This window comes from Shewanella sp. Shew256 (assembly GCF_002196695.1).
Lineage (GTDB): Bacteria > Pseudomonadota > Gammaproteobacteria > Enterobacterales > Shewanellaceae > Shewanella > Shewanella mangrovisoli.
Window position 1 is genome coordinate 1 of the sequence record NZ_NAJR01000015.1, and the last position, 57671, is coordinate 57671.

Annotated in this window: 48 protein-coding genes and 2 rRNA genes (1 of these 50 running past the window's edge); 21 read left to right on the forward strand and 29 right to left on the reverse strand. The window is 48.6% G+C overall.

Features of this window, described 5'->3' with window-relative positions; all coding sequences use genetic code 11:
- The 3 genes from B5P39_RS20260 to B5P39_RS20270 form a co-directional block, all read left to right on the forward strand.
- A 23S ribosomal RNA gene (locus tag B5P39_RS20260) occupies nt 1-106 on the forward strand; the annotation flags it as partial.
- Between the two features lie 178 nt (nt 107-284).
- Nucleotides 285-400, forward strand: a 5S ribosomal RNA gene (rrf, locus tag B5P39_RS20265).
- Nucleotides 401-649: 249 nt separating this feature from the next.
- Nucleotides 650-3100 carry an EAL domain-containing protein gene (locus B5P39_RS20270; protein ID WP_088212750.1) on the forward strand — a complete coding sequence of 817 codons (2451 nt, stop codon included), beginning with the start codon at nt 650-652 and terminating at the stop codon, nt 3098-3100.
- Here the strand turns inward: B5P39_RS20270 and B5P39_RS20275 are convergent.
- Together B5P39_RS20275 and B5P39_RS20280 are read right to left on the reverse strand one after the other, a co-directional pair.
- Nucleotides 3057-4070 (reverse strand): alpha/beta fold hydrolase, encoded by a 1014-nt coding sequence (locus B5P39_RS20275; RefSeq protein ID WP_088212751.1) that lies wholly within the window; start codon nt 4068-4070, stop codon nt 3057-3059. The genes B5P39_RS20270 and B5P39_RS20275 overlap by 44 nt on opposite strands.
- A 102-nt stretch (nt 4071-4172) precedes the next feature.
- A complete protein-coding gene (locus B5P39_RS20280) occupies nt 4173-5978 on the reverse strand; it encodes a DUF885 domain-containing protein (RefSeq protein ID WP_088212752.1) in 1806 nt (601 codons plus the stop codon).
- A 211-nt stretch (nt 5979-6189) separates the two neighbouring features.
- On the opposite strand from B5P39_RS20280, the gene add reads away from it, so the two are divergent.
- A complete protein-coding gene (gene add, locus B5P39_RS20285; RefSeq protein ID WP_088212753.1) occupies nt 6190-7185 on the forward strand; it encodes an adenosine deaminase in 996 nt (331 codons plus the stop codon).
- Between the two features lie 71 nt (nt 7186-7256).
- Here add and hemN read toward each other — a convergent pair whose 3' ends face one another.
- The 5 genes from hemN to B5P39_RS20315 all read right to left on the reverse strand — a co-directional run bounded on the left by hemN (nt 7257) and on the right by B5P39_RS20315 (nt 12150).
- A complete protein-coding gene (hemN, locus tag B5P39_RS20290; RefSeq protein WP_088212754.1) occupies nt 7257-8633 on the reverse strand; it encodes an oxygen-independent coproporphyrinogen III oxidase in 1377 nt (458 codons plus the stop codon).
- A gap of 258 nt (nt 8634-8891) precedes the next feature.
- The gene (locus B5P39_RS20295) at nt 8892-9359 is read right to left on the reverse strand and encodes a DUF2489 domain-containing protein (RefSeq protein ID WP_088212755.1); all 468 of its coding nucleotides are present in this window, start codon (nt 9357-9359) and stop codon (nt 8892-8894) included.
- 68 nt (nt 9360-9427) lie between these two features.
- Nucleotides 9428-9982 carry a Der GTPase-activating protein YihI gene (yihI, locus tag B5P39_RS20300; protein ID WP_088212756.1) on the reverse strand — a complete coding sequence of 185 codons (555 nt, stop codon included), beginning with the start codon at nt 9980-9982 and terminating at the stop codon, nt 9428-9430.
- A gap of 82 nt (nt 9983-10064) precedes the next feature.
- Nucleotides 10065-10703: a class I SAM-dependent methyltransferase gene (locus B5P39_RS20305; RefSeq protein WP_039977643.1), complete on the reverse strand. Its 639-nt coding sequence runs from the start codon at nt 10701-10703 to the stop codon at nt 10065-10067.
- An 823-nt stretch (nt 10704-11526) separates the two neighbouring features.
- Entirely contained in the window at nt 11527-12150 is a 624-nt protein-coding gene (locus B5P39_RS20315) for a c-type cytochrome (protein ID WP_088212757.1), read from the reverse strand.
- A 169-nt stretch (nt 12151-12319) separates the two neighbouring features.
- Between B5P39_RS20315 and yihA the strand changes: the two genes are divergently transcribed.
- Nucleotides 12320-12979 carry a ribosome biogenesis GTP-binding protein YihA/YsxC gene (gene yihA, locus B5P39_RS20320; RefSeq protein ID WP_088212758.1) on the forward strand — a complete coding sequence of 220 codons (660 nt, stop codon included), beginning with the start codon at nt 12320-12322 and terminating at the stop codon, nt 12977-12979.
- Between the two features lie 981 nt (nt 12980-13960).
- Here the strand turns inward: yihA and polA are convergent.
- Nucleotides 13961-16729 carry a DNA polymerase I gene (polA, locus tag B5P39_RS20325; RefSeq protein ID WP_088212759.1) on the reverse strand — a complete coding sequence of 923 codons (2769 nt, stop codon included), beginning with the start codon at nt 16727-16729 and terminating at the stop codon, nt 13961-13963.
- A gap of 385 nt (nt 16730-17114) precedes the next feature.
- On the opposite strand from polA, the gene elbB reads away from it, so the two are divergent.
- Nucleotides 17115-17771 carry an isoprenoid biosynthesis glyoxalase ElbB gene (gene elbB, locus B5P39_RS20330; protein WP_011718815.1) on the forward strand — a complete coding sequence of 219 codons (657 nt, stop codon included), beginning with the start codon at nt 17115-17117 and terminating at the stop codon, nt 17769-17771.
- A 76-nt stretch (nt 17772-17847) separates the two neighbouring features.
- Here the strand turns inward: elbB and glpG are convergent, their stop codons facing one another.
- From glpG to B5P39_RS20355, 5 genes are all read right to left on the reverse strand, one after another.
- Entirely contained in the window at nt 17848-18690 is an 843-nt protein-coding gene (gene glpG, locus B5P39_RS20335) for a rhomboid family intramembrane serine protease GlpG (protein WP_088212760.1), read from the reverse strand.
- Nucleotides 18687-18992: a thiosulfate sulfurtransferase GlpE gene (gene glpE, locus B5P39_RS20340; protein ID WP_088212818.1), complete on the reverse strand. Its 306-nt coding sequence runs from the start codon at nt 18990-18992 to the stop codon at nt 18687-18689. The genes glpG and glpE overlap by 4 nt, the downstream gene beginning before the upstream one ends.
- A 98-nt stretch (nt 18993-19090) precedes the next feature.
- Nucleotides 19091-20116 carry an L-threonine 3-dehydrogenase gene (gene tdh / locus B5P39_RS20345; RefSeq protein ID WP_011624622.1) on the reverse strand — a complete coding sequence of 342 codons (1026 nt, stop codon included), beginning with the start codon at nt 20114-20116 and terminating at the stop codon, nt 19091-19093.
- A gap of 11 nt (nt 20117-20127) precedes the next feature.
- Nucleotides 20128-21321, reverse strand: a complete 1194-nt coding sequence (locus B5P39_RS20350) for a glycine C-acetyltransferase (protein ID WP_011624621.1) — start codon at nt 21319-21321, stop codon at nt 20128-20130.
- A 259-nt stretch (nt 21322-21580) separates the two neighbouring features.
- Nucleotides 21581-22228 carry a TetR/AcrR family transcriptional regulator gene (locus B5P39_RS20355; protein WP_088212761.1) on the reverse strand — a complete coding sequence of 216 codons (648 nt, stop codon included), beginning with the start codon at nt 22226-22228 and terminating at the stop codon, nt 21581-21583.
- Between the two features lie 245 nt (nt 22229-22473).
- On the opposite strand from B5P39_RS20355, the gene waaA reads away from it, so the two are divergent.
- Nucleotides 22474-23748 (forward strand): lipid IV(A) 3-deoxy-D-manno-octulosonic acid transferase, encoded by a 1275-nt coding sequence (gene waaA / locus B5P39_RS20360; RefSeq protein WP_088212819.1) that lies wholly within the window; start codon nt 22474-22476, stop codon nt 23746-23748.
- A 14-nt stretch (nt 23749-23762) separates the two neighbouring features.
- Here waaA and B5P39_RS20365 read toward each other — a convergent pair whose 3' ends face one another.
- Nucleotides 23763-24515 carry a 3-deoxy-D-manno-octulosonic acid kinase gene (locus B5P39_RS20365; RefSeq protein WP_088212762.1) on the reverse strand — a complete coding sequence of 251 codons (753 nt, stop codon included), beginning with the start codon at nt 24513-24515 and terminating at the stop codon, nt 23763-23765.
- 88 nt (nt 24516-24603) lie between these two features.
- On the opposite strand from B5P39_RS20365, the gene B5P39_RS20370 reads away from it, so the two are divergent.
- From B5P39_RS20370 to B5P39_RS20380, 3 genes are read left to right on the forward strand one after another with little or no spacing between them, the layout of a single operon-like run.
- Nucleotides 24604-25647, forward strand: a complete 1044-nt coding sequence (locus tag B5P39_RS20370; protein WP_088212763.1) for a glycosyltransferase family 9 protein — start codon at nt 24604-24606, stop codon at nt 25645-25647.
- A gap of 52 nt (nt 25648-25699) precedes the next feature.
- The gene (locus B5P39_RS20375) at nt 25700-26785 is read left to right on the forward strand and encodes a glycosyltransferase (RefSeq protein ID WP_088212764.1); all 1086 of its coding nucleotides are present in this window, start codon (nt 25700-25702) and stop codon (nt 26783-26785) included.
- A 19-nt stretch (nt 26786-26804) separates the two neighbouring features.
- Entirely contained in the window at nt 26805-27881 is a 1077-nt protein-coding gene (locus B5P39_RS20380; protein WP_088212765.1) for a CDP-glycerol glycerophosphotransferase family protein, read from the forward strand.
- Nucleotides 27882-27916: 35 nt separating this feature from the next.
- On the opposite strand, the gene B5P39_RS20385 is transcribed toward B5P39_RS20380, so the two are convergent.
- Together B5P39_RS20385 and B5P39_RS20390 are read right to left on the reverse strand one after the other, a co-directional pair.
- Nucleotides 27917-29089 carry a glycosyltransferase family 4 protein gene (locus B5P39_RS20385; RefSeq protein ID WP_088212766.1) on the reverse strand — a complete coding sequence of 391 codons (1173 nt, stop codon included), beginning with the start codon at nt 29087-29089 and terminating at the stop codon, nt 27917-27919.
- A gap of 315 nt (nt 29090-29404) precedes the next feature.
- Nucleotides 29405-30475: a glycosyltransferase gene (locus tag B5P39_RS20390; RefSeq protein ID WP_088212767.1), complete on the reverse strand. Its 1071-nt coding sequence runs from the start codon at nt 30473-30475 to the stop codon at nt 29405-29407.
- A 276-nt stretch (nt 30476-30751) separates the two neighbouring features.
- Between B5P39_RS20390 and coaD the strand changes: the two genes are divergently transcribed.
- Nucleotides 30752-31243, forward strand: a complete 492-nt coding sequence (gene coaD / locus B5P39_RS20395; protein ID WP_011718800.1) for a pantetheine-phosphate adenylyltransferase — start codon at nt 30752-30754, stop codon at nt 31241-31243.
- Between the two features lie 66 nt (nt 31244-31309).
- Nucleotides 31310-32782, forward strand: coding sequence for a capsule assembly Wzi family protein (locus B5P39_RS20400; RefSeq protein WP_088212768.1), 1473 nt, complete (start codon nt 31310-31312; stop codon nt 32780-32782).
- A 58-nt stretch (nt 32783-32840) separates the two neighbouring features.
- Here B5P39_RS20400 and B5P39_RS20405 read toward each other — a convergent pair whose 3' ends face one another.
- Nucleotides 32841-33848 (reverse strand): NAD-dependent epimerase, encoded by a 1008-nt coding sequence (locus B5P39_RS20405; RefSeq protein ID WP_088212769.1) that lies wholly within the window; start codon nt 33846-33848, stop codon nt 32841-32843.
- A gap of 24 nt (nt 33849-33872) precedes the next feature.
- Nucleotides 33873-35036, reverse strand: coding sequence for a nucleotide sugar dehydrogenase (locus B5P39_RS20410; RefSeq protein ID WP_088212770.1), 1164 nt, complete (start codon nt 35034-35036; stop codon nt 33873-33875).
- A 233-nt stretch (nt 35037-35269) separates the two neighbouring features.
- Between B5P39_RS20410 and B5P39_RS20415 the strand changes: the two genes are divergently transcribed.
- From B5P39_RS20415 to B5P39_RS20425, 3 genes are read left to right on the forward strand one after another with little or no spacing between them, the layout of a single operon-like run.
- A complete protein-coding gene (locus B5P39_RS20415; RefSeq protein WP_088212771.1) occupies nt 35270-36001 on the forward strand; it encodes a glycosyltransferase family 2 protein in 732 nt (243 codons plus the stop codon).
- Nucleotide 36002: 1 nt separating this feature from the next.
- Complete coding sequence (locus B5P39_RS20420; protein WP_088212772.1) at nt 36003-36662, forward strand: TVP38/TMEM64 family protein; 660 nt, start codon at nt 36003-36005, stop codon at nt 36660-36662.
- 13 nt (nt 36663-36675) lie between these two features.
- Complete coding sequence (locus B5P39_RS20425) at nt 36676-38400, forward strand: ArnT family glycosyltransferase (RefSeq protein ID WP_088212773.1); 1725 nt, start codon at nt 36676-36678, stop codon at nt 38398-38400.
- Nucleotides 38401-38461: 61 nt separating this feature from the next.
- Here B5P39_RS20425 and mutM read toward each other — a convergent pair whose 3' ends face one another.
- From mutM to B5P39_RS20465, 8 genes are all read right to left on the reverse strand, one after another.
- The gene (gene mutM / locus B5P39_RS20430) at nt 38462-39277 is read right to left on the reverse strand and encodes a bifunctional DNA-formamidopyrimidine glycosylase/DNA-(apurinic or apyrimidinic site) lyase (protein ID WP_011624602.1); all 816 of its coding nucleotides are present in this window, start codon (nt 39275-39277) and stop codon (nt 38462-38464) included.
- Between the two features lie 24 nt (nt 39278-39301).
- The gene (locus B5P39_RS20435; protein WP_088212774.1) at nt 39302-39757 is read right to left on the reverse strand and encodes a hypothetical protein; all 456 of its coding nucleotides are present in this window, start codon (nt 39755-39757) and stop codon (nt 39302-39304) included.
- An 80-nt stretch (nt 39758-39837) separates the two neighbouring features.
- Nucleotides 39838-40821, reverse strand: coding sequence for a GTP 3',8-cyclase MoaA (moaA, locus tag B5P39_RS20440; protein ID WP_088212775.1), 984 nt, complete (start codon nt 40819-40821; stop codon nt 39838-39840).
- Nucleotides 40822-40836: 15 nt separating this feature from the next.
- Nucleotides 40837-42636 carry a bifunctional molybdopterin-guanine dinucleotide biosynthesis adaptor protein MobB/molybdopterin molybdotransferase MoeA gene (locus tag B5P39_RS20445; protein ID WP_088212776.1) on the reverse strand — a complete coding sequence of 600 codons (1800 nt, stop codon included), beginning with the start codon at nt 42634-42636 and terminating at the stop codon, nt 40837-40839.
- Nucleotides 42637-42666: 30 nt separating this feature from the next.
- Nucleotides 42667-43260 carry a molybdenum cofactor guanylyltransferase MobA gene (gene mobA, locus B5P39_RS20450; protein WP_088212777.1) on the reverse strand — a complete coding sequence of 198 codons (594 nt, stop codon included), beginning with the start codon at nt 43258-43260 and terminating at the stop codon, nt 42667-42669.
- On the reverse strand, nt 43244-43951 hold the full coding sequence (locus tag B5P39_RS20455) for an energy-coupling factor ABC transporter ATP-binding protein (RefSeq protein WP_088212778.1): 708 nt from the start codon (nt 43949-43951) through the stop codon (nt 43244-43246). The genes mobA and B5P39_RS20455 overlap by 17 nt, the downstream gene beginning before the upstream one ends.
- Before the next feature lie 3 nt (nt 43952-43954).
- The gene (locus tag B5P39_RS20460) at nt 43955-44662 is read right to left on the reverse strand and encodes an ABC transporter permease (protein WP_088212779.1); all 708 of its coding nucleotides are present in this window, start codon (nt 44660-44662) and stop codon (nt 43955-43957) included.
- Nucleotides 44659-45483 carry a substrate-binding domain-containing protein gene (locus tag B5P39_RS20465; RefSeq protein WP_011624595.1) on the reverse strand — a complete coding sequence of 275 codons (825 nt, stop codon included), beginning with the start codon at nt 45481-45483 and terminating at the stop codon, nt 44659-44661. Before B5P39_RS20465 ends, B5P39_RS20460 begins: the two co-directional genes overlap by 4 nt.
- A gap of 284 nt (nt 45484-45767) precedes the next feature.
- On the opposite strand from B5P39_RS20465, the gene B5P39_RS20470 reads away from it, so the two are divergent.
- Together B5P39_RS20470 and B5P39_RS20475 are read left to right on the forward strand one after the other, a co-directional pair.
- On the forward strand, nt 45768-47150 hold the full coding sequence (locus tag B5P39_RS20470) for a sigma-54-dependent transcriptional regulator (protein ID WP_011718787.1): 1383 nt from the start codon (nt 45768-45770) through the stop codon (nt 47148-47150).
- Nucleotides 47151-49286 carry a sensor histidine kinase gene (locus tag B5P39_RS20475; protein WP_088212780.1) on the forward strand — a complete coding sequence of 712 codons (2136 nt, stop codon included), beginning with the start codon at nt 47151-47153 and terminating at the stop codon, nt 49284-49286.
- A gap of 255 nt (nt 49287-49541) precedes the next feature.
- Here the strand turns inward: B5P39_RS20475 and B5P39_RS20480 are convergent, their stop codons facing one another.
- Together B5P39_RS20480 and B5P39_RS20485 are read right to left on the reverse strand one after the other, a co-directional pair.
- Nucleotides 49542-50009 (reverse strand): GNAT family N-acetyltransferase, encoded by a 468-nt coding sequence (locus tag B5P39_RS20480; protein ID WP_088212781.1) that lies wholly within the window; start codon nt 50007-50009, stop codon nt 49542-49544.
- A 99-nt stretch (nt 50010-50108) separates the two neighbouring features.
- Nucleotides 50109-50768 carry a 7-cyano-7-deazaguanine/7-aminomethyl-7-deazaguanine transporter gene (locus B5P39_RS20485; RefSeq protein ID WP_039977624.1) on the reverse strand — a complete coding sequence of 220 codons (660 nt, stop codon included), beginning with the start codon at nt 50766-50768 and terminating at the stop codon, nt 50109-50111.
- A 244-nt stretch (nt 50769-51012) separates the two neighbouring features.
- Between B5P39_RS20485 and B5P39_RS20490 the strand changes: the two genes are divergently transcribed.
- The gene (locus tag B5P39_RS20490) at nt 51013-51738 is read left to right on the forward strand and encodes a substrate-binding periplasmic protein (protein ID WP_088212782.1); all 726 of its coding nucleotides are present in this window, start codon (nt 51013-51015) and stop codon (nt 51736-51738) included.
- Nucleotides 51739-51752: 14 nt separating this feature from the next.
- On the opposite strand, the gene B5P39_RS20495 is transcribed toward B5P39_RS20490, so the two are convergent.
- Nucleotides 51753-53111 (reverse strand): isochorismate synthase, encoded by a 1359-nt coding sequence (locus tag B5P39_RS20495; protein WP_088212783.1) that lies wholly within the window; start codon nt 53109-53111, stop codon nt 51753-51755.
- Between the two features lie 408 nt (nt 53112-53519).
- Here B5P39_RS20495 and B5P39_RS20500 point away from each other — a divergent pair, with 408 nt between their 5' ends.
- The 3 genes in view from B5P39_RS20500 to B5P39_RS20510 are tightly spaced (at most 1 nt apart) and all read left to right on the forward strand, a layout consistent with a single transcriptional unit that may run on beyond the window.
- Nucleotides 53520-55709 (forward strand): TonB-dependent receptor plug domain-containing protein, encoded by a 2190-nt coding sequence (locus B5P39_RS20500; protein WP_088212784.1) that lies wholly within the window; start codon nt 53520-53522, stop codon nt 55707-55709.
- A gap of 1 nt (nt 55710) precedes the next feature.
- Complete coding sequence (locus B5P39_RS20505) at nt 55711-57075, forward strand: ATP-binding cassette domain-containing protein (RefSeq protein WP_088212785.1); 1365 nt, start codon at nt 55711-55713, stop codon at nt 57073-57075.
- A protein-coding gene (locus B5P39_RS20510) for an energy-coupling factor transporter transmembrane component T (protein ID WP_088212786.1) crosses the window boundary here: on the forward strand, nt 57065-57671 show its 5' portion. Its footprint extends 77 nt past the window's final position; only the first 607 of its 684 coding nucleotides appear in the window; the start codon lies at nt 57065-57067; its stop codon lies off the right edge, out of view. The genes B5P39_RS20505 and B5P39_RS20510 overlap by 11 nt, the downstream gene beginning before the upstream one ends.

A 57671-nucleotide genomic window follows, 5' to 3' on the forward strand; every position in this document is an offset into this window, starting at 1 on the left:
AAGTCCACTAAAGAGCCGTTCGAGACTAGGACGTTGATAGGTCAGGTGTGTAAGCGTTGTGAGGCGTTGAGCTAACTGATACTAATGACTCGAGAGGCTTAACCATACAACCCAGATGGGTTTTACTGAAAATGTTCCAGACATTTTCCAGTACTTCCTCCTTCCCTGGAGGTCGTACAGTACTTAGACGAATACAAACACTTAAGAAGTGTAACTCAAAGCAGCTTTCCGAATTTAATTTACTGCCTGCATCAAGATAAGACGGGTAGTGAATAACAAATTTGCTTGGTGACAATAGCATTGTGGTCCCACCTGATCCCATCCCGAACTCAGAAGTGAAACGCAATCGCGCCGATGGTAGTGTGGGGTCTCCCCATGTGAGAGTAGGTCATCGCCAAGCGCCTAAATATTCTCGTGAAGAGAGCAGAAAGCCAGCTGAATAAGCTGGCTTTTTTGTTTTTGTTGTTTTCTGTTTTATTAACTTATTTTCTATTCTTCACTTTATCGTCTCGTTTACTAGCGGTTCTTTCAATCGATTAGCGTATTTAGTCTAAAATAACTCCACTTATGTTAAGTCTTTTTGCTTAGTAACGGGTTTCCCGTTAGCATACTGGGCGTCCATCTTTTTATTAAAGACATTTGGCTACCCATGCTTCGCAAACTCTCGCTCGCAGTATTAATTCCTGTCTGCATGCTGGCACTTTATTTAGTGTTGGTTACGGCTGAGTATTTCTATGAGAGCGAGCTGGTACGTAATGAACTGGCCGATCGCCAAGTGAGCCAGATAAAGCAGCAACTTTTACGAATGCAAACGATAGTGCAGTCGGCGCAAGCGTTACAAGATGTTGAACGTATCGAGCAGGAAGTCTCTCTGGCAACCTTAGATATGAATGTCATGGTTTATATCTTGCTGGATGCGAATAGTCGCATTCGATTTGCAAATCATACTGTTTGGCGTGATAGCAATGCCATTGAAGTGATTGATGGTTACGATGTGGTTAGGCATCATGCCGTGGTGCAGTCTGGACAGGTGAGTGTTTCAATAAATCCAGACCGATTATCGATTCAAGCCTATTATCCCGTCGATGCTCAATATCCTGGAGCGACAGAGCTTATCTATCTTGAGTCTGATCTCGCGCCGTTAGTGGCTAAAGCTTCAACCGAATTACAACAACGATTTATGCGTGTCTGGGGGCTCGGGGCGCTGTTGCTAATCGGTTTTACCTTTGTTCTATATTACCTCTTAATCCGTCCTTTCAAGATGTTAAGTGAATCGGCGAAGCATGTAGGCACTCCCGAGTTTTCGACCCAAGTGCCTTGGAGTGCCTCCGAGGTCTTGTCTCTACAAACGACACTGCAGCAGGTTCATGAACATCTAGGGCGTGCAGTTAAGCAGCTGAATGATAGTGAGCAACGTTGGTTGTTTGCGGTTGAAGGTTCACGCAATGGGATCTGGGATTGGAATATTCGTTCTGGCGAAGTGTTTTTGTCCGATCGTTGGAAGGAAATGATTGGTTATCAACCCGATGAGCTAGAGGAAGTGTTCCAGACCTGGGAAACGCGTTTGCATCCCGATGATAAGCAAGCCGTGTTGGACTGCCTGCAAGAGTATGTCAGTGGCAAGACGAAAGAATTTGAGAGTGTCCATCGCTTGCAACATAGAGATGGGCATTATGTTTGGGTATTTGACCGTGGCATGTTAGTCGATTGGGACCACCTTGGTCGACCGACTCGGATGATCGGCATTCACGTCGATGTCTCCGAGAGTGAGCGAAACCATGCTGCGATTGCCGAATTAGTGAAGCAATCTGTGGCAGGGCCTAAGATGCTCCCTGAAACCTTTATGGCGCAGTTATCCCAATACCTTAATCAACGAACCAGTGCGGGGCATTGGGGGGCTTTGTTATTACTCAATGTTGAAACCCTTGGGGCGAATGACACTCTTACATCCCATGAGCTTGAGCGATTGTTGTCGCAATTAAGTGCAAGGCTATCGAGTTATTTTGCTGAAAATATTGTCGTTGCTCATCTCGAATTGGGCCGGTTCGCCTTGTTAGCTAAGGAGTTGGCTGCCGATGCGAATATGGCTGGACGTCGAGCATTGGCGTTGGCTACTGAGCTTAAACAAATCGCCACTCGTCCCTTCCATTATGGTGAACATGATTTTCGTTTAAATGCGAATATTGGGATTTGCTTATTAGATTCTGTGGATACGCTTGCGCCAGAACTCGCCGTGCGACGTGCCGAACTGGCGATGCAGCATGCTCAGTCTAGTGAACACGCAGGTTGCGCTTTCTATCACCCAGATTTAGAACGCTCGCAGGATCCTGAGTCGTCTTTATTGAACAGATTAGAGCGTGCGATAGCTGAAAATCAGTTGTCGTTAATGTTCCAGCCAGTGGTGGATATGCAAGGCAAGATAGTGTCGGCCGAGGTTCTGTCTCGCTGGCATTTAGCGGATGGGGAAATTGTCCCGGTCGCTAAATTTATTGATTTAGCCGAGCGCCATGGCTTGATTGCATCGCTCGATTTAAATGTGGCTACGCGCGTTTGCCTGTTGATTAAGCAATTGAAACAGCAGGGTATTAACCTGCCACGTTTAACTCTGAATATTAGTACCTTATCTTTCTGCCAAGTCGATTTTGTCGAGCAATTGGTTGCATTAACCCGTCGCTACGAGCTGGATGACAATCAGCTGGGAATTGAGTTAACCGAGAGTGCATTACTAACATCAGCCTCCTTTATTCTGCCGAGGATCAGTCTGCTCGCAGAAGCTGGGGTGGCAATAACCCTAGATAACTTTGGTGCGGGACAGGGCGCCTTGAGTTGCTTACGTCACTATCCCTTGCGTGAGGTGAAGCTCGATTTACATTGTGCCGCTAACTTAACGACTGATACGAGCTGGAGCCAAGCGCTGATTCAGCCGATACAAGCCTTTAACTTGCCTATCGTGGCCAAAGGTGTCGAATCACCACAGCAACAGCAGCTATTTAGCCGCTTAGGCTGTACTCACTTCCAAGGCTACAATATTGCCCGCGCCTTAAGTGTTAATGACTTTAAACAGCTTGTTTGTCCACGTCCCTTGTTGCGTAGCGTTTAAAAAAGTCGAGTGCGTAATTCAGCGCTTGATTACGGTAGCTATCTTTCTCCATAAAAATCTCATGGGCAGCCCCTGCAATCACTTTTAATTGGCAATTTGAGCTTACCGCCAGATTTTGTGCGGCATTGTCGACAATTTTATCCTCACTGGCTTGCAGGATCAGAATAGGCGTACGGATATGTGCCGTGGCCAATACACAGGCGTCGGCCGCATCTAAAGATTCAGTCAACCAGCGGTTAGTGGGTGAGCCTAATTGCAGCTTTGGCGCCGCATCGTACAACTCTCGGTAGGCTTGATAACGACTCTGGCAATGGGTGAGATCATTGCCCTTAAAAGGAGCGGCCTTATAGTTTTGCCCGCTGAGGACATAGTTAGGCTCCCCGCCGTTGAGACTGGTATCGAGCTTACTCGCAAGCCAACGGACAAATCCTTTGGGCATAGGTAACTTAATGCCATACATGGGGGCTGAGAATGCCGCCGCCGTAAACACATCCGGATGTTGTTTGAGATACAAGGTACCGATGGCGCCGCCCATAGAATGCCCGAGCAAGAATAGTGGCGAAGTGGCATGTTTGAGTACAACGGTTTGCATAAACAGGGCAAAGTCGTCGATATAGTCATTGAACCGCCGTACATGGCCTTGATGGGGATTGGCCGTCATGCGGCTCGATAATCCTTGGCCGCGGTGATCGATAGCAAACACCGAATAGCCTTGCTGATACAAGTCAAATACCAATTCTTGATACTTTAAGTAGGATTCAACCCGGCCGCTGCTGATAACTATGCTGGCATGGGCCTTAGGATGCTTGACCATCATGTAGGCCAAGGTTAATCCATCGGGCGTTTTGAGTGTGTCTTGGACAACGGTCTGCCAGAAGGCTTGCTGTTCAGAAGTATTTAAATCGTGTTCCGTTGAAAAAGCTACTTTGGAAAACTCTTCCCTTGGAAAGTTTAGGGGCGTTTGGCTCATACTCTGTCGCACATCTCGGGCAAAAAGGTTTGCTAGAGTGTATCAGAGAACTGGGGCGGGCAGGAAAGGGAGCAGGAAAATACCCGCTCCCTTGGGATGAGCTTAAATCGCGGCTTTTTGCGCTTCGATAAAGTCGTTTATCTGCTGCTCCAGCACCGACATAGGTACAGAACCATTCTCTAATACGGCGTCGTGGAAGGCGCGAATATCAAATTTATCGCCTAAGGCTTGCTCGGCTTTCGCGCGTAGGCGTTTAATGGTGAGCTCACCAATCTTGTAGGAGAGCGCTTGCCCTGGCCAGGTAATGTAACGGTCAATCTCAGTCGTCACATTGTGGAGCGATAACGCCGTGTTGCTCGCCATAAACTCGATGGCTTGTTCTCGACTCCAGCCTTGGGCGTGCATCCCCGTATCGACAACGAGACGAGCGGCGCGCCACATCTCATAGGTTAGGCGCCCAAAGTTACTGTAAGGATCTTGATAGAATCCCGCTTCTAATCCTAAGTATTCGCTATACAATCCCCAACCTTCACCAAAGGCCGAAATATAGCTGTAGCGACGAAAATCAGGCAACGAGCTCAGTTCGGAGTTCAGTGAAATCTGCAGATGATGCCCGGGCACGGCTTCGTGCAGCGTGAGCGCTTCGAGTTCATAGAGCGGGCGCTTATCTAAGGCGTAGGTATTAACCCAGTAGTAACCCGGCTCGTCATCACGATTAGATCCTGAATAACGCCCTGAGGTGTATTTAGGAGCGATTTCAGCAGGCACCGGCGCGATACCATAGGGTTTACGAGGCAATTTACCAAAATATTTGGGCAACATGGCATCGGCTTTTTTGGCAATAAAGGCCGCTTCCTTCAGGAGTTGATCCGCACTGGTGGTGTAGAACTGGGGATCGGTTCTCAAGAAATGTAAAAAGTCGGCAAAGCTGCCTTTAAAGCCTACAGACTTAATGACTTGCTCCATTTCCTGGCGGATACGTTTTACTTCCTTTAAACCCAGCTCGTGCACTTCGGCCGAGGTCATATTTAAGGTCGTGTAGTAACGAACACGGTTCTCATAGAAGGCATCACCATCGGGTAAGCTGTTGGCGGCAATATTTTCCCGAGTGTTGGGCATATACTCCTGGGTCATAAAATCATAGAAAGCCTGATAGGTCGGGAGCACATTCTGTTCGACCGATGCTCGGCCTTCTTGGGTCAGTTGTACTTTTTGCGCCTCGGTAAAGTGGCTAGGGTACTGAGTAAAAGGCTTGAAATAACTGCTTTTCTCTACCGGTAAGATGTAAGCACTAATGCTGTTTTCAAATCCCTTGAGCGTCGCTCTAGGGGGTGTAATGCCTTCCTTTAAGCCTTGTTTTAACCAATGGGTTTGCTGGGCAAAATAGGTCGGTAGTGCCTTAAGCTTACCTAGGTAGTTTTGGTAATCCTCTAGGGTGTTGAATCGCCCTTGTGCAATGGAGGATATATAGGCGTGGAAGCCGCTCTCTGCAGTGATTGGCAGGTAGTAATCCTTGTATTTATACAGGTCGACCTCGTTTTGGATCTGATCCTCAAGGATTTGGGCGTTGATTTTATCTTCTTTACTCAGCTTGCTGCGATCTAGGGCTTTCAATTGGGCGAGGATGGCAATTTGTCCCTGATTGAGTTTGGCTAAGGCTTCTGGGGACAGATCTTGCAGTTTACCCGCAGCACTCTTATCCCCCATTCCATAGGCCATTTCAGGGCTGGCACTGAGTTGGAGTTGCCAACTTTGATCCACAATCGCTTGCAGTGCTGGGGCCATAGTCTTGGCTGTGGACTGCGCAACGGCTACCGTTGTTTGTTTGGTGGATTCGATTGGGGGTTGAACCGCGCTACAGGCACTAAGTGCGCAAATCAGTAAGCTTGGGGTAAAGAGTTTATGCATGATTTATCTCGGATATTTTCGTTGTTATTGAAGTCATTATGCCTGAGGTTTACCCCAGATTGTTGTACGCATATTAAGCAGAATTGTGACTGAATGTGAATTTAAATCCCGCCCTTAGCTGAGTGCCACCAAAGAATGCGTGTTAAACTTAGGGTCCGCCCTAGACCAAATAACAAAAGCATTGGCTGGGTAGTTCACATAGGGGTTAATTATGATCAATACATCCATTCCATTGGTGGATTTGCATCGTCACTTAGATGGTAACGTGCGAGTGAACACCATTTGGGAACTCGGACATCAACACGGCATTGCTTTGCCTGCCGATTCTTTAGAGACTCTCGCGCCATTTGTACAAATTCAGGGGAAAGAAACCAGCTTAGTCGCCTTCTTGAAGAAGCTTGACTGGATGGTGGCCGTTCTCGCTGATTTAGATGCGGTAAAACGTGTCGCCTATGAAAACGTGGCGGATGCGGCGTTATCTGGCCTTGATTATGCGGAGCTGCGTTTTAGCCCATATTACATGGCGATGAACCATAAGCTACCGATTGAAGGTGTGGTTGAAGCGGTTATCGATGGGGTGAAAGCGGGCCTGAAAGATTACCAAGTTAAAATCAATCTTATCGGGATTATGTCGCGCTCATTCGGCCAAGCTGCTTGTACTCAGGAGCTCGAAGGCCTGCTCGCCCATAAACAACATTTAGTCGCGATGGATTTAGCCGGCGATGAGCTTGGCTTCCCTGGCGAATTGTTTAACGAGCACTTTAAGCGAGTGCGAGACGCGGGCTTAGCCATTACCGCCCATGCGGGGGAAGCGGCGGGTTCACAAAGTATGTGGCAAGCGATTCAGGAGCTGGGGGCGACACGTATTGGCCATGGCGTGAATGCGATTCACGATCCTAAGCTGATGGAATATCTCGCTAAACACCGTATCGGTATCGAATCTTGCCCAACCAGCAACCTGCACACATCGACTGTGTCTTCCTATGCGGAACATCCCTTCAGAACCTTTATGGATGCCGGTGTGTTGATAAGCCTTAACACCGATGATCCGGGTGTGAGTGCGATTGATATCAAGCATGAATACCGCATTGCCAAGTCTGAACTAGGTCTAAGCGATGCTGAACTGGCTCAGGTGCAACGCAACGGGGTGGAAATGGCGTTTTTATCCGAGAGTGAGCGCAAGGCGCTGTATGCGGCTAAAGTTTAAGTAAGTAGCTCTATTTCCCAATAAAAAATCCGACATTTGAGTCGGATTTTTTTATTGGAGATGCGTCAGTGTTAGATCACACGGGAGAACTGTTGTTGACGTGCTTTTTGACGGTAGTAAAGGTCGAAGCACATACAGATATTGCGGATCAACAGACGGCCTGTGGGGCTGATGGTGATCTTTCTGTCGGTTACCTCGACTAACTTATCGTCGATAAAGGTTTGCAGCAGTTTTAAGTCTTCGGCGAAGTATTCCTCAAACTTAATCCCCAGTTTTTCGTCCATTTTTGCCATATCTAAATCGAAGTGGCAGATGAGTTGTTTGATTACGACGCGGCGAATTTCATCGTCACGGTTCAGGCTACAACCTTTCCACAGTGCATGTCCGTCTTTGTCGATGGCTTCGTAGTAAGGACGAATATCCTTCTGGTTCTGCGCATAACAATCGCCGATTTGGCTGATTGAAGACACGCCCAGACCGAGCAGATCGCATTCTTCTTGGGTGGTATAACCCTGGAAGTTGCGGTGCAGTTTGCCTTCGCGTTGCAGCTTAGCCAGCTCATCATCAGGCTTAGCGAAGTGGTCCATGCCAATGTACTGATAACCCGCGCCAGTTAAGGTCTCGATCGTTTGATGCAACATCTCGAGTTTTTGTTTCGGCGAAGGTAAGTGTTCATCTTTAATCTTACGCTGCGCGGCAAAACGCGCGGGTAAGTGGGCATAGTTGAACACTGAGAGACGATCGGGCGACAGGTCTAACACGCGCTGCATAGTAGCGGCGAATGTTTCGGGTGTCTGATGTGGCAGACCGTAAATTAAGTCGATATTGGTTGAGACAAATCCCATGGCCTTGGCTTTGGCCATTAAATCGAAAATAAATTGCTCGTCCTGCTCACGGTTAACCGCGACTTGTACTTCTTTATTGAAGTCCTGCACCCCGATAGAAATGCGGTTAAAGCCCGCTTCTTTTAAGGTATCGAGCATTGAAAGCTCAATCTCACGCGGGTCAACTTCGATAGAGAACTCACCTTCAGCGGCAAAGTTAAAGTTAGCCTTGATTAAGTCGGTTAACTTCATAATTTGCTCAGGATTTAAGAAAGTTGGCGTGCCGCCGCCCCAGTGCATTTGGGTGACTGTGTAGTGCTTAAACAGCGGAGCGCGCTTAATAATTTCGTGGCTCAAATACTCGATATATTGATCGGCCTTGTGGGCGTGGCGAGTGATAACTTTATTACAGCCACAGTAGTAGCAAAGTTTGGCGCAGAAGGGGATGTGAATATACAGCGACAGTTTGTCACTCTTACTGTTTTCAATCGCCGTTAACAGGTTTTGTTCAGTGAATGAATCATCGAACTCCAGCGCCGTTGGGTAAGAAGTGTAACGGGGACCGCTGTAGTTATATTTTTCGATCATCGACTGATCCCAGCTTATCTGAGTGGGCTGCTTCAAGGCGTGTCCTCCGAGGGTAAATTAGCAACAAGCGAAGTATGCAAGGTTCTTAGCCAAATAACCTTGATCTAGGTTGTAAAAATGATGTCTGTCCTTTTAGAAGTTACGCAATATCTATGAAAAAGGAGCCAATGTCTGTTGTTTTTTGGAGGTTTTGTGCACAGGCTCACGGGAAGCCGTACTCTGTGTGGGAAAAGAAATGCGGGAGAGATTGAGCCCCAAAGCTAAGGTTTTGGCCTTGAGGCTAACGTTATCGGCCTAATGCGGGGCTTTTAACTGATAACTGGAGAGCTTTTTGGCATCGGCGGTAATGCCTTCGGCCAGTTCAGCTTCAGATTTCATGCGGACAAAATCGAGCTTCATGCGCTCTTGCTTCGGCAGGGCTTGGCGAGCTTCCATAATAGGGTGATCTTTAATCAGCTCAAAGTGTTGGAAGAATGCTGGGAACTCAGGCGCAACCCGCTCGCTTAAGGATAAAATTTCAAATAAACGGCCAATTCTCACCACGCCTTCAGAGATTTCGCAGCGGTCGTCAATCATGGCGGTGGCGATATAACGAATATCTTCTAGCACTTGAGCGCGTTTCGCGTTAGCCGCAGCTTCACGCTCGGCAGTGAGCGCCTGTTGGCGTTGTTTCTGTTGCTTGAGTTTGAGGAGTAAGAAGGTGGCGTAGCTACAGAGGGCAACAATGATGATAAAACCAAGCAGGATAAGAGTGGTAGACACGTAAACTCCTTGTTTAGACAGCATAAAAACAAAGACATCGCGCTTTGTTTTTATGCACACTCTAAGATTTAAAACTTATCTTGATAATCTTTTAGCAGTTCGGCACCCGATTCAAAGCGATCGAACAGGTCATCATCTGAATCGACTTTAGATTTTTTCGCTGGCGCTTCATCTTCTAGCTCATCGCTGATACCCAATTTAATCATCAGGGCTTCAATCTTGTTCAGCTGCTGATCTAACCATTGTTGGTCGTCATTGCTTAAGTTACGGCCTTCTTCGAGCATATCGAGCAACTGGTTCAGTCTTGGATCTTCTTCCAGTTTCAGCAGTTTTTGCTCGTCAGTTAGCTTAGGTTGCTTAACCTTTGGTGTGGCTGGCTTCTCAGTGGCAGTTTGTAAGGCCAATGCCACAGGCTTTTTGCTGCCATGGCGAGGATCTTTACTTTGCGCAGCCTTTTTCTGTGGTGCTTGAGCATTGATCAGTGCTTCATTATGACGACTGCCAGACTTATTGCCCTTTTCGGCGCGCTTGCCAGTGACTTCTGCACGGTCCTGCTTTTTCACTCTTGGCTGTAATTTAGGGCTATTCTCGCCGCCCTTGCGTGTTTTCTTGCTACGAGACATGATTTTCTCAATTGTTTACAACGTATGGCCTAGCCGATACGGGATCGACTCGGTACTAAATTCGGTCGGCTGTTATACCAGATTATGATGTTTTTTGCATCAAAACGAGGTCTTTCGCGGCAAATAATAGTTCAAAATCGCTATTACTCGCCAGGTATTCAAAGGTTTGTCTTTGGTAAAAACTCACGTGAGTGAGATTGTTTTTATAATGCCATTTAGCAAAACCTTCTAAATCAATTAATAAGGGTGTGCTAATCGCTAACCAGCCACCCGATTTGAGTAAACGGGTCAGTAAACTCCATTCTCTGCTGGGGTGCTGAAAGTGCTCAAAAACTCGGTAGCAGCAAATAAAATCATACTCTTGCTTGAGTGTTTCGTGGTCTGGCGCGAAAAAAGGATCATACTGTTTGAAAGTGTGTCCCGCCGATTCAATAGTCGCCAGACTGGTTTGATCTAACACGCGGCCAAAATTTAAGCCCGTGAGGCTACCTTTTTGCTGCAATTGTATTTGTGTCAGTAGCGGTAAAATAAATTGCGACAGTTGGCGCTGTTTGGCGGCAATCCGCGAACGGCCATAACGCTGTTTTTCTGCCGCGGGAGGAAGATGACTATTTGCGTCTGCAAAGGTGAGTCCGCATGTCTGGCAAACATAAAAACACCGTTTCTTGTCCTGAAGGAGCAACAGTGTTTGCGTGCTATGACAAAGGGGACATCTGCGCATTGAGTCAACTAGAAAAGTATTAAGGTCTTGATTGTAACAATTATATTGCGGTAGTGCACTTTCGGAGCTGGATGTATGCTGGTGGAGAATCACAAAGAAAAAAGGCGGCAGTTAAACTGCCGCCTTACAAACGGTGCATTTTGCACCCTATTCTGATTCCAAGTATCCTTACTTGCTATGCGACTTTCCCGGTCGGTATCCTTCTTTTTTTTACTGCTTTCCCTGCATCATTTTAGTTATCGGTCTTCCAGACACTTAATTAGCTTCTGTCGCCATCCTGACCACAGTTTCCGTAGATGGTCTCAAGACACATCTTTATTACAGCGTCATCAATGACGTTAAGTTAACCATCCATGTTGCTTGAAGTACCTTCCAGTGATAACAAGCTTCCAGCCAGTGCATCCAAAGCTATTAGCTTCCTTTGCTACAGTTTGAATCATTCAAACTGTGTCCTGATGGGGCAAGTTACCCTGAGTGTAAGGCGATTTGCTTATCGCAAATTGGCGTTATCGGCCATCCCTTACAAAAATGTACTGACCGGGATTTCAAGGCGAAATCACTGCTCTTATTATTATTAGAGAGTGGTCTTAGTTATATTATTGTTATTGAGAGTCTTTATTCTTATATCTTGAATGTTAATTATACCGAAATCTGCAAGTTATTATTAATTTATTTGTACAAACAGATGGGTTTATCTCGGTACGGGGCTTATTAAACCCAAATCTGTGATCTATGTCAAGCATGAATCTTTATCAGTTTACGTTAACGTAAACTTTGTGACGATAAAAAAGGGTGACTATGCACCCCTTTTCATCGCTAAAACCTATTTCAGGCTAGCAATATATTTAGATAATGCTTCGATATCACTGTCGCTTAACTTTTTCGCGACATCTTGCATCATGCCGTTGAGATCATTGTGGCGACCCGCATCACGGAACTTAGTCAGTTGGATCTTGATGTAGTTAGCGTGTTGACCAGCTAATGCAGGGAAACCCGCTGACTCAGCACCTTTACCATCTGGACCGTGACATGCCATACAAGCTGTGATGCCGCGTGATACATCGCCACCTTTGTAAAGTTTTGAACCTAGCTCAGGAACATCTTTCGCCTCAGCAACTTGGATTGCTTGGCTAGAGAAATAAGCGCTGATATCAAGAATATCTTGATCGCTTAGAGGCATTGCCATACCACTCATGATAGGATCCATACGACCATCTTTACCGCCAGATTGCGCCGCACTACGGAAATCATGTAGTTGCTTTTGGAGGTATGTGGCGTGTTGGCCCGCAAGCTTAGGGTACATATCGATCATACTGTTACCGTCCATGCCGTGACAGGCAGAACAAACGATAACTTTAGTTTTTCCCGCTTCAGCATTACCTTCAGCAATCGCAGGTGAAGATATGGCGGCAACTACAACAGACAGCGCAAGAGCTAACTTTTTCATGGCGTTCCAACTTCTGGTTAAGATTATTATCCTGAGCTTACTAGGGTGACCCGCAAGCGTGGTAAAATATGTTTAATGTGATCGGGGTAATATTTTACACGAAAACGTGGAAAAGTAAGCAATTCTTCATAAATTATGGTATTGCGCAGTAAATATATTGGAGTAAATAGTGACTGAATCTCATATAGATTTTCGCAGGGCGAAGTTTTTAATCAGTGCACCTGACATTGCACATTTGGATCAATATCTGCCCGGCGACGTTGGTGTTGAGATTGCTTTTGCTGGTCGCTCCAATGCCGGAAAATCGAGTGCACTCAATGCATTAACTGAGCAGAAAAACTTAGCGCGTACCAGTAAAACGCCAGGTCGCACTCAGCTGATCAACGTATTTGAACTCGATGCGCGGCGCCGATTAGTCGATTTGCCGGGTTATGGTTTCGCCCAAGTGCCTTTAGCGATGAAATTAAAATGGCAACAATCCCTCGGCGAATATTTGCAGAAGCGTGCGTGCTTAAGTGGCGTTGTGGTATTGATGGATATTCGTCATCCGTTGAAAGATCTGGATATGCAGATGATCGAATGGGCGGTTGCGAGTGAAATTCCAGTACTCGCATTACTGACTAAGTCCGATAAATTGGCGCAAAGTGCGAAGATGAAAACCGTGAACGAAGTGCGTAAAGCGCTGGTTGAATTTGGTGATTGGGTTCAGGTTGAGCCTTTTTCTGCGCTCAAGGGCACGGGCAAACCTAAAGTGCTGAGTATCTTAAATGAATGGTGTCATCCGCAATGGTTGGCCGATGAGTTAGAAAACCAAGACGACGCCGAGTAAGTCTTTTGCTTTATGGTCGGATGCCTCGAGTGCATTCGGCCATCTTCCCCTGCGATATCTCCCTATAAAGCAATCTATTTCTCCCCCCTTAAATTTTGGGCAAAAAAATAGCCGATAACATTAGTCACCGGCCAAAATTTTAGCTCTTTTGGGGAGAAGCTAAATTCAACAAGACTCAAGCACCATCAAATTACCTTCAATGGTTCTCAATGAAGACAGCATACATCGAATTTACCTTTTATTAAAGTAAATACTCTAAAATTTGCTCGCCTTTGTTGAAATCATCCCTAGGCCGAAAAAAGAGCAAAAAAAAGCCCCAGCAAACAAGTTGCTGGGGCGCCAGAATTTGGCTCGTCACTATTAGTGAAATAAAGGTCTGAAAGATAGAACATCTTAACCTCTGTACCCTACGCAGAGAATAATACGCTATTTATCTTTAAATGGAAAACAGTTTTTTTGAAAAAGTGATAATTGTGTGCGGTAGATCTCAACTTTTAGGTGAAAAAAACAGCTATGTTTGATCTGATATTTTCACAAAAGGCATTTAAGTCACTGATTTAGCTAAATTGACCGTATTTTTAGTACAGAATTGATCAATTTTTCAGATTTAATGTTTTTACTCTATTTTGGTGATTGTTCTTGGTTGTATCCATCAGCGAACGATTGTTTAGGCTTGCGTGGATTGTCACGCGGATAGAAGGTTGTAGTTATGGCGGCGTTGAAGCATCGAGAATTGAGGTGGAGGATTGCATTTGGTGACTGAGAGCATTGTACGGAGAGTCAAATGCTGTTTCCCGCTCTTGAGGCGGCTTAGCCATTAAGGTTTTCGCCTGCGTAAGCAACTTCTCGTTATGTTGTTCTTTGCAACGTCGAGTTTAGCGGTGCCTAAAAGTCGCACCAAATATAAAGGCTCATCCGATAACGGACGAGCCTTGTTTGGGTAAAACTCAATGTTAGAAGCTAAAGTCTAGAGTTTGAATGCTAGTGGGCTTGATCCCAGTTATCACCAATACCGGCTTCCGCCAGAAGTTCCACGTCCAGATTGGCCGCTTTGGCCATGAGCTCACACACCTTGAGCTTGAGTGCTTCGGCTTTATCGGCATCGACTTCGAACACTAATTCGTCGTGGACTTGCATAATCATGGCGATTTCACCTTGGGTATTGGTTTTTATCCAATCGGCAATGCTGATCATGGCTTTTTTTATGATATCTGCGGCGGTGCCTTGCATTGGGGCGTTAATCGCGGCTCTTTCTGCTGCTTGGCGGCGCATTGCATTACGATCGCGAATTTCGGGTAAATACAAACGGCGACCAAATAGCGTTGAGACATAGCCAAGCTCTGCTGCACTGGCTCGCGTTTCTTCCATATACCTTAATACGCCTGGATAGCGGGCGAAGTAAGTGTCGATGTAGGTTTGCGCTTCATTACGGGGAATGTCGAGCTGACGTGCCAATCCAAAGGCCGACATGCCGTAGATAAGGCCAAAGTTAACGGCTTTGGCGCGGCGACGCTGCTCCGAGGTTACGCTGTCAAAGTCGGTGCCAAATACTTCGGCGGCGGTGGCTCTGTGAATGTCTTTACCTTCGGCGAAGGCTTTGAGTAAGCCTGCATCTTGGGATAAATGCGCCATGATCCTTAGTTCAATCTGTGAATAGTCGGCGGCTAAAATCTTACGTCCTTGAGGCGCAATAAAGGCTTGGCGAATACGGCGACCTTCCTCGGTGCGGATTGGAATATTCTGTAGATTAGGTTCGCTCGAGGATAAACGCCCTGTTGCGGCGTTGGCCTGATGGTAGCTTGTATGTACCCGACCCGTTTTCGCATTCACCATTAAGGGGAGCTTGTCGGTGTAAGTACTCTTTAACTTGGTCAGGCTGCGATGCTCAAGGATCACTTTGGGCAGGGGGAAATCCAGTGCCAACTCGACCAGCACTTCTTCCGCGGTAGACGGTGCGCCCTTAGGAGTCTTTTTGATGACCGGATAGCCCAGCTTTTCAAAAAACAGCACTTGCAGTTGCTTTGGTGAGCTTAAATTGAATTTTTCACCAGCAATATCATAAGCTTTTGTTTCTAACTCATCGATTTTACGCGCCAGTTCATCACTCTGTTGGCCGAGCAACATACTATCGATAAACACGCCTTGGCGTTCAATATCGGACAAGATTTGGATCAGCGGCAGTTCAATATCGGTAAAGACCGAGGCTAATTCGGTTTCTTTCTCGAGTCTTGGCCACAGGTGTTGATGTAGGCGTAGGGTTATATCGGCATCTTCCGCCGCATAGGGCGCTGCTGTTTCGAGTGGAATTTGATTGAAAGTCAGCTGTTTAGCGCCTTTACCCGCGATATCTTCGAAGGCGATATTTTTATGGCCTAGGTATTTAAGTGCCAACCCATCCATATCATGGCGTGATGCGACCGAGTTAAATACATAGGATTCGAGCATAGTATCGAATACCACGCCTTGGAGTTTTATGCCGGCATTGGCCAATACGCTGATGTCATATTTCAGGTTTTGACCAACTTTTTTGATCTTGGCGTCTTCGAGTATCGGACGCAGCTTTTCGAGGGCTGTCTGCTTATCTAATTGCGCGGGCGCGCCAACATAATCGTGGGCTAAGGGTAGATAGGCGGCTTTACCAGCTTCAACAGCAAAGGACAGGCCAACCAATTCCGCAACCATATAGTCTAGGCTGGTGGTCTCGGTATCTACGGCCATTAATGGCGCCTGTTTGAGTTTGGCAATCCACTCATCGAGTTGAGCTTCGGTCAGAATGGTATCGTATTGGGTTTCAATCGTGACACTAGGCGTTGATTCTTCTTGGGTTTCGGCCGTTTCAACTTTTGCTGCGACCGTCGTTGGCGCCTTATTATCTAAGACTTCGGCAAGCCAACGTTTAAATTCCATTTCGCCGTAGCATTTGATCAGCTCATCTCTATCTGCGGGTTTGGCTTCGAGTTCGTGCCAATCCTGTTCGAGCTCTACATCGGTTTTAATGGTGGCCAGCTCGTAGGACAGCTTTAGCATGTCGGCATTGTCGATGATCTTCGCCGCCATGGTTTTTGCACCCCTAAAGCCTAATTCGGTGACTTTTTCGGGTTCTGCAAGCAAATTGGCGACACTACCCGCCCCTGTGAGCATGGCTAATGCGGTTTTTTCGCCTACACCGGGTAAACCGGGAATGTTATCTGCCTTATCGCCCATCAACGCCAAGAAATCGATAATTCTGTCTGGGCCAACACCATATTTAGCCGCAACCTCTTCAGGGCCCATGATGGTATCTGTCATGGTGTTGATCAGCGTGATATTTTCATCAACCAGCTGCGCCATATCTTTATCGCCAGTGCTGATCAGTACGGCGCGGTTTTCGCGGCTCGCTTGGCGAGCGATAGTGCCGATAACATCGTCCGCTTCAACACCCGGAATAGAGATTAAGGGCAAGCCCAAGGCGCGGATAATACGGTGCAGGGGTTCAATTTGTGAGCGCAGGTCATCCGGCATCGGCGGGCGATGTGCTTTGTATTCTTCATATAAGTCATTGCGGAAGGTTTTGCCTTTAGCGTCGAACACCACTGCAATATGGCTAGGTTGATAACGGCTTAATAAGCTGCGGAGCATATTCACTACGCCATAAACAGCACCAGTAGCTTCGCCCTTTGAGTTTGTCAGGTGAGGAGGCGCATAATAGGCGCGGTATAAATAAGAAGATCCATCCACAAGGACAAGTGGGTTATTGGCTATGGTCGGCATAAGTAATGTTCGTTTATCGATGACTTAGATGGCGGTAAGCATGCCACAGATACGGTATTTCAGCCACGGCAAATTGACTCTCAGCCTGTGGATAACTCTGTGAGTGAAAAAGTCAACTGTGAATAATGGCGATATTTACGGCTTGGTGCGATATTTTTAAGTTGTTGATTTTTATATTTTTAAAATATTTGTGTGAGTTCAATACTGTTTCTTGAAAAATCTTCCTGATTTGTGGATTTCTTCTTGACTCCGTAAAATACCTAAAAGCTGGCTTAAATTTCACCGACCCTTAGATTCGACGAACTAAGTTAGCACGATTTTTAAGCAGATCAACCATTTTGTTTACAGTTTGTTAAAACCAAATGACATAAGAAGGATATTTATAATGAAAAAAATCGCAGTATTGCTCAGTGGGTGCGGTGTTTTCGATGGAACAGAGATCCATGAATCGGTTTTAACGTTATTATCTCTGTCGAAAGCGGGGGCTCAGTATCAATGTTTTGCTCCTGATATCAATCAGATGCATGTGGTTAATCACTTCACGGGTGAAGTAGACAAGACGGCGACACGCAATGTGCTGGTTGAATCGGCACGCATCGCCCGTGGCGAAGTAAAAGCAACCACCGAACTCGATATTACCGATTTCGATGCTCTGGTTATCCCTGGCGGGTTTGGGGCGGCGAAAAATCTGTGTAACTTCGCTACTAATGGCAGTGAGTGTGAAGTGAATCCACTCGTGACTGATTTTATTAATGAATTTATTCTGGCGAAAAAGCCCGTCGGCTTTATTTGTATCGCGCCTATGATGATCCCGCGCTTATATGGACACGGTGCTAAGGGCACTATCGGTAATGATGTGGATACAGTAGCAGCCTTTAATCTGATGGGCGGCCATCATCAGGCGGCGACTGTGCATGATATCGTGGTGGATGAGGCGAATAAGATTGTCAGCACGCCCGCTTATATGCTGGCGGGGAACATTGCCGAGGCGCACTCTGGTATCGAGAAACTGGTCGCCAAAGTGTTAGAGCTGGCCAAATAACGGCACCTAAATGCAGCAGGGTAAATCTTTGGGCTTACCCTGCTTTTTAATCGAGCGTGGAAGCAATCGCGGTGAGTTAGCGAGTGACTTTACTGCGACTATCGAACCAGCCTTGGGCTAGACCTATCAGTAATCCGCCAATATGGGCGCCATTCGCTACTGACACGCCTAAGAAATCCGTAAAGCCTAACACGAGCCAAATCAACATAAATCCCATGTAGGAGGGCGGTAAACCGATTCCTGCTGCGGGTTTGCGGATCCCCATGACCCAAGTGTAACCGGCGACGGCATATACTACGCCCGACAGCCCGCCAAAGTTGGGGCCGCTAACATAGTATTGGACGACATTGGGTAAAGTACCTGCGACCAGTAGCAGGATTAACAGCGGGGCTGTGCCTATGCGAGTCTCGATTTTGCCACCCAAATACCACCACCAGAGTAAGTTGAAGATGATATGCATGGCCGAAAAATGCATCAGGCTCGGGGTAAACACACGCCAGAATTGACTGAAACTGGTGTCAGGCACCGCGCCGAAATAGGAGAGAGTTTCATAGACCGGGCCGCCGAAGCCTAAATTCATCGCGGCATAAATCAGTACACAGAGGCCGAAGATGATAAGAGTGACTGGGCCAGCACCTGTGATAAATTGCGCAAAAAGCTGTAAAGAAGGGGCGCCATAGTCGAGCTTAGTATGAGTATCACCATGCTCCCATGAGGCTTGTAAGTATTTGTTATCGTAAGGATGAGCGATAAAATGGGCGAACTCTTTACGGGCTTGCTCGGCATCTTGATCGCGGATAACCAGAATAGCGACTCCCTGTGGCAATGGCTGAATTTGGCAGTCTATCTGTTCACCTTTGAGGTAATCGACAAAGGCCTGCGCGGCTCTGCTGTTGGGGAGTCTGCCAATCTCTATCATGCATTGGCCTCATGCCAAGCGCTAAAGCCACCATCTAGGCTATAGACATCATCGAAGCCTTGCTCACACAGGTATTGCGCAGCATTTTGGCTGCTGATGCCATGGTAGCAAACCACCACTAAAGGACTGTCCATATCCGCTTGACCAATAAAGTGCGCCAGATTCTCGTTATTCAAATTAAATGCGCCATCAATGTGGCCGTTGTTAAAGCTGTGACCATCGCGGATATCGACGATTTGCACTGACCTTGACTCGGTCATTTGCACTAATTGATTCACGCTGAGGTGTTTAAAGGAAGACATAATAAAACCTGAAATAACAGAAAAGGGATAAGCGATGGGATAAGTGTGCAACATGGGGCTGCATGTGTACAGCCCCATGATTGGCATAGCTAAGAGAATTAATCCCAGCTGAGGATGACTTTACCGGATTGGCCCGAGCCCATAGCGTCGAAGCCTTTTTGGAAATCATCAATCTTGTAGTGGTGCGTGATGATAGGCGAAATATCTAAGCCAGATTGGATCAAGCTTGCCATCTTGTACCAGGTTTCGAACATTTCACGGCCGTAAATGCCTTTGATGACCAGACCCTTGAAGATCACTTTGCTCCAATCAATCGCCATTTCGCCACCCGGAATACCGAGCATCGCGATTTTGCCACCGTGGTTCATGGTATCTAACATGGCGTGGAAGGCCGAAGGTACGCCTGACATTTCCAGACCCACGTCGAAGCCTTCGGTCATGCCGAGTTCTTTCATCACGTCTTTCAGACTTTCCTGAGCCACGTTAACGGCGCGAGTGGCGCCCATTTTACGCGCCAGCTCTAAGCGGTATTCGTTAACGTCGGTAATGACCACATGGCGAGCACCAACGTGGCGACACACGGCCGCAGCCATAATACCGATAGGGCCTGCGCCAGTGATTAACACGTCTTCGCCCACTAAGTCGAATGACAGCGCAGTGTGCACTGCGTTACCGAATGGGTCGAAGATAGAGGCTAAATCATCGCTGATATCATCGGGAATTTTGAAGGCGTTAAAGGCTGGGATCACTAAGTATTCGGCAAATGAACCTTCACGGTTTACACCCACACCGGAGGTGTTACGGCATAAATGGGTGCGACCAGCGCGGCAGTTACGGCAATGGCCGCAGGTGATATGGCCTTCACCAGAAACGCGGTCACCAATTTTAAAACCACGTACTTCTTGACCGATATCAACCACTTCACCCACGTACTCGTGACCTACCACCATAGGCACAGGAATGGTTTTTTGTGACCATTCGTCCCAGTTGTAGATGTGCATGTCGGTGCCACAAATGGCGGTTTTTTTAATCTTGATCAGCAGATCGTTGTGGCCCATTTCAGGCTTAGGCGCATCGACTAACCAAATGCCTTTTTCGGCTTTTAACTTGCTTAGTGCTTTCATTTTGTAGGGTCCTAAATAATCGCCATTTCTTTAGCGATACGGGTAAAGGCTTCAATCGCTTTGTCGAGTTGCTCACGGGTGTGGGCCGCCGACATTTGAGTACGAATACGGGCTTGTCCCTTAGGCACCACAGGGAATGAGAAGCCGATAACGTAAATATGTTCTGCTAATAAACGGTTAGCGAAATCGCTCGCCAGTTTGGCATCGCCAATCATCACAGGGATAATCGCGTGGTCTGCACCGCCTAAGGTAAAGCCTGCCGCTGACATTTTTTCGCGGAAGTAACGGCTGTTTTCCCATACCGCTTCACGCAGTGCTTGGCCCGATTTGAGCATCTCTAATACATGGATAGAGGCAGTTACAATTGAAGGCGCCAATGAGTTAGAGAATAGGTAAGGGCGAGAGCGTTGACGTAACCAGTCGATGACTTCTTTTTTGCCTGAAGTGAAACCGCCCGATGCGCCACCTAAGGCCTTGCCTAGGGTGCCGGTGATAATATCGACACGGCCCATCACGCCACAGTGTTCGTGTGAACCACGGCCGTTTAGGCCGACAAAGCCCACGGCATGTGAGTCGTCAACCATGACTAATGCGCCGTATTTATCGGCTAAATCACACACGCCCTGCAGGTTGGCGATGACGCCATCCATTGAGAATACGCCGTCGGTGGCGATCAGAATATTGCGCGCGCCAGCTGCTTTTGCGGCGATTAATTGCGTCTCTAAATCCGCCATATCGTTGTTGGCGTAACGGAAACGTTTAGCCTTACATAAACGCACGCCATCGATGATAGAGGCATGGTTTAAGGCGTCGGAGATAATGGCATCTTCGGCATCTAACAGGGTTTCAAACAGACCTGCGTTAGCGTCGAAGCAAGAAGAATACAGAATCGTGTCTTCCATGCCGAGGAACTCACTCAGGCTGGCTTCGAGTTGCTTGTGGATGTCTTGGGTGCCACAAATAAAACGGACCGACGCCATACCGAAGCCGTGGCTGTCTAAGCCTTGCTGTGCGGCTTTGATCAGTTCTGGGTGGTTGGCTAGGCCTAAGTAGTTGTTGGCGCAAAAGTTAACAACTTCTTGGTGATTAACTTGAATGGCAGTCTGTTGCGGTGAGGCAATAACACGCTCGCTTTTATATAAACCTTCGGCTTTAACATCGGCAAGCTGTTGATTAATCTGTGCGTAGAATGAGGTAGAGGCCACCTGATATCTCCTTAGTTAACTTTATTCTGATTCTGGGAGTTGCGGCATTCTAACGCTAAACCCTATCGGCCCACAGCCTTTTTTTCATGCAGGTTAGCTAGATAAATTAGTTTAGGGCTAAAGGGGTTGTTACATTATAAAAACTAATGTGCAACATGGTCGGCTTTAGGGTTGCATCACCGCAGAGGGCATAAATTGAGTCCGCATTTAGCACCTTTAACCTGTTGAGTTTAGTGCTAAATGCGACGGCGCGGGACGATTAGAGCGAATCTTGGGTCGCTAGCTCGTGGTAGTGTTGCTCTAAACTGCTAAAAGTTGCTTGAGAGGTTGGTGTGGCGTAGGCCTTAAAAATCATCAATACCCGCAGTACACCTTCGTACAAAATGCCTTTAGTGATGGTCGAAGTGCTGGACTGAGTGAGTTGATAACCAATCCAGAAACTCACAATCATCTTAATGGTGTCGGCAAGTTGGGTGATTTTGTCATTGTCGATATTTAAAAAACCATCTTGCTTGAGTTTATCCAGCACGTGGCTCGAGCGCGTTAATACTTGCTGCTGCGCCTGCAGATAACGGCTTTTTAATTCTTCATCGCGGGCGAGAATATCGGCCAGATTGGCGTACATAAAACGGAATTGCCACAGGGTATAAAACATCGCATCGAAATAGCCGATCAATTGTTCCACATTGACTTGCTCGCCTTCATAGGGCTGGAATCCCGATTCGAGGTGCGCCTCGTAGAGACTGAAGATAGATCGAATAATGTCTTCCTTATTACGGAAGTGATAATAAAGATTCCCGGGACTCATATTCAGGTGAGCGGCAATATGATTGGTGGTGATATTTCGTTCGCCGTGCTCATTGAATAGCTCAAGGCTGGCATAGATGATTTTGTCGCGGGTTTTCATATATTTTCCAAGTGGCTAGTGAACGCTACAAATTGATTAAAGAAGGCTAACCAACGACCGCTACACTGCTGGTAAATTATCCCTAATTTAAAATCGTATGGATTTATCCCAATGAACAACAATTCAATACGATTGATATGCCCAAACAATCTCAAGAGGCTGAAACTCGTATCTTGAGGTCGCTTGGGGATATTATGCTAACATTGCCGCTATTCATCAGGCAAAAACTCATAAGCACGATTTTTATGAATCGATTTTTTTACAGTGTGCTGCTTTATCTATTATCCCCTCTGCTCATTGTCTATTTGGCGTTTCGTGCCGTTAAAAGCCCTGATTACCGTGGCCGCTGGGGCGAACGCTTCGGATTAACGCGACTGGCGCATACGGATTTGCTGATCCACTCGGTTTCCATGGGCGAAACATTGGCGGCCATTCCCTTGATCCGTTTGATTATGCAATCGCACCCAGAGCTAAGTATTACGGTTACAACCTCAAGCCCGACAGGTTCTGCTGAGGTGCGTAAAGCCTTTGGTGATCAAGTACAGCATTGCTATTTGCCCTTCGATTTGCCCTGGTGCGTGAACCGCTTTCTGCGTCAGTTATCCCCCAAATGGTGCATTATTATGGAGACTGAGCTGTGGCCGAATCTCGTGGCGCTGGCGGCTAAGCGCGGCGTGCGCTTGATGCTCGCTAATGCCAGGTTGTCGGCCAAATCGGCGGCGCAATATGCCAAGCGTCCACACTTGAGTCGCCCCATGTTGCAACGTTTAGATGTGGTTGCGGTGCAGACCCAAGCCGAGGCGCAGCGGTTTATCGACCTTGGCGTGCCTGCTGATAAAGTCACAGTCTGCGGCAGTTTGAAGTTTGATTTAACTATCACCCCTGAACGATTAACCCTTGCGCGAGATCTAAGACTGACTTGGGGGAAAGAGACTGCGCCCGTGTGGGTAGCGGGGAGTGTTCACCCCGGGGAGTTTGATGCCATGCTGAGCGCCCATAAGCAACTGCTCGCCAAGTGGCCAGAGGCGTTATTGGTGATTGCGCCGCGTCATCCCGAGCAGTTTGCGGCGGTGGCCGACGTCGTCGCCAACCAAGGTTTTGAATTTGTACGCCGCAGTGATGCTCAAGCGATAACCGCCACAACGCAGGTGCTGGTGGGCGATACCATGGGTGAGTTGTTAACCTTCTATGGCGCTGCCGATCAAGCCTTTGTGGGCGGGACCTTAATTGAAAATGGTGGCCATAATCCCTTAGAACCCGTGGCCATGGGCGTGCCTGTGATGGTTGGGCCAAATCATTGGGACTTTGCCCAAATTACCCAAATGTTGGCAGACGCGGGTGGCCTGCGGATTGTGAGTTCAGGGCAAGAGTTGGGGGATAATTTAATTCAGTATTTTGAGCAGCCTGAATTACGCCAACAAGCCGCTGAGGCAGGCCTTGCCGTGGTAGAGGCGAATCGTGGTGCCTTGCAGCGTCAGTTTGCTCTCGCCGAATCGTTACTCGCGCGCCAAACAGCCTAACGCTATTCAGGTGACTAGGCTTTGGGGATCACTGAGTGATAGCCCGCGAGCAGCGCCGCCCAGTCGGCGGGCGTAAAGGCGAGCGTAGGCTGTTTACCTTGCTCTTTGTTGAAGGAGCGTAGCAGCCTATCAAGGTTCGCCTTTTGCCATTGAGCATTGGGCGTTTTGATTTCACCCCTATCAAAATCAATCAGATAGAAACGTTCTTGTGCCTCATTCGCTTGCTGTGGTTGCCATAAAATATTCTTCGCGTTTAAGTCGGCATGGTAAACGCCGCGACGATGAAATTGGGCAATGGTCGCGCCGAGAGCTTGCCACTGCTCTGGAGTCATAGCGCCTTTGGTTAACTTAGCGACCAAGTCTGCGGCACCATCGACCCGCTCGATAATAATGTCGGCACGGTAGAACAAGCCATCGCGCACAATATTGGCGGCAATAGGCTTAGGCACCGCAAATTGCTCGCGGTAGAGCAGGTCGAGCAGCCTTAACTCCCCCATGGCGCGGGTGTTTTCAAGCCCAGTATAGAAGTAGGCATCCTTACTGAATTTCTCCATCAGGCCACCGCGCCAGTAATGTCGCAATACCCAATGGCGCTCGCTAAAGGCCACAAACCAAGTGGTGTAACGTCCCTTGGATGATCCCACTACCGCGGCTTTTTCTCGCCAGAAATCCACCGAAAACCAAGCCGGAGTGATGTCTTCAGGCGTATCTTGGCAAAGTGCCATATAGCCATCGGCGGTATTTATGATTTTGATTTGTGCGTTCATGGGAGATTTGTTGACTTAAGCGTGGCACCTGCGGCCATTCTACATTAAGATCCTTAGCTTGCGCCAAATAACCTTAAGAGCTATTCGCTTGAGTTTAAATCCCAACACCATGAATTCTCTCTGCCTGCTTAGGCTATCGGCTATCGGTGACGTCTGTCATGCCGTGGCTATGGTGCAGGCGATTCAACGCCAATATCCCCAGCTCAAAATCACTTGGGTGATTGGCAAGCTCGAATACCAACTATTAAAGCACTTGCCCGGTATTGAGTTTGTGATTTTCGATAAATCCCAGGGCTGGCGCAGTTATTTCAATTTGCATAAAGCCTTGAAAGGCCGCCGCTTCGATGTCTTGTTGCACATGCAAGTGGCGCTACGTGCGACCTTAGCCTCTCTCGCGATTTCGGCAAAGGTTCGGGTCGGATTCGACCGTGCCCGCGCCAAAGAAGGTCAATGGCTGGTCACCAATCATAGAGTCGAACCTTTAGCTCAGCCCCATGTGCTGGACGGCTTTATGGGGTTCGCCAAGGCGATAGGCGTTAGCGATATCACCCCGAGTTGGAATATTCCAGTCCCTCAAGCGGATACTGAATTTGCCCAGCGCCAGATTGCCGATGGCGAAAAGGTATTAGTGATTTGTGCGGCCGCCAGCAAAGCAGAGCGTAATTGGCTGCCCGAGCGTTATGCAGCAGTAGCGCAACATGCGGTAAATAAGGGCTATCGAGTCATTCTCTGCGGTGGCCCAACAGCACTTGAAAAGACATTGGCGGACGATATTGCCAATGCATGCTCTGCCAAACTCGATAACTTAGTCGGCAAAACCAGTTTGACTCAATTGCTGGCTCTGCTGAAACGCGCCAGCCTAGTGCTAGCGCCCGATACTGGCCCTGCACACATGGCGGTCACGCAAGGGACGCCTGTCATAGGTTTATATGCCCATTCCAACCCAGGTCGCACCGGGCCTTATTTATCGCAGCAATATGTGGTGAGCGCCTATCAGGAGGCCATCGCCTCACAGCAAAGCGGTGAGGTGAAATGGGGCACCCGTGCCAAGGGCGAGCACCTTATGGCGCTAATTAGTGTCGAAGCCGTGATAGAGACATTTGATCAGGTTATTCAGCAGACACACAGTTAACCACTGTTAGCCTGTCACCCTGAGTTTTAGATTATCGTTTAGGAGAAAAATCATGCGGATAGCCATAGCCATCGACAGTTTAGCGGGTGGTGGAGCCGAGAAGGTCATGATTACCTTGGCAAAGCAGTTTATTAGCCTAGGGCATGAGCCGCATTTTTTGGTCATGGAAGATAATCGTTATTACGAAACGCCTGACAATTTACCTGTTCATCAATGTTTTGCCGACAAAGATAAAGATTATGATCACTTCGGGCGCCTAGGGGCATCGGTCGATAAGTTACGGGCAAAGATTGCCGAGATTGAGTCCCGAGTCGGTAAGTTCGATCTGTTTTTATCTAATCTTGATAAGACCAATTTGATGATGACCAAAACCGGGGTGACACCACTCTATGTGATTGTGCACTCATCGGTTGAAGAAGAATTGAGTCGTCAGTTTAAGTTAGGCCCCTTCGCCTACTATAAGAAACTGCGGGCGAAAAAAGCGCTCAATGGTCAGCATTTGATCACTGTGTCCAACGGCATAGCTAAAGAGATTCAAGCTAAGGGACGTTTGCAGCCAGCATCCATGCGAACTATCTACAATCCATTTGAATTTAATGAGATTGTTGCTCAGTCACAGCAAGAGAATCCGCAAATCCCTCAGGGTGACTATCTGATCCACGTAGGACGTTTTGCTAAACAGAAGCGCCACGATGTGTTGTTTGAGGCCCTTAAACAGACCCAAAATCAGTTACCTGTGGTGCTGTTATGCCATAACCACAAGAAGGCGATTAAAGCGGCGAAGAAATTCGGCATCGAGAAGCGCTTAATCATTCCTGGATTCCAGAGTAATCCTTTTCCATGGATCAAAGGTGCGAAAGCACTGGTGCTGAGTTCCGATTTCGAAGGATTGCCGACGGTATTAATCGAATCCTTAGCCTGCGGCACGCCAGTGGTCAGTACCGATTGCCCACACGGGCCTAATGAGATTTTGACCGGAAATTTGGCTCCCTATCTTGTGCCCCGTCGCAATCCTGCGGCCTTGGCGAAGATGATTGACGCCGTGGTCGCGCAGCCGCCATCCCTCGACAATGTTGAGATTTTAGCTAAGGTGGATGCGACTGCGATTGCCGAACAATATCTCGCGCTCGCGAAATAATTTACCCGAGGAGAAAGCGGTGGAAGCGCGTAAATCAAATAAAAGACGTTATTTGTTCTACATCGCACAGAACTATTCCTATGCGATGCTAAGGCCGCTGCAGCAAGTGATTCTGGCGCGTGGCGATGAGGCGTGTTGGTTCCTCGAAGGCCGTGAGGTCGACCCCAAATTCCTTAAAGCGGATGAAAAACGCTTACCCGATATTGATGCCGTTAAGGCATGGAAACCCGATGCCGTGTTCGTGCCGGGTAACGTAGTGCCAAGCTTTATCCCTGGGGTTAAAGTGGGGGTGTTCCACGGTTTTAATGCGGGCAAAATGAATCATAAGGGGCGAGAAGATCACTTCGAAATCCGCGATTGCTTTGACTTGTATTGCACCCAAGGGCCGGCGACGACGTTACCTTTCCTTGAGCTAGAGAAAAAAATCGGCACCTTTACTGTGGCCGAAACGGGCTGGCCAGCGCTCGATCCCTTATTTATTGAAAATAAAGATAATCCTTACATTAAGCCCGATGATCCACGGCCAGTAGTGCTGTTTTGCTCGACATTCTCCCCCAGTCTGACCTGTGCGCCAGAGGTATTCGAGCAGATTAAAGCCCTGTCGCAAAAGAGCCAGTGGCGCTGGTTGGTACAGTTCCATCCTAAGATGAAGCCAAGTATTGTTGAGCAATACAAGACTCTCGAAAATGAGAATCTCCAGTTTGTGGAAACCGACAACGTGATCCCGCTTTTGCAGGCAGGTGATGTGATGCTCTGCGATACTTCTTCGATTTTATTGATGTTTTTAATGCAGCGTAAGCCAGTGGTAACCTTTAAAAATCAGTCACCGAAGGCTCATTTAATCGATATTAACCGAGTCGAAGAGATTGAACCTGCACTTACGAGAGCGCTTAGCTGCCCCGATGATTTGATGGCGCATATCCATGATTATTGCAATCAAATCCACCCCACGGGAGATGGTCAGTCTAGCCAGCGTGTGCTCGCGGCAACCGATGCTCTGATTGATAAGGGAACCGCTTGGCTGAAACCTAAGCCATTGAACCTACTGCGACACTTTAAAATGCGCCGCAAGTTAGGCTATTGGAAGCTGTTTTAAGAAAGAATAAGGCCGACATAGTGTCGGCCTTATTCTTAGCTTTGCGTTTTAGTCTCTTCAACCAGCTTAAAGATAATTTCTTGCATATTTTTCTGAAAATCTTCAATGCTGTGAGTCGCTTTGATGTAGTTCACCGCCTTTAGCGCCAGTTCTTGGCGGAGTGGCTCGTTTTCCATCAAATGGCGGATACCATCGACAAAGAGTGGGACTTTATCGAAACCATCCCCCAATACAGTGCCGGTAAATACCCCAAATTGGCTGGTGAGTTCATCGGGATCACGACAGCTCACGAGCAGCGTTCCGTAGGATAAGGCTTCTAAAAACGAAATCGGTAGTGCCTCGTGGATTGAGGTATTCACTAAAATCTTAGCGTCCTTAATCAACTGTGCCTTTTTCTCGCCCTCAACATGCCCCACAAAGTGTAAGTTGGGGATATCGAGGTAGTTATTCATGATGGATTGGTTTTTCTTCGACTGTCTAAAGGATTGACCAAGCATGAAAAATTCATATTCTGGCATCAGTTTGGCAATCTCACAGAATAACCAGCCACGCTTAACCGACTCGATACGGCCGAGGAAGATAATGTGATTTTTCTTCGGATGGGTTTCGACATCGAAGCTGTGATCAATCTCGATAGGGTTAGGTAAGTATTTGATCTCGGTTTTATCGTCGAGGTTGTAGAGATCTCGCGCTTTTCTATCGAGAAAACGTGCTTGAGAAATAAACGAGACTTTACCCGCAGCCCATAGGTCATGAACAAATTGATAAATATTGCTATCCCAATAACTTTTCTCAGGAAAAAGTTTTACGGTATTAATTTCATCCCATTCATAATCGGGGCGTGGATCTTGAACCCAGAACAACAATTTTTTATCGATATTGGGGATTGTTTTAAGAATACGATAGGAATGGGTCGTCATTTCGATGGATAAAAAAAGATCATAGTTTTTCTTTTTTAAGAATCTGATATTAAGAAAATCCATAAACTTAGCGGCAAGGCGATACACTTTGATACCATCGATCATATAACGACGGGGAATTAATCGCTGTTTGCTGCAATCTTTTTTTATTAGTACTTCTACTTCAATGTTCTCATTGGGTAGGTGTTTGGCGATCAGATGACGGGCCAGAAAGCCGTATCCACCGTACACTGTACCTGTACCACCAAAATATTCATCGACTAATAAAGCGACCTTTAGCTTACTCATAACTACCCCAAAAATACTCACTAAATCCGTTTGTGAGACAAATTTATTCCAAGCGGAATATTTTGAGGTTTTTAATTCTGGCGATCAATTAAATAATGATTTAATAATGCAGGACGCGGTATTATATAATTAATTGTTCGTTAAATGTTTTTAATTTGTATCACCTTAATCAATAAGTATGATGACATTAATGGTTTGTTGATACATTTGTTATATTAATTTTTATTTTAAATAGTGTTTCATGCTGTATCAATTTGTTGCGATATTAATTAGAACGCCAATATAAGAAATGGCGTTCTCATTAAAAGTGAAAATTTATTTCGCTAAGTTAATATATTGAGCGGCAATATATTGGCTGTCTACGGCCTTTAATATGTCTAGATTGTCTAAAGCGGGCGGTGAGGCCAGACACTCCAGTGCCTTTTGTGCCAACAGCGCGGGTTGGCGAACGGGGACGAGATATTGTGCTAAATGCCCTGTGAGAATTTCATTGGGCCCGTGTGGGCAGTCAGTACTGACGACAGGCGTACCACAGGCTAAAGACTCAATCACAACGGTCGGTAGGCCTTCAAAATCTGAGCTGAGTAACATCAACTCGGCTTTGGCAATCCAGGCGTAGGGATTGTGTTGGAACCCTGGCGTGATGATTCTGTGTTCGACACCGTATTTCTTAGCGAGTTTGCGTGCCTTTTTGGGGCGGTTGCACAGCAGGACAAGCTTAGGGGCCGTTGGCATATCCCTAAGTGCCTTAAATAAAATGTCGTGGCGTTTTTGCCGTGTCACGCGGCCGACATGGATCATATAAGGCTCGCTTGGGATCTCGGCAATTTCTTCTTGAGTCTTCTTGCGGATTTCCTCCAATCTAAAGGGATTATAGATGGTCTGAACGCTTTGCGGCTTCAGCCAAGAAGTGGCTCTAAGCTCTGCGGCGATACCATTGGAAACCGTGATGATCTTTTTGCCAATCAGTGCTTTAGCCTTTTTCCAGCGACGCCAGAAATGCACTGGACCACGCTTTAATTCCATCAAGAGTTCTTGCTTAAGGGCGCAGTGGCAAAAGTAATAGCAGGGATCGAAATCGCAGCCGGAAACTACCACATCGCAGTCGGTCGAGTTGCTTAAGAATAGCGAGAACTTACCCGATTGTTCCGCTTCGGCCACCATGGACTGCAGGCGTTGTCTTTGCTCCTGTAGGCTTGGCTTTTGGCCAGCTTCATAAAGATAATGAATCGTCACATTTTCTGGCGGCATAAAATCCCCCTCTTTATGGAACACAAAGAGGTGAACATCTTGCCCGGCTTCCTGCAGCACTTCTGCCTGGGATAAGGCGATTTTGACTGTGCCGTTCGAGAAAAAATTATGGCAAAAAATGGCGATTTTTTTCATATAAGTGCTCTGATTACGTGGACTTAATCGGTTGTGGTGTGGTTTCAATCCATCGAGGTTGGACGAAAAGCCGCGGCCTACTTAATCCAATATATAGCGAGTCGGCATTATATCAGTTCATGCCTTTACATGGGCTTAATCCGAGGAATTCTTGCCAGTATTTCAATTTTTAACGGGATTTTCAGCGGTTTTTATCGGGATGATTCACTCAAGTGGCTAAAACGAGTAGACTGGCGACAATGATTTTTGGGTATCTATCTGAGTCGAGTCAGCAAAGTGCATACAAGAGCGATTTATCCTGGGACCTTCGATCCCATTACCAATGGTCACGCCGATTTGATAGAGCGTGCGGCTAAGTTGTTTAAGCATGTGATTATTGGCATTGCGGCCAATCCATCCAAGCAGCCAAGGTTTACCCTTGAGGAGCGCGTTGAGTTAGTAAACCGCGTCACAGCCCATTTGGATAATGTGGAAGTGGTTGGTTTTTCGGGCTTGCTGGTGGATTTTGCCAAGGAACAGCGTGCGAGCGTGCTGGTGCGTGGTTTGCGTGCGGTTTCCGACTTTGAGTATGAATTCCAATTGGCCAACATGAATCGCAGATTAAGCCCTGATCTTGAGAGCGTATTTTTAACACCGGCTGAAGAAAACTCCTTTATTTCTTCCACCTTAGTGAAGGAAGTCGCGCTGCATGGTGGCGATGTGAGTCAATTTGTACACCCTGAGGTGGCAAGCGCGTTGACCGCCAAACTTAACCTCGCAAAAGCCTGATAAGGCTGAGTATTTCCGTAAAACCTTTGAGGCATCAGGCCTCGCGATGATAATGAAAAGGATGTTATGAAGGCTTTTTTGACCCCCACTATCCTCGCTGCTAGCGTTGCATCTGGTTTACTGTTTTCTGCTTCCGTTGCTGCCGCCCCTTGGGTGGATGCCTCGGACATTTATTTAAGAGCCGATATTCAAGCTCTGGCCGATGCGGGCGTGATCCGTGTGCCTGTGAATACCTTTCCCTTGATGTGGTCGGGGATTGGTGGCGACTTAGCGAAAGTCGAACCCGAGCTATTGTCTCCCCGATTAGTGCAAGCCTTTGCCCGAGTTAACTTTTATTATCAAAATGCCGTCGATAATCGCGGTAATGCTAGGGTTAAACTCTCGGGCGCGACCGACCCTGCTCGCTTCCAGCATTATGGCTCCGACTATCGTGAAAAGGGTGAGGCTAAAGCCTCCTACGAATACTTAGGCTCACGTGTGGCCTATAAAACCACAGTTGCCGAGACGTACGACCCGCAAGATAACAAAAACTTCCGCCTCGATGAGTCTTACTTCGCGGTGATCATGGGTAACTGGATTGCGACTCTAGGTACGGTTGAGCAATGGTGGGGCCCGGGATTTGACTCGGCATTGCATCGTTCTAACAACGCGCGCCCTATGCAGTCACTGTCGCTCAGCCGTAATAATGCCGCCGCCTTTGAAACGCCATGGTTATCTTGGATTGGTCCTTGGACTTTCAAGACAGGTTTTAGCATGGCCGAAAAAGAGCGCGCCGTGCCTAAAACGGCGGAATGGGATATGCGCTTTACCGCCAAACCCCTTCAGCAGTTAGAAATAGGCCTGTCTTGGTCGACACTGTTTTGTGGCGAAGGGCAGAATTGCGACTTCGATTCCTGGTGGGATTCTGTCGCAGGCAACGCGGTATGCATCGACGGTTCGGATTCTTGCCTTGCCGATCAACGTCGTGATGCGGGCCATAGAACCCAGAGCATCGATTTACGTTATGCCGATACTTGGCAGGATATTCCCGTTGGTTTGTACCTTGAACATAGCTGTGAAAACGGCAGCGATTGCGGCTCACTTTGGGGGATAGATACCCATTTCGGCACGTCGGGTAAGCAGTTCAAGCTATTCATGGAATACTCGGATACCTTTGTCGAGTGTGATGGCAAGCCTAACTGCTTCTATGAAGATCCTGTCTACCTGAGTGGAGCGCGTTACTACGGCAGAGCTTTAGGTTCGACCTATGATAGCGATGCTCAAGTCTTTGTATTGGGTTTAGTTGGCCAGTTCCATAACAGCCGCGGTTTTACCTCGCTACTGCGTTATGCCAAGTTGAATAAAGACGGCACTAATGTGGCGACCACATGGGCGCCACAGCCACCAAAGGAAGACTTGCTGATGCTAGAACTTTCCTATCGTATGCCTGTGTGGAAGGGTATGTGGAGTCTGGGCGGTACAGTATCGAGATCGGAATTTGATGTACAAGAAAACGATACTAATGCGACTTTCTTCAGCAGTTTTGAATACCGTTTTTAAGCGTTAATCCAATAAAAAGGCCTGCAAATTAACAGGCCTTTTTGTTTTCTCAAAGAGCTTACTTCGCATAAAACGCGCGGTACCACTCGACAAATCTGCTCACCCCGGTATTGATATCCACTTGTGGTTTATAACCCACGGCCTTAAACAGGTCTTCGGTATCGGCCCAAGTGGAATGCACATCTCCGGGCTGCATGGGTAAGAATTGTTTTTTAGCCTCAATGCCGAGCGCACTTTCGAGTGCGGTAATAAAATCCAGCAATTGCACTGGGCTGCCATTGCCGATGTTGAATACGCGATAGGGGGCGCTGCTGTTGGCGGGTGTGCCGGTTTCAACACGCCAGTCCGGTGTTGGGTGAGGGGGCTTGTCTTGCACCCTGATAATGCCCTCAACGATATCGTCGATATAGGTGAAATCACGGCTGAGATCGCCATGGTTATACACATCGATAGTATCGCCTGCGAGAATCGCTTTTGTGAATTTAAACAAGGCCATATCGGGTCGTCCCCAGGGGCCATACACGGTAAAAAAGCGCAATCCAGTGGTGGGTAACTGATAGAGATGCGAGTAAGTGTGCGACATTAACTCGTTGGCTTTCTTGGTCGCTGCGTACAGGGATATCGGATGATCGACGCTGTCCTCGGTCGAAAATGGCATCTTTTGATTCAAGCCATACACAGAGGATGAAGAGGCATAGACGAGATGCTCAATCTTATGGTGGCGACAGCCCTCTAAAATGGTGAGATGCCCGACTAAATTGCTATCGACATAGGCGAGGGGATTATCGAGGGAGTAGCGCACCCCAGCCTGCGCGGCGAGATGGATAACCCGTTGAAAATCTTGCTCTGCAAACAATGCCGCTATGCCTTCTCTGTCGGCTAAGTCCAGTTTGATAAAACGGAAATTGCTTAACGCCTCGAGGGGGACCAACCGAGCGAGTTTTAAGCCGACATCATAATAGTCATTGAGGTTATCGATACCGACAACTTCATGGCCCTGTGCGCAGAGGCGCTCACTGACTTTAGCGCCGATAAATCCGGCGGCGCCTGTGACTAAGTATTTCATAGTAAACCTTTATATTTTGGACGCTTAGTCGTGATGGAACAGATCCCGAGTGTAGACTTTAGCGGCGACATCTTCGAGTTCATTAGCCATACGGTTAGAAATGATCACATCGCACATGGCTTTAAACTCGTGTAAATCGCGGATCACTTTCGAGTTAAAAAACTCGTCTTCCTTGAGTACGGGCTCATAGACTACGACTTCGATGCCCTTGGCCTTAATGCGTTTCATCACGCCCTGTACCGCCGAGGCGCGGAAGTTGTCTGAGTCGGATTTCATGATTAAGCGATAGATCCCTACTCGCTTCGGTTGCTTACTGATAATAGCGTTGGCGATAAAGTCTTTGCGGGTCGTGTTGGAATCGACAATGGCGCTGATGAGATTGTTAGGCACATCGTTATAGTTGGCTAACAATTGCTTAGTGTCCTTGGGCAGGCAGTAACCGCCATAACCGAAGGACGGGTTGTTATAGTAATCGCCGATGCGCGGATCTAAACATACGCCTTCGATAATCTGACGGGTGTTGAGCCCTCGGCTCTCCGCATAGGTGTCCAATTCATTAAAGTAGGCGACGCGCATGGCTAAAAACGTGTTGGCAAACAACTTAATCGCCTCGGCCTCAGTGCTATCTGTGAGTAAAATCGGAATATCTTGTTTAATGGCGGCGCGGGCAAGCAGATTGGCAAAGGCTTGGGCCCGCTCGGAACGTTCACCTACTATGATGCGCGAGGGGTGGAGGTTATCGTAAAGCGCCTTACCTTCACGCAAAAACTCCGGCGAAAATAAGATATTGTCACTGTTGAGTTTGTTTCTTAGCCCTTCGGTAAAACCCACTGGCACAGTCGATTTGATGACAATGGTGGTGTCGGGATTCAGGGTGAGTACTTCCTTCGCGACCCGTTCTACCGATTGAGTATTAAAGTAGTTGGTTTGTGGGTCGTAATCCGTAGGTGTGGCTATGATGACAAAATCGGCTTCTTTCACGACGTTTTTGTCGGTCGTGGCACTGAGATTTAAGGCTTTATGCTGCAGGTATTCTTCAATCAGACTGTCGGCGACCGTTGGTTTACGCGCATTAACTAACGCGACGCGCTCGGGCATCAAATCAATCGCTACTACATGGTTTTGCTGGGCGAGTAAAACCGCGTTCGACAGGCCAACATAGCCCATTCCAACCACAACTATGTTCATAGGTTTTATACAGTTTGGCATTTTGTTTCCCAAACTAGCATTTTCTGCGGAGATAAAACATGTCATTTCGATGAAATTCACAGTTCCAAATTAAGTGCTCTTTTCTCGATTTTCACCCGTATACAATGCTGGTCCTGCATACTGTTTAATTCATAACATCCTATCGATACAGATTTTTGTTTGCCACAATCCTATGTTACCGTACTCATGGTTATTAAGCTTGGAGCCTTAATGTGATTTCAGTCGTGATCCCCGCAAAAGATGAAGTGGGCAATATTGGCCCATTAATGAAAGAAATATGCCAAGCCCTGCAAGGGTTGACTGAGTTTGAAATTCTTGTTGTCGACGACGGTAGTCAGGACGACACTTTTGGTGAGGTGATGCACACCGCCGAGGTGATGCAATGCGATGCCAAAGCCATTCGTCACGAGCGCAGTACGGGTCAGAGTACCGCTATCTCCACTGGCGTTTTACATGCCCGTGGTAAATACATCGTCACCTTAGATGCCGATGGGCAAAACGACCCTGCGGATATTCCCGCCATGTTGGCGCAATTGCCGCAAATCCATGCCGAACACTTTTGTATCGCAGGCTATCGCAAAAACCGCAAAGACACGGCGTGGAAGCGCTTCCAGTCCCGCTTTGCCAATAAAGTGCGTGATGCACTGTTACACGATGGCGTACCCGATACCGGATGTGGCCTAAAACTCTTCCCCCGTGAAACCTTCCTGCGTATGCCTTACTTCGACCATATGCACAGATATATCCCAGCACTCGTGCGCCGCATGGGGGGCGAAGTGTATATTTCTGTGGTTAATCATAGGGATCGCCAAGTAGGCGTGTCTAAATATACCGCTTGGAATCGGGTCTGGGTCGGGATTGTCGATATCATGGGCGTCATGTGGCTCGGTCGCAGGGCGAAAATTGCTAAGGTCGCCCGTAGCGAAACCAGTTGGCACGATTAAGATGAAGCGACTCTATAAGGCGATTTTTATCGTCTTTATTTTGCTGGTGTTAATGTTTGCGGCCCAGCAAGGGTTATTCGAGCATGTGACCGATAGCAATTGGGTGGCACACTTTATTGCCGATCAAGGGATCTATGCGCTGGCGGTATTGCTGATGGTGGGCGCCTTGTTTACCGCTGTCGGTGGGCCGAGGCAGGTGATCGCCTTTGTATTTGGTTTTGCCCTCGGCGGTATCTATGGCGGTCTATTTTCCACCTTAGCGGCATTGCTGGGTTGTGTGATGGCGTTTTATACCGCGAGATTAACCATTCGAAGCAGTCTGCAACGACGTTTTGGCAATCGTTTACAAAAGTTTGAGGCGCTGATCCTTCATCGGACTTGGTTAAAAGTCTTAATGATCCGTCTGTTGCCTGTAGGGAGCAATCTGCTGACGAATCTGTTTGCGGGGGCGACACATATCCCCGCGGGGGGATTTATGTTTGGCAGCGTGCTGGGTTATTTGCCGCAGATGCTGATATTCAGTTTTGCGGGCGCGGGCATTGGCTTGTCTGATCATAACCAACTGGGGATCAGTATCGGGCTGTTTATTATCTCGAGTCTTATCGGCGCTTACCTTTACCGTTCGAGCCTGCGTAAGCAGGTGGATGAATTGGAAAACTAAATAGGGATTAGGAATGGATGCATTGAATCGTCGTTTCAATAGCGAAGATTATTACCAAGTACTCTGGCCGCTAATGTTGATGAGTTTGTTGATCTTACTGGTTGGCATAGGTTTTCGTTCCCCTTGGCCGGCCGACGAACCGCGGTTTGTTGAGGTCGCGCGGGAAATGGTTGCCTCGGGTCAATGGTTATTCCCTACCCGGGGCGGGGAATATTATCCCGATAAGCCGCCAGTGTTTATGTGGGCTATCGCACTGTTTTATCAACTCACAGGCTCGTTAAAACTCTCCTTCTTACTCCCCAATGCCCTCTGTGGCTTGCTGACGGTATTTCTCGTTTATGATCTGGGTGCCAGATTGTGGAATGTGCGGGTTGGCCGCAACGCTGCACTGTTGCTCCTCATCGTGCCGCAGTTTTTGATGCAGGCGAAAAATGCCCAGATAGATGCCATGGTGATGTGCTGGATAACCGTGGGATGTTACGGATTAATCAGACATTTTATACTTGGGCCTAAGTGGCATTGGTATTTTATTGGCTGGGCATTTATGGGGCTTGGGGTGATCACTAAAGGGGTTGGTTTCTTGCCCCTATTGTTGCTCATTCCGATTGGGATTTACGCCTTCAAAGATAAGACCCGTTTCGAGGGCCGTTTAACTTGGCTTTGCCTCGCGGGGCCTTTGGCCATGCTGGCCGTGATTGCCTGTTGGTTAGTGCCCATGGTGATGACGGTTCAAGCCCATGGCACCCCCGAGATGGTGGCCTATCAAAATAATATTTTGTTTAAGCAAACGGGTGAGCGTTACGTTAATGCTTGGCACCATATCAAGCCATGGTACTTCTTCGTGCTGAGCGTGATCCCTTGGATGTGGTTCCCGATTTCGTTGCTGGTGGTGGCCTACTGGAAACAGTGGGTGCAAAAGGTGAAGGCCGATCCTACCATCGCGATTCTGCTGATTTGGGTCGGACTCGTGGTGCTGTTTTTCAGTATCAGCCCGGGCAAGCGCAACGTGTATATTCTGCCCGCATTACCTATGTTGGCCCTAGCGGCGTCGGCGGTATTAACGGGCGTTTCGCCAAAAGCTTGGTTTGAAAAACTGGTCACTGGTGTGCTGTGGTTCTTGGGCGCGCTTGTGTTAGTGGCAGGTGTACTGGCGCTTATTCATCATCCTGCGCTTGTCAAAGCGCTAGCGGACTATACCGATGATCTAACTGGCATAGGTTACTTGTTTATTTTGCTCGGGGTGCTTTGGTTTGCCTTGCTGTGGCTGGCGCGTCGTCAGTTTGCACTGGTCAAGGTGGGGCTGGTTTCCGCCTTGGGCTGGGTGCTGGTGAGCACTTGGGGTTACGCTATGCTCGATGAGATGCGCACCCCAAGAAGCCTGATGCTACACACTGCCGAGGTGATAGGTGAGGATGCCGAACTTGGCCTAGTAAACTTTAAAGAGCAATTTATCCTGTTCTCGCCCATGAGTGTGACGCATTTTAGTTACCTCGCGCCGCTAGAAGAGCAAGAGCGTAACGCGTGGCAATGGATGCAGGAGAACAAACAGCGTTATGTGTTAGTGCCTAGCGGTGCCGAGCTGAGTTGTTTCGATATCAAAGGCGGTAAGATCATGGGGATTGCCCACCGTGACGAATGGATTTTGTTATCTGCGTCAGAGCTTAAGCCTCAGTGCCAGGCGCCAGAACGTGAGTATCGCTACTTTACCGACCATCCAGGCCGTTGGTTAAAAGAGTAATCAAAGGCCATATCGAAGAAGCTAAAAATGCCTGCGATTGCAGGCATTTTTATCGGCGAGATTAACGCGTCTGGCAGATACCGCAAAATACTGTGGTGCGTTGACCAAGGCGAATTTCGCTGAGTAGATTGCCGCACTGAGTACAGGTTTCGCCACCGCGGCCGTAAACATGCAGCTTTTGTGCGAAATAGCCGGGTTTACCCTCGGCATTGGTGAAGTCCTTAAGCGTGGTGCCGCCCTGCTTGATTGCGTGGGCAAGGATTTGTTTGACCTCGGCAACCAGTACCGTTAAGCGTTCAATATCTATCTTGCCCGCCTCCGCCTCGGGGTGTATCCCTGCGGCAAACAGGGCTTCGTTGGCGTAAATATTTCCCACACCCACCACAATATGGTTATCCATCAGGCAGAGTTTGATGGCCTTCTTCTTGCCCGCCAGCGCGGCAGCTAACTGATTGACGTTAAAAGCATCGGTCAGAGGTTCTGGCCCGAGTTTTTCCAGTAGTGGATGGGCTTCCTCTGGCAATTGGCACCATAACCAAGCACCGAAACGTCTTGGATCGTTAAAGCGCAGAATACGGCCATTGGCGAGGACAAGATCGATATGGTCGTGCTTCTCTACTGGCGTGTCATGGGGCAGGATCCGCAAACTGCCCGACATTCCCAAATGCACTATGCTGGTGCCAGCATCGGTATCGATTAACAGATATTTAGCACGGCGGCGCACTTGGCGTATGGTCTGGCCGATGATCTGTTTGGCAAGTTCGGGAACGGGCCAACGCAGTGAAGCGTTACGGATTACGAGGTCAACCACGGTTTGTTCGACAAGATGTGGGGCTATGCCCTGACGGGTGACTTCGACTTCTGGTAATTCCGGCATGATTGAGTTCTTTTAGGTAATAAATTAGCTGGTGGATTTGGCATCGAGGATTGGCTGTAAATCGGCCCTTAGGCTGGGGGGCACTAAGTACCAGTTGCCAGCGGGTGACTTGAGCACACCGTCCTCGGGGAAATAAATCCAACGTTGCGATTGGCGGATCTCGGCAATTTGGATCACCAGTTCCTGCGGTTTGCCTGTGGGCTGTGGTGCCTCGCTGAGGGGGGAGACTCTTAGGCCTTGCCAAGCCTTGACCCATTGCGTGCAGTTGAGCACCAGCGGATCGCACTCCCAACCCGAGGCTTGTTTATGCAACCACACGCCATCTAGCTGCAACTGTGCCAGCGGGGCATTGTCATCAAATAATAGTTGGGCATCACTCGGCACATTATGGGTTTTCTTGTCCATAAACGTCAGCACCGCAATGATAAAAATGCAGGCAAGAATAATGATGTTATTCCACTGTTTACGAGTAAGCGCCATGGCAAGAGTGACACAAAAAAGGGACTGATGCCTTGAGTGTATCACGGCAAAGTAGAGATGCTAGCCCTATGACGAAGGGGTTAACCGCCAGTGCTATTCATAAAGCGCAGGATTTGCACGCCGTTATTATCGAAAACATGCTGCTTAGGTTTGAGCTTAATACCTTGGAGTATCGCGGTTTTAAGGCGTTCAATGTCCCCGGGATATTCTCGCACAATGCTTTTTAAATCAATGGAGTGTTCATTACCTAGGCAGAGCAATAATTGCCCCTCTACGGTCACGCGTACCCTATTACATTCGTGGCAAAAGTTGTGGCTATGGGGTGAGATAAACCCGATATGAATCGGACTATCCGCCATGGTGTAGTAACGCGCGGGGCCACCTGTGCGTTTATTAGAAAGCTGTAGGGGATAATGCTCGCTAATCATGGCCTTAACTTCATCGCTGCTGCAATGGCGCGCGTCTTTACGCTCATCCATTTCACCCAGCGGCATTTCTTCAATAAAGGCGATATCTAGGTTGCGGTCACGGCAAAAATTAACCAGATCAATCACTTCATGATCGTTTTGCTGCTTTAGGATCACCGCATTGATTTTAATCCGCTCAAAACCTGCGGCGATGGCCGCATCAATCCCTTCGATAACACGTGCTAATTTGCCGTTGCGCGTTAGTTGGGTAAAGAGCTCGGGGTTAAGGGTATCTAAGCTGATGTTTAGGCGCTTAAGTCCCGCATCAAACATAGGTTTGGCAAACTTACTGAGTCTGGAACCATTGGTGGTCATCGATAAATCTTTGAGCCCAGGGAGCTTGCCCAGTAAGTGCACCAGTTGATCGCAATCGCTACGCACCAAGGGCTCGCCGCCGGTGAGGCGGATCTTGGTCACCCCCAGTTCAGTAAAGGCTTGGGCAATCCAAGCCAACTCTTCGAGGTGCAGTACATGGTCCTTGGGCAAGAAGCAGGGATCTTCCGTCATGCAGTAGACACAACGGAAGTCGCAGCGATCCGTCACTGAGAGTCGTAAATATTCGACCTGACGGCCAAAGGCATCCACAAGTTGGCTCATAGAGCTTACCTGAACTTATAAAAGATCGGCAAAAGGTTGAATAAACACAGTTTCACCTGCATTCACCGCCTCAGCATCATCTCCAATGATGATAAGGCAATTGCCTTTGACCATAGAGCTGAGCATGCCCGAACCTTGATTGCCAGTACTGGTCACGTGCAGCCTGCCATCATTACCGAGGCGATAAATTCCGCGGATAAACTCAGTGCGGCCCGTGCGGCTACGCAGGGTTTCATCGGTAATCGCCGGGAATAACGGCGTCTGCCAGTTTGTTTCACCGCCGAGTTTACGCAGCGCAGGTTGCACAAATTGCAGGAACGACACCATCACAGCCACCGGATTGCCGGGTAAGCCGAAGAAGAGGCTATCGCCGATCTTACCAAAGGCGAGTGGACGACCTGGGCGCATATTGATCCGCCAGAAGTCGATATTGCCAAGGTGTGCTAGCACGGCCTTGATGTAGTCGGCGTCGCCAACGGAAACGCCGCCAGAGCTAATCACCACATCTGCCAGCGCCGCGGCTTTGGTCAAGGTGGCTTCGAGAGCGCTTTCGGAATCTTCGATAATGCCTAAGTCAATGACTTCACAACCTAAACGTTTTGCCATCGCCTTGATGGTGTAACGGTTCGAGTCATAAATACAGTTTGGATTTAGCGCTTCGCCGGGTTGGCTGACTTCATCCCCGGTTGAGAACACGGCCACCGTCGGGCGGCGATAAACCGTCACACGGTCAAGGCCGAGGGAAGCTAATAAGCCCTGTTCGGCGGCGCTTAGGCGTGTGGCTTGGGTGAGGGCGACTTGGCCTTGGCCTATGTCTTCACCCGCAAGGCGAGCGTGTTGGCCTTGCTGAATGCGACCATCGAAACTGACCTTGGCATTGGCCTCGTTAGCTAGCTCACGAGGTTGAACTGTATCTGCGCCAGCGGGTACGGGCGCGCCCGTCATAATGCGCACGGTTTCACCCGCTTTGAGTGTGCCCGAATATTGATATCCGGCGAGGACTTCACCGACTAAGTCGAAGCTCGCTGGCAGCGGATCTTGATAGGCAAAGGCATAGCCATCCATCGCCGAGTTGGTTTGCTGCGGCACATCCACGGGCGAAATGCTGTCGCGGGCGAGCACGCGGTTATCTAACGCATCTAAACCTATGTCTTCCACCTCAGTGACAGGGGCGACATGGGATAAAATCTGCGCTAAGCCTTGGCTCACGCTGAGGTTTTTATCGCTACCCAAGGTGCAGGCATCGACAGTCGCAATCGGTAATGCGGGGTTAGGGGCTTGCCAGCTATTGGCGTATTCCATCACAAAGTCAGCAATTTGCGCGACATTGTTGAGGTCGAGTCTTCTTAGCTCGCTCGGCAGCTCAGTGTCATCACAGCAAGCGATGGCGAGAATATTGTCGTCTTGGGTATAGATAAACGGCTTGCCGTGGGCGGCGCGGTGCAGCTCAATTTTCGGCAGCGTGAGTTTTTTAAAGCCTTCGACTAAGACGATATCGACTTTATCGGCTTCAATTTGTTTGAGTAGGTGGACTAACTCAGGGTCGCCATCGCGGGCATCTTCGGTCATCAGCGCCCAACGCACATGGGAGGCTACTAACATTTGCCGCGCGCCGGCTTTGCGCATCTCGTAGCTGTCTTTACCGGGAATATCGACATCGAAATTGTGGTGAGCATGTTTGATCACCGCTAGACGCAGGCCGCGCTGATTTAATTCGGGGATCAATTGCTTGAGTAGGGTGGTTTTCCCCGTGCCGCTATAGGCACAAAATCCGAGAACGGGAATAGATAGCGGATTGACGAAGGGAGTACTCATTTGCACCTCTAATCTAGGAAATTTGAAGCCTTAGCTTTGGTTTATCTCTGCAGCCAGTCGTTGTTTTTGTTCTGGCGTGTTCACATTGACAAAGGCATTGGGTTGATCGGCAAAGGCCGCTACGGCAAAGCGATGTTTGGCATACCAAAAATCAATTTTACGCTCGCCCGCTTCGAGGAAGGCTGTCATCGACTCGCGCAGGCTCGGCTTTAGTAACATCACCACCGGCTGCTCTCGTTCACCATCGCTGGCAACGGCAAGTTCAGCATCGTTTGCCTCAATGGCGGCCAATAAGCGGGCGACTAAATCCCGCGGCAGCAGCGGACAATCACAGGGCACCACGAGCAGATAGTCTGCTTGGGTGTGACCCATCGCGGTGATCATGCCCGCCAAGGGGCCGAGAAACCCGGTATGTTCATCGCTCAACACCGTAAAACCGAACTCAGCATAACGTGTTTGGTTACGATTTGCGTTGATCAGGATCTCCTTAACCTGAGGTTTTATCCGCTCGATAGTGTATTCAATCATGGCCTTGCCGTTTAGCTCGACGAGGCCTTTATCGTCCCCGCCCATACGACGCGCCATACCACCGGCAAGAATTACGGCATCAATTTGCAACGACATATAAAGATCCCTGTGTGGAGTTTGTGGGCGTTTGCTGACGGGAGGTTATCACCTGTTGGTTTTCAATGTGCCATTGCTGCTCGCAAATGGCGGTGAGCGCACAGTTTTGATGGCTGCTTAATAGCATTCCCGTCCCTTGCTGTTTGAGCTGTTGGATCATTTGCAGCACTAAGGCTTGGGAGTCCTTATCCATATTGGAGGTCGGCTCATCGAGCATCAGTAACTTTGGCTGTAAAATCCAAGCGCGGGCGATGGCGAGGCGTTGTCTTTCGCCGCCGGATAAATTGCTGGCTCTGGCCTGTAATAACGAGCCCAGTTGTGCCATCTCAATTGCTTGGCCTATTCTGCGTTTGGCCTCGGTTTTTGAGGCCGCAAAGGGTAAGCCGTAGGTTAAGTTGTAGTTCACTGTACCATCGAATAGATAGGGATGCTGGTGGAGATAAACGGCTTTACCCAGCAAAGGGTTACGTGTCCACCATGTGTCCTTTTTAAAGCCGCTGACTTCAATCTTGCCCTTAGATGGCGGTTGTAGACCCGCGAGGATCTTCATTAGGGTCGACTTGCCCGAGCCGTTGTCACCCTGCAAATAAATCACGTTCCCTTGGCATAACTCGAGGCTGTGGGCTTTGAATAATAAGCGCGGGCCAAAGGACATTTCCAAGTCACGGGCGATCAGTTTGGCTTGGGTCATAAGTTAATGGCTCCTTGGCGTTTCTTTGCCGCGTAAACTACCTAAGGCAAAGTTGAGGATCAAGGCCAAGATTAGCAGCACTAATCCGAGGGCGATAGCTTGGGCGAAATCGCCTTTACTGGTTTCCAGTGCGATAGCCGTCGGGATATTACGTGTTACGTTTAAGATGTTGCCGCCGACCATCATAGAACAGCCGACTTCGGTGAGAATACGGCTAAAGGCCGCTACAATCGCCAGCAATAACGGCATACGCAGTTCACGGCACACTGTCCAGACCGCGCTAAACCAAGAGGCGCCTAAGGTACGTGAGGTTTCCCATGCCCGGCGATCGACACTGGTAAAGGCTGCTTGACTCATGGCGATCATCACGGGGGCGCAAATCATCATTTGGCCGAGGATCATCCCCTCTTGAGTAAACAACCACTTTAAATCCCCAAGCGGGCCGTTGCGGGTCAAGATGAGATACACCAGCAGGCCGATAACGACAGTGGGGATCGATTGCAATGTTTGTACTAAGTTAGTGACAAACCACTTTCCGGGGAAATGGGCAAACGCCAACATAAAACCGAGCACCATAGAGGGAACTAAGGTGATGAGCAGCGCCGCGAAAGAAACCGAAAACGAGACAGAGATGATGGACCAAACGTCGGGGTCCAATGAAAACAGCAGGCTTAACGCCTGCTGTAACAGTGCTAGCCAGCCTTCGCTCATTCGCTATAGGTTGCCTTGAACAGTTGCTCGCCTTCAACTTTGAAGTTGTTGATCATGGCTTGACCTTCTTTGCTGATCAGCCAGTCACTGAAGGCTTTTGCGCCTTTGTGGTTCAGATCTGGGTATTTCGCTGGGTTGATCAGAATCACTTGGTATGGGTTCGCCAGCGTTTTACCGCCATCGAAATCGACACCTAAGTCCAGCTTAGTTTTGTACGCCACGAAAGTACCACGGTCAGACAGCGTATAACCTTGTAATTCGTTTGCCATCAGTAGAGTTTTACCCATGCCTTGACCGACAGAAGTGTAACCTTTGAAGTCAGGAGTCACGCCTGCGGCTTTCCATACTTCTAACTCTTTGATGTGGGTGCCAGAGTTGTCGCCACGAGAGACGAAAGGTAAGCCAGATTTCGCGATTTTAGCGAAGGCTTCTTCGGCCGTTTTGCTTTCACGTAGTTTTGCTGGGTCGTTTTTAGGACCTAACACCACGAAATCGTTTTCCATAATGCCACGTGGCTCAACACCAAAACCGTCGGCAACAAATTTTGCTTCAGCACTTGGGGCGTGGGTCATCACTAAATCCACATCGCCTTGCTCGCCCAGTTTCAGCGCTTTACCGGTACCCGTTGCGATAACTTGTACTTTGTAGCCTGATTCACTTTCAAACTTAGGCAGTAATTCTTTTAACAGACCTGAGTTTTCAGTACTGGTAGTGGTGGCTAACTTGATCACTTCAGCCGATTGAGCGGGTAATACTGTGAGCATGCTGGCTGCAACAACCAGGCCCAGTAATGACTTCATATGAGATTTCACGTTTAGCATGGATACTCCTTGGCGAAAAATAGGGTTCCGACTCAATTGCCTACTGAGTGGGAGGTTCCGTAAATTGTAATGCGTTCGATTGAAAGCAAATAGGATGCCAAACCAATAATGACGCATTTACGTTCACAGCTTGATCTAAATTGTGACCCCGATCTCAGGCTCAACAAATAGTTCGCAGACAAATTGTCTCAGCGCATGCTTCTTATGGTTCATAGTGACCTATTTGTCTAGTTTCAATGCTAGAATTGGTCGCAATTGAGTCAAAATGTCCAGAAGTGAGCACTATGAGCCAGATAGATAATAACCTCAAGCCCCTTCCTTCCGCTGTGTCTGTCCTGATCGTCGATGACGAACCGGGGATGCGTAGCTTTTTGAATAAGGCGCTGTCGAAGAAATTCGCCTTAGTCGAAACGGCGGGCAGTATTGAAGATGCTGAGCAGTTACGTAGTCGCTGCCACTTCGACCTATTGATTGTCGATATCCGTTTACCGGGTCGCTCGGGAATCGAGTGGCACGAAGCCTTAGATGAACAGGGCCGCCGCTCAGATGTGATTTTTATGACCGGCTATGCGGATTTAGAAGTCGCGATTAAAGCGCTGCGGGCTGGCGCCTCAGACTTCATTATGAAGCCCTTCCACCTCGAGCAGATGATGTCGGCGGTTGACCGTTGTATCGAGCGCCGTTTGCTGCGCCGCGAAAACTTGATGCTGCGCCGTGAAGTCTCTATTGGCTATTCCTCCACCATTATCGGTAGCAGTGAGGCCATGAAGTCGGTTAAGCAAGTGATTGAGCGCGTAGCGCCGACCAACGCGGTGGTGTTAATTCAAGGCGAGTCTGGCACGGGTAAAGAACTGGTCGCGCGCCAATTACACTTACTCAGCGGCCGCCAAGGGCCCTTTGTGCCCGTTAACTGCGGCTCTATCGCCCCCGAACTACTGGAGAGCGAACTCTTTGGCCATACCGCGGGTGCCTTTACCGGCGCTAAGGGTAACCGCGAAGGCTTATTCAGTTTTGCCTCCGGCGGCACTATTTTCCTCGATGAAATTGGCGAGATGCCGCTCAAGATGCAGACGGCCCTGCTCAGGGTATTAGAACAGAAAGCGATTCGCCCCGTCGGCAGTGAGAAGGAAGTCAATATCGATGTCCGGGTGATTGCGGCCACTAACCGTACGCTGGTGGATGAAGTCGAAGCGGGTAACTTCCGTCGTGATCTCTATTATCGCTTGAATGTTCTGGATATTTTAATTCCTCCCCTGCGCGAACGTCCGGAAGATGTGGTCGAATTGACCCATCATTTTACTCGCCAACTAGCGGCCGAATTGGGTGTGCGTGAAGTCGTGTGGAGCCATGAGGATATGGTGAAGCTGCAACAGCACGAGTGGCCAGGCAATATCCGTGAACTGCGCAATATGATTGAACGCTGCATTCTGCTGGGCAAGCCACCGGCGGAGTATTGGAAGCAACAGGTGAAGACTGAGTCTTCGGCTTCCCAAGGTTATCCCTTAGATTGGCCATTGAAAGAAGTAGAAAAACACCATGTGACTAGCGTGGTGGATCTGCACTCTGGCAATAAATCGGCGGCGGCTCGGGACTTAGGCGTTTCCCGTAAGACCTTAGATCGCAAGTATAAAGAGTGGTTTGACGTTAGCGACGAGCAGGAGTTCTAAGTGTCGTTTTTTACTCACTTTTTTGGTGTCAGTTGGCAGCAAATGCAGGCCAAAGTGCGTTATCGCATTCTGATCCTCACCTTGCTGCCGATTTTGCTCACCTTGGTGAGTTTAGTGTTTATCACTATTTACTGGAATATCAGTTACACAGGCAAGCAACTGTTTATGAAGGTAAAAGCCGATTTGGCTGTGGCTGAAAATACCTTGCAACAGGTGCAGGTTCGTCAGGAGAAACAGCTCGAACGAGTGATGACCTCATGGACTTTTCAGAATGATTTTCGGCCGATTCTTAGCGGTGAGTTGGCCCATAGGGCGAGTATAGATACCTTTCTGAATGAGCAGAAAAAGCAACTCGATTTAGACTTCTTGCGGCTTGTGAGTGTTGCCGAAGCGGCGTCCGACCCGGATTTACGCCAGATATTACCGAAAATGGGCGGGCTCTTACCCTATTCGGGATTGATGGTGTTATCGCCCGATCGTTTAGCCCGCATCGACCCGGACTTAGCCCAAAGGGCGGCGATCCCACTGCTGGCGACATTGCGTGCGCAGAGCCCGAATAAGCAAGTAGAAGACCGTGGCCTATTGAGCCGCAGTTTGCTACCTATTCCCGACTTTGAGGGTAAAGTCGCTTGGTATCTCGATGGTGGCGTGTTGTTTAATCGGGATACCCGCATTGTCGACCATATCCGCGACCTCGTCTACGACAAGGGCACGCTGCCGGAGCGTTCCATTGGTACTGTGACCATCTTCCTCGACAATATTCGCGTCTCCACCAATGTGCCTTTGCACTTTTTTCCGCAGCCGAATGAAACCCAAGGGCGAGCGCTCGGCAGTTTAGTGTCCGAAGAAGTGCGCGAAAAAGTGCTGAATCACGGTGAGTTATGGGTCGACCGCGCCTTTGTGTTTAACGATTGGTTTATTTCCGCCTACGCGCCCTTAGAAGATATCCGCGGGCAACGTGTCGGGATGATCTATACTGGCTTCTCTGAATCGCCCTTTATCCATAACTACCTGCTTAATATCATCGAATTAGGCACTATTTTGATGCTGGTGCTGCTGATCTCCGGCTTATTGGTTTACCGCGGCGCCTACAGCTTGTTGCAACCGATTGAGCGCATTCACCATGTGGTGCAAGCGGTGCAGTCTGGGCGCAATGTGCGTATTGGCGCCTTGGGGCTAGACAGGGATAACGAATTGTCGAATCTTGCAGAGCAGTTCGACCGTATGCTCGACTTATTGCAGCGGCGCAACGCGCAAATCCAAGCTGCCGCCGAACAACTCGAGATGAAAGTCGAGGAGCGGACCCGTAGCCTGCAGGACAAAACCTTAGAGTTACAGCGTAACGTGGCGCTGCTTAATGAGACTCGCCAGCAACTAGTGACTAATGAGAAGTTAACCGCGCTGGGTGAGCTAACCGCAGGGATTGCCCATGAGATCAACAATCCAACGGCGGTGATCCTCGGGAATATGGAGTTACTGCGTTATGAGCTTGGGGATAATGCTGAGTCGGTAAAAGAAGAAATCGACCTGGTTATCCAACAGGTTGGCCGCATTAGCACTATTATCCGTAGCCTGCTGCAATACAGTCGTCCAGGTGAGTTTAACGCCCCCTTAGAGATGCATCCCATTACGCCTATCATCGAGGAAATGCTGGTATTAGTGCGGCACTCGATTCAAAAACAAGAAGTGGTGCTGATAACTGAATTGAACGCCAGTTGCCCAGTGCAGGTTAACCGTCCGCAGTTGTTGCAAGTGCTGATTAACCTTGTGGTTAACGCCGCCCATGCGATGGATGGCAAGGGCAGGATTTGGGTGCGAACCTATGATTGGCTGCAGCAAGATATGCCGATTGGGGTGAAAATAGAGGTTGAGGATGAAGGTTCGGGGATTGCCCCTGAGCAGCTAGGGCGGATTTTTGATCCCTTCTACACTACGCGTAAAGACGGCACTGGCCTTGGCTTATCCTTAAGTTACGGTATTATCAAGCGAATCGGCGGCACCATTGAAGTGAGCTCTGTACTGGGTAAGGGATCTATCTTCACCATTGGCTTGTACCATGAGGCGAAGGAAGATCAGCAAAACAACCCCTACGATGGCTTACATTTTTCCGGCCAAAGCACCGAAATGTCATCTTAGAAGCTACTCTGCACGAAATGCTATAGGATTGATTTACTGAATAAAACGCAAAAAAAAGCCGGATGATGAATCCGGCCACAAAAGAGTGTGTGTGAGCAATGTCGTGCTTGCAAACTCAGGAGCACTTTAACAACGTCAGATTACCAGTCATCCGTGTTAAAGATGAGTTTTGGAACGCAAGTTAACGATAATCATTCTCAATTAGGTTTGCAAGCTATTTCTCGTAAAAAATGCACATTTTTATGTAAATCGCTTTTAAGCTGTCGCAATCGACTTGCTTAAATGCAGTTTATGATCGATCAGGCTTTGCGGATCGGCCTTCAGTTCAGTAATCAAATATTGATTTCTAATCAGCAGATTGAGCATGGCAGGGAAGCGGTTCATGGTTTTTACTTGGATCAGCTTGTAGCCTTGGCGGCTCGCCCACGTTTCTTGGTATTCCAATAGGCTCTGTGCCAGCCCTAAGCGTCTAAAGTCAGTCGCGACACCGCCTAACCAACTGTAAAACACGGCATCTGCCTGTTCGTACCCTAGTTTAAAGCCTGCCAATTCACCTTCCACATAGGCTAAGAGAATCAAGCTAGTTTTGTCTGAGAGACGTTCCGCGAGGGTTTCGCTCGTTAGCGGGCGGTCGAGTTCAGGGATTTGCTTGCTCAGTTCGATAAGCTGTGTGGTCAACTCAGGTGTCAGAGCTGTCAGTGCTTTGATTTCAATTGAATACATAATTTTCTCTCACAGAAAATCAGCCCCAAATGCGCATAAACACAGTGGGGCTGAACAAAAAACTGCTCAAATTATAACAGGTCTGGCCAGTTGAGTTAATCAGGAAAATGATTTTTGTGGACTGGTTTGCAAGATCTTGTCTTGTAAGACCTTCAGCAGGACGCCGTAGGCGGGCAGGAATAAGCCTAAACTCACGAGTAATTTGAAGCTGTAATCCACGGCCGCGATTTCGGGCCAGTTGGCTGCCATAAAGCTGTCTGTCGAGGCATAAAAAGCGACACTGAAGAACACTAAGGTGTCGACTAAGTTACCGACAATGGTAGATGCCGCAGGCGCGACCCACCAAGAGCGGCTTTGGCGTAGGCGAGCGAAGACTGTGATATCCATCAGTTGACCAATCAAATAAGCCGCGAAGCTAGCGAAGGCGATGCGAAACACAAAAGTGTTCCATTGGCTTAAGGAATCAATCCCTTGGAAGCTGCCTTGATGGAATACCACACCCATGACATAGGAAATCATCAACGCGGGCACCATGGCCTTGAGAATGATGCTACGGGCGGGTGTTTGTCCAAAGATGCGCACCGTGAGATCTGTCGCGAGATAGACAAAGGGAAAACTAAACGCGCCCCAAGTGGTGTGAAAACCAAACAATTGAAACGGTAGTTGTACCAAGTAGTTGCTGACGCAAATAATCAGTATATGAAATCCCACTAATAGCAGGAGTGCGCGGCGAAGCTGCGCAGGGGTTAACATTAACATATGTGGCCTTTTTAGTTGTGTAGGGCGGGGTGAGGGAACCCGCTAAATGATCTGTTGTTATTTTACCCAAAATCAGCGTGCTGAAATCGGGGTCGCCATTATAGTGACCAGGTTTGAAGATGCAAGCTTACTGTTTATATTCCAAGCAATTTAGCTGCACTCTCCAAGCGCGAGTGATCGATATGGTCACAGCATGGGTATAGAAACTATTCTACACTCTTAAGAAATGGGGGAGGAGAAAGTGATGAGATCATTCCTTACGGCCTTGTGTTTAAGCTTTTTGAGTTTGTGTGCTTTCGCTACGCCGAGTAAGCCTGTGATTATTCATTTGGTTACTGCTACTTGGGAAGGTTTCGCGAATCCTGATGAAACGGGTTATTACTTCGATATTTTGCAACGTACTTTTCCTGCGCCCGAGTGGCAACTCGATGTGCAGTTTATGCCTTTTGCCCGTACTTTATATCTGATTGAGCACAACAGAGCCGATATGATCCTCAGCGTGTATCGAGGCGACGTGAAACAGAGTTTGCTGAGTGAAAATCCCGTCGAGGTTGATAGTATTGATGCGGCCGTGACGCCGGCAATCGCGGCTAGCTGGATTGGTATTGAAAGTTTATCCTATCGTAAAGTTCAAGCCATGTTGGCCTATCGATTCAATATGCTCACTCCAACGCCAATGTATTACGAAGAGAGCAGCGATATGCTTAACATGTTGAATAATCTCAATGCGGGACGAGTCGATGCCGTTTTAGATTATCAGCCGGATATCTTAGCGTTAGCGCCAAAAATGAAGGAGCCGCAAAACTTTGTGGTGATACAAGGTGTGTTAAAGGCGGAAGCTTTTTTTGCGTTTTCGAATACCGATAAAGGACGAATGTTAAAGCAACAGTTTGATACGGCACATAAAAAGCTTATCGATTCTGGAGAGCAAAATAGGCTATACACTGAGACCAAAGCAAAGGGATTTTAGTGTTTATCAGTAGCTTAAAGCTCAATCAGGATCGACATAATCGTCGCTAACTTATTCTCTAGCTCTTGCCATTCCGCCTCGGGATCTGAGCCCGCAATAATCCCCGCACCAGCAAACAGATTGATCTTGCCAGGTTCAATCAAGGCGCTGCGAATCGCCACCGAAAACTCACTCTCATATTTATTGAAATAGCCACAGGCACCGGCGTACCAACCGCGCATATAGCCTTCACGTTCACGAATAAAGTTCATTGCAGACTGTCTGGGAAGACCGCCCACCGCAGGTGTTGGGTGCAACGCCTGTAACAATTGGAAGTCATTCACACCCTGCTTTAACTCGGCACGAATGGCACGGTGCAAATGTTGAATATGGTTTAGCTTAAAAATCGTCGCGGTTTCTTCGGCGCCCACATGTTGGCTCAAGGGGGAGAGCATGCTGACGATATGGCGGCGAACCAGCTGGTTTTCTACGCTGTTTTTATTGTCCTCGAGCAGTGCGTTGGCCAGCGCCGTGTCTTCCTCTTGGTTTAAGCCACGTACTGTGGTGCCGGCAAGTGCCTCGGTAAACAGTTCCTGCTGACGACGGCGAAATAACCGCTCTGGCGAGCAGGAGATATAAGTGCGATCTGGGCTAAATTGGAAGCCAAACTGAAAACTATTGGGATTACGCCCCTGCCAGCAGGCCAATACCATCCAAGGGTCAACCTGCGCATTAACCTCAAGCTCAGTGTGGCGCGATAGCACCACCTTGGGTGTATCTTGATTAAACTTAGGCTCAACCACTTGTTCGACTAAGGTTTTCCAGCGTGGAAAGTCTGGAGTGTCGTTGCGACTCAACAGGGTGAGTTTATTCGGTGGTGCCAAAGGCCTTGCTGGCATCACGGCTTCAATCGCGGCAATGGCGCGATTGATTTCCTCTTCTGGAGTGCTATCGGCAAAGTTAAGATTCACCCGTAAACTGAACTGATTGTCGCTGCGCCTAAATTCGATACGCGGTAACACAAAGCGACTGTTACCAAACTCGGGCCAAGATTCGATGCTGCGGTCAAACGCCACGCCGCCGTAGTAGCGGATCTCAGGATTGCTGGATAAGGTGCGCTGCTGTTCGTAGACGTTCGCTAATGTTTTATCGTCGACACCGGTTTCAAACTTAAAGTCTTTGCAGGCGCCAATTGCCGCCACTTCTTCAACCTTGTCGCGCCCATGCCAGTAAATGCGCGGATATTGGTGTTGGGATGCCAACCACGAAATCAAAGGGATAGAGACAGTTGTTAAGGATAACTGCACTATCGGCTCCGTCGGTGGAACCTGCTTCAATTGAATGAGTTTGTCGATGAGAGACTTAAGGTCTTCAGACAGGGCGTGAGCGGGCAAATAAAACTCCAAAGGTAACGAGATGAAGGTGGTGGCTGAAGTTCCGGCAGTCAGCGATAAGTTAATCCATTCTTTTTAAAGTCATTTACACCAAGTGGGTGAGAACGTGTAAATAAGAATCTTTCGCTCAAATTAAAGGCCGAGGCCGCGAGTGTCAAGATGCAACCCACGAGTGTGTGACTTTTGCCATAGTCTCATTTCGAGACGCTAAAAAATGTGACCTAGATGGGTCTTTTTGTCGATACCATCGTCTGTGTTGGACATTTTGTCTCTTTGTGACAGATGGCGTTTTCCATTTGTTGCAATTAGTCGATCTGAGTTGGTTTTTGATTGTTTTTCAGTTGAGGCGGAAATTCCTCAGACCACAATAGGGGGCACATCCTAAACTTCCTGTATGACAACAATAATATGATTACCAGAAATACCGCCTTTAGAGTGTCGTCCTTAGCGCTTGCGATTGGGTTGAGTTTTACCGCCAACGCCGATGAAATCGCCCGCGATCCCCTGCTGAATGTGAATGAAGTCATTGTCGTCCATGGCGAAGGTGCCGATGCCGAGCAATTGGCGACCACCCATTGGAGCATAGACGAAGCGGAAATCCGCGCTTTAGGTGCGCAGACCTTAGATCAAGTGCTGAAGAATGTGCCCGGGGTGTATATCCGAGTGGGCGGTGATGGTACTCCTAGGGTCGATATTCGTGGTTTTAAGACACGCCATGTCACTTTACTGGTGAACGGCGTGCCCATGAGCAGTGCCGACGATGGCCAGTTCGATCCAAGCGTAATCCCAACCAGCCAAATTGCCTCGGTTGAAGTGTCGGTCGGACCGACCTCAGTGCTGTACGGCCCAAGTGGCGCCGGAGGGGTGATCAATATTATTACTAAGCAGGGCAGTACTGCGCCTGCTCTGTCTGGACGCTTGGAAGCGGGCAAAGACAATACCTTCAATGGTGATATCAGCGCCGCTGGCTCGGGCGATGATTGGCAGGGATTGGTGAGTGTTAGCCGTCAGCAGACCGATGGCTACCCTATGTCGAATGATTTCGAGCCGACCCAATATCAAGACGGTGAGCTACGTGCGAACTCAGATAAAGAAGTCTCCAACGTCTATGCCCAAGGCAGTTACTGGTTATCGGATAAGACCCAGTTGATTGCCAACATGGCACTGCGCAATGGTGAATGGGGCAAACCTGCCCGTGATGGTACTGGCAGTGGCAAACTAAAGTATGAACGTACCGACGATTACGATTCACATACCTTCCAACTTGGCTTGGCCCATCAGTTTGACGATACCTTTACCCTGCGCGGATTTGGTTATCACAATCAAAGCGATACCTTAGAGGCTGCCTATGCCGATGAAACCTATCAGGCATTGACGCAAACTCAAGATGGCCGCTCCGTGGTGCAAGGGGTCAATTTACAGCTGATCACCGATTTCCATAAGGCCGGACTGTTAACCACCTCTGTGATTGCTGAAGAACAGAGTTGGAAGTCAGTCGTAGATACTTACTCAAGCGATACTGGCAGTGGCACGGGGAATAACTCGGGCACAGGCTCGGGTTCAGGTTCTGGCAGTGGCTCAGGTAGCGGTAGTGGAACAGGTTCTGGTGGTGGCACTGGTAGCGGCGGCGGAACAGGTTCTGGTGGTGGCACTGGTAGCGGCGGCGGAACAGGTTCTGGTGGTGGCACGGGTAGCGGTGGCGGAACAGGTTCTGGCGGTGGCAATGGTAGCGGTGGCGGTTCCGGCGGTGCTGAAAACCTAAACGATTCTGCATGGTTATATACCGCTGCGGCCGAATATCAGTATCAATCTGAGCACAACTATGGCTTTACCTTCGGTGGCGCATTCCATTCACTCGATACCTCCGATGGCACGGATGATAACTACTCGGCAATGGCCTCTAGCTACTGGCAGGTGGTACCCGATTCACGCTTGAGCCTGAGTGTGGCCCGTAAAGTGCGTTTCCCCTCTATGGTGAACTTGTACTCGCAATCATCGGGTAATAGTGAGCTAGAAGCGGAAGAATCTAAACATGTCGAGCTAGGTCTGGAGCAAAACTTACCGGCTAGCACCGACTTCTCGCTCTACGGTTATTACACGGATGCGAAGAACTATATCGCCAAAGATACCGATGGTTTCTACCAAAATATGGGGCGCTATGAGTTCAAAGGGATTGATTTCCAAATTAACAACCATGCGATTGAGCATTTAGATCTGAGCTTCTCCTACAGTTTCTTAGATTCGAAAGAAATGGAAGGCGACGATACCTTAGATGCGCTGCAATACCGTCCTCGTCATCAGCTGCGCTGGCAGATGAGTTACGAGTTCCCCTTCGAGACGCAAATTCACCTGAATGTGGAGCGTATCCTCGATCAGGTTTATGCGACTCAGGTGAAAGTGAACGGGCAGAACCAGTATCAACAACAGTCGCTGGATAACTACACCCTAGTGGACATTAACTTAGTGCAACCGCTGATCGCCGATAAGTTAGAAGTGTATCTGCGCGCCACTAACCTATTGGATGAGAACTACTACCAGAGTGAAGCCCTGCCTCAGGCTGGCCGTCAGTTCTTTGTGGGTGTGAACTGGCAAATTTAAGATGAAATTACTCGAGCTCGAAGGTGTCAGCTTTAACTATGGCAGCCAATTAACCCCTGTATTACTGGAGGTCAGTCTAGGGATTAGCGCTGGTCAATGCCATTGTGTCAGCGGGCCAACGGGTTCGGGTAAATCGAGTCTATTAAACCTGCTTGCGGGCGTGCAGAATCGCCCGCATGAGGGTGATATTTGGCGTCATCCCGAGCTGATCACTGGCTTAGTGATGCAGGATCCTCAAACTCAGCTATTAAGGCAAACCGTGGGCGCCGAAGTCGCCTTCGCCTTAGAGAATCTCGGCATTCCCGCCGAGAATATGTTGCCTAAGGTGCAGTTAGCGCTGCGACGCGTTGGGTTGTTTCTGCGGCTCGATACCCAAGTCAGTACCCTTTCCCTCGGCCAAAAATACCGTTTGATGATCGCCGCTCAGCTGGTGTGCGAGCCGCACTTATTGCTGCTCGATGAGCCATGGGCACAGCTCGATGATCACGGTGTGGCTGAGCTATTAGTGGTGCTGCGCAATCTTATTGCCGAAGGCATGGCGCTGGTGCTGGTGGAGCATAATGCGGCGGCGTTTGCCGAGATTATCCAGCATTATTGGCAATTGGAGGCTGGCCGTTTATCCGCAGGTATCTACACAGTTAGCGATACTCAACCGATTGATACGCCAGTTAAACCTTGGGGATCCTGTCATGTAGGTAAAGTGCTGGTCAGCGCCGAGGCGTTCGATTTCTGTTTCGACGGTAGTCAGCCTTTGTTTAGCTGTCCGCAGGGGTTTCAGTTACATGCGGGTGAGATAGTGACTCTGGTCGGGGATAATGGATCGGGTAAAACTAGCCTACTAAAATCCTTAGCCGGGATGCTTAACCTAAAGCTGCGTTTACCGCTCAAAGTCTTAGGTCGTAAACCTAAATTGGGCATCTATGGTGCCGAGTTAGGATTATTAATCCAAAGGCCGAGTCGACAACTGTTTGAAACCAGCGTGTTAGCCGAGATGCAGTTTAGCCTAAATCGTTTCGAACTCCCTAAAGAGCGTGCCGAGCAAATGCTACTCGATCTCGAGTTGATGGCGCTTGCCGAACAATCTCCCCATAAATTGTCCTACGGGCAGCAGCATTTGGTTGCCCTGGCATCCTTGGCCTGCCTGCAGCCTAAGGTACTGCTACTCGATGACCCGCTTGCTGGCATGGATAAGCACTATTACCGAAAAGTGTGGTTCCTGCTCAAGCGTCTTAGGGCGCAGGGCTGTGCGATTCTAATGAGCAGTCACAGAGTGGTGGAGCATAGTGCAGTGTCTAGGCAACTCAGTTTACACAATGGCTTGCTGACGGAAGATGCCATGGGGATGGAGGAGCGCTATGTGGGTTAGTTGCCGTCGCTGGCGACTACGAGCCCGCAGGCGTTGGAGTCGCGAACGCCAAGAAACTACGCTATGTGCACTATCGCTATTGTTGGTCTGTGTGCTCTCTGCCTGCGCCTTTGTTTTACCCGCCGAACTATTGCTGCCGCTGGTGGTGGTAAACGGCTTATTAGTGCTCCATGGTTTAGCGCGCCGCGGCAGCATCATGGGGGTGGTTAAACTCGGTGCGATTCAACTGACAATTACCTTGAGTCTGTATCTGTTGCTCTATGGGGTTGGCCATTTGGCTCAAGGCGCCGTGGTGGTCGGGCGGATTATTCTGGCGACTATCCCCGGCTGGTGGTTGTGTATCACGGCGGCGCCCGAGCGTATCGGCGAAGTGTTAAGTGCCTTTTTGCCAACGAAATGGGCCTTTGTGGTGGCAGCTTCCTTAAGTTTGTTGCCCTTTATGGCGGACGAAGTGCGTGAGATTTACCAGATCCAATGTCTGCGCGGCGCACGCATTACTCCTAAGGCGTTGCGGAATCCCAAAAACTGGCCAGAGCTAGTGTATTGCGTGCTGTTTCCCGTATTAATCCAATTACTTAAATTATCTCGTCAGATGG

Bases quoted from the DNA above. Each gene is read 5' to 3' on its own strand.
- B5P39_RS20455 (WP_088212778.1), bottom strand. From the start codon at position 43,951: ATGACCCAAGCCAAACTGATCGCCCGTGACTTGGAAATGTCCTTTGGC.
- B5P39_RS20425 (WP_088212773.1), top strand. From the start codon at position 36,676: ATGGATGCATTGAATCGTCGTTTCAATAGCGAAGATTATTACCAAGTA.
- glpE (WP_088212818.1), bottom strand. From the start codon at position 18,992: ATGTCTTCCTTTAAACACCTCAGCGTGAATCAATTAGTGCAAATGACC.
- B5P39_RS20375 (WP_088212764.1), top strand. From the start codon at position 25,700: ATGCGGATAGCCATAGCCATCGACAGTTTAGCGGGTGGTGGAGCCGAG.
- B5P39_RS20505 (WP_088212785.1), top strand. From the start codon at position 55,711: ATGAAATTACTCGAGCTCGAAGGTGTCAGCTTTAACTATGGCAGCCAA.
- glpG (WP_088212760.1), bottom strand. From the start codon at position 18,690: ATGATAGAGATTGGCAGACTCCCCAACAGCAGAGCCGCGCAGGCCTTT.
- B5P39_RS20275 (WP_088212751.1), bottom strand. From the start codon at position 4,070: ATGAGCCAAACGCCCCTAAACTTTCCAAGGGAAGAGTTTTCCAAAGTA.
- B5P39_RS20420 (WP_088212772.1), top strand. From the start codon at position 36,003: ATGAAGCGACTCTATAAGGCGATTTTTATCGTCTTTATTTTGCTGGTG.
- B5P39_RS20390 (WP_088212767.1), bottom strand. From the start codon at position 30,475: ATGAAAAAAATCGCCATTTTTTGCCATAATTTTTTCTCGAACGGCACA.
- B5P39_RS20410 (WP_088212770.1), bottom strand. From the start codon at position 35,036: ATGAACATAGTTGTGGTTGGAATGGGCTATGTTGGCCTGTCGAACGCG.
- B5P39_RS20405 (WP_088212769.1), bottom strand. From the start codon at position 33,848: ATGAAATACTTAGTCACAGGCGCCGCCGGATTTATCGGCGCTAAAGTC.
- add (WP_088212753.1), top strand. From the start codon at position 6,190: ATGATCAATACATCCATTCCATTGGTGGATTTGCATCGTCACTTAGAT.
- B5P39_RS20460 (WP_088212779.1), bottom strand. From the start codon at position 44,662: ATGAGCGAAGGCTGGCTAGCACTGTTACAGCAGGCGTTAAGCCTGCTG.
- B5P39_RS20470 (WP_011718787.1), top strand. From the start codon at position 45,768: ATGAGCCAGATAGATAATAACCTCAAGCCCCTTCCTTCCGCTGTGTCT.
- B5P39_RS20305 (WP_039977643.1), bottom strand. From the start codon at position 10,703: ATGCGCAGATGTCCCCTTTGTCATAGCACGCAAACACTGTTGCTCCTT.
- moaA (WP_088212775.1), bottom strand. From the start codon at position 40,821: ATGAGCCAACTTGTGGATGCCTTTGGCCGTCAGGTCGAATATTTACGA.
- mutM (WP_011624602.1), bottom strand. From the start codon at position 39,277: ATGCCGGAATTACCAGAAGTCGAAGTCACCCGTCAGGGCATAGCCCCA.
- B5P39_RS20445 (WP_088212776.1), bottom strand. From the start codon at position 42,636: ATGAGTACTCCCTTCGTCAATCCGCTATCTATTCCCGTTCTCGGATTT.
- mobA (WP_088212777.1), bottom strand. From the start codon at position 43,260: ATGTCGTTGCAAATTGATGCCGTAATTCTTGCCGGTGGTATGGCGCGT.
- B5P39_RS20480 (WP_088212781.1), bottom strand. From the start codon at position 50,009: ATGTATTCAATTGAAATCAAAGCACTGACAGCTCTGACACCTGAGTTG.
- elbB (WP_011718815.1), top strand. From the start codon at position 17,115: ATGAAAAAAATCGCAGTATTGCTCAGTGGGTGCGGTGTTTTCGATGGA.
- B5P39_RS20465 (WP_011624595.1), bottom strand. From the start codon at position 45,483: ATGCTAAACGTGAAATCTCATATGAAGTCATTACTGGGCCTGGTTGTT.
- yihI (WP_088212756.1), bottom strand. From the start codon at position 9,982: ATGTCTCGTAGCAAGAAAACACGCAAGGGCGGCGAGAATAGCCCTAAA.
- B5P39_RS20270 (WP_088212750.1), top strand. From the start codon at position 650: ATGCTTCGCAAACTCTCGCTCGCAGTATTAATTCCTGTCTGCATGCTG.
- B5P39_RS20315 (WP_088212757.1), bottom strand. From the start codon at position 12,150: ATGAAAAAGTTAGCTCTTGCGCTGTCTGTTGTAGTTGCCGCCATATCT.
- B5P39_RS20280 (WP_088212752.1), bottom strand. From the start codon at position 5,978: ATGCATAAACTCTTTACCCCAAGCTTACTGATTTGCGCACTTAGTGCC.
- B5P39_RS20435 (WP_088212774.1), bottom strand. From the start codon at position 39,757: ATGGCGCTTACTCGTAAACAGTGGAATAACATCATTATTCTTGCCTGC.
- B5P39_RS20385 (WP_088212766.1), bottom strand. From the start codon at position 29,089: ATGAGTAAGCTAAAGGTCGCTTTATTAGTCGATGAATATTTTGGTGGT.
- tdh (WP_011624622.1), bottom strand. From the start codon at position 20,116: ATGAAAGCACTAAGCAAGTTAAAAGCCGAAAAAGGCATTTGGTTAGTC.
- B5P39_RS20355 (WP_088212761.1), bottom strand. From the start codon at position 22,228: ATGAAAACCCGCGACAAAATCATCTATGCCAGCCTTGAGCTATTCAAT.
- B5P39_RS20500 (WP_088212784.1), top strand. From the start codon at position 53,520: ATGATTACCAGAAATACCGCCTTTAGAGTGTCGTCCTTAGCGCTTGCG.
- polA (WP_088212759.1), bottom strand. From the start codon at position 16,729: ATGCCGACCATAGCCAATAACCCACTTGTCCTTGTGGATGGATCTTCT.
- B5P39_RS20365 (WP_088212762.1), bottom strand. From the start codon at position 24,515: ATGAACGCACAAATCAAAATCATAAATACCGCCGATGGCTATATGGCA.
- B5P39_RS20485 (WP_039977624.1), bottom strand. From the start codon at position 50,768: ATGTTAATGTTAACCCCTGCGCAGCTTCGCCGCGCACTCCTGCTATTA.
- B5P39_RS20400 (WP_088212768.1), top strand. From the start codon at position 31,310: ATGAAGGCTTTTTTGACCCCCACTATCCTCGCTGCTAGCGTTGCATCT.
- waaA (WP_088212819.1), top strand. From the start codon at position 22,474: ATGAATCGATTTTTTTACAGTGTGCTGCTTTATCTATTATCCCCTCTG.
- B5P39_RS20490 (WP_088212782.1), top strand. From the start codon at position 51,013: ATGAGATCATTCCTTACGGCCTTGTGTTTAAGCTTTTTGAGTTTGTGT.